The organism is Bradyrhizobium liaoningense, assembly GCF_018130955.1.
Classification (GTDB): Bacteria; Pseudomonadota; Alphaproteobacteria; order Rhizobiales; family Xanthobacteraceae; genus Bradyrhizobium; species Bradyrhizobium liaoningense_C.
The window spans coordinates 1-44,208 of the sequence record NZ_JAFCJM010000056.1; the positions used below are offsets into that span (position 1 = coordinate 1).

Below are 44,208 nucleotides of genomic sequence, written 5' to 3' on the forward strand. Positions count from 1 at the left end.
TCTCCGTCGATGGCCGCTTCACCTCGACGGAATCACGGTTCGCTCGGCTCCTCAAGACAGTTCTGCAACAAAATCGGCCCGAAGGCGAAGTGCCGCGATGTCCGCTCCCGCGCCGCTGTTGGGGGAGAAGCAGACAATCAGGTGGCAACCGACTTTATGAGTACGCACCCTAGTCTGTTTTGACGCGTTTTCTTGACTTGAACCGATGCCCACTTCGCTTGAAAACGCTCTACCGCTCCATCGCCTCGTAGACCAGTTGCTTCAGCTCGGTCTGGATGCGGCCGCGCTGCGATGGCGACTGCATCATGCAGATGACGAACATGTCGTCGGCCGGATCGATGAAGAAGAACGTGCCGCCGACGCCGTCCCAGCGATATTCGCCCGCCGGCAGCGGCGGCCTGGCCGCGGTGCGGACAGCAAAGCCGAGGCCGAAGCCACTGTCAGATGACGGGAAATAGAACTCAGGATCACGCTTTATCCCGCTGCCCTCGCCGATCTGGTCGGACGCCATCAGCGCCACCGTCTCGCGCTTGAGGTAGCGGCGGCCGTCGAGCTCGCCGCCGTTCAGCAGCATCTGCGCAAAGCGCGCATAGTCCCTGATCGTGCCGACCATGCCGGCGCCGCCGGATTCCCAGCGCCGCGGCGCGGTCGCCTCTTTGATGCCGGCAACGGGGCGGTCGAACCAGTCATCGGGCAGGGCTTCGGCAATCAACGGCCGCTTGGTCTCATCAGCGACGAAGAACGCGGTGTCGCGCATATCAAGGGGATCGAGCAGCCGTTCCTTCTCGAACTGATAGAGCGACTGACCCGAAGCGACCTCGATCACCCGCCCCAGCACGTCGGTCGAATGGCCATAGTCCCACAATGTTGCCGGCTGCTCGGCGAGCGGCAGCCGCGCCAGCCGGTCGACGAATTGCGCGTTATCAGGATCGCCGTCGAACAGACCAGCGAGCGCATAGAGCTTGCGCACCAGACTGTCGCCGTAGAACCCGTAGGTGATACCCGAGGTGTGACGGAGCAGGTCGCGGACCGTGATTGGCCGCGCCAGCGGCGCGAGCGTCAGCTTGCCGTCCGGCTGCTCGACGCCGACCTTCACATTGGCGAAGGCCGGTATGTATTTTGCGATGGGGTCGTCGAGTGCCAGCCTACCATCGTCCACCAGCAGCATCGCGGCCACCGACGTGATCGGCTTCGACATCGAATAGAGGCGGAAGATGGTGTCGCCCGTCATCGGCTGCTGCGTCTTCACGTTGCGCAGGCCGAACCTCTCGTAAATAACTGATTTGCCGTGCTGCTGGATCAACAGGATCGCACCGGGGATCTTGCCGGTTGCAACCTCGTTGCGCAGATAGTCGGTGACGCGTTGGAGTTTTTGCGGCTCGAACTGGCGGCCGAGCGTGCCGTCGGCCTGCACGGCCGTCGCGAATGGCAAGAGCGCCGCGCACGCAACCAGCCAAACGACGAAACGCCAGCTGAGCGTCATGGTCAGTCGCCGGGCGCGTAAGTCGCCAGCGCCTGGCGATGCAAAACGGCGCTCGGCTCGGAGAAGCAACAGAAGATGACCTGAGTGATCGAGGGCGTCGAAGCCAAGGCGTCGATCGTCGTCGCAACGGCGATCGCTGCGGCGCGGTCCGGCGGAAAGCGGTAGATGCCGGTCGAAATTGCCGGGAATGCCACGGAGGCAAGGCCGTGCTTGTGGCAGAGCTCCATGGAGCGGCGATAGCAGGAGGCGAGCAGGTCGTCCTCGCCAAGCGTGCCGCCGTTCCACACGGGACCAACCGTGTGAATCACATGCGCGGCCTTGAGCCGGTAACCCCCGGTGATCCTGGCGTCGCCCGTCTTGCAGCCGTGGAGCATCCGGCATTCGGCGAAGAGGTCCGGACCCGCGGCCCGGTGGATAGCCCCATCCACGCCGCCCCCGCCGAGGAGCGACGTGTTTGCGGCGTTGACGATGGCGTCAACGCCGAGTGTCGTGATGTCGGCAACGATGATCTCGAGCTGCGCGCCACGGATCCGGCGCGTCAGCATCGACAAGGCGTCAGGCCGCGGCGTTGATGGCCACGCCCTTGTCGGAGAAGAGCTGCTGCAATTCACCGGCCTGGAACATCTCGCGGACGATGTCGCAGCCGCCGACGAACTCGCCCTTGACGTAGAGCTGGGGAATGGTCGGCCAGTTCGAATAGGTCTTGATGCCGTTGCGCAGCTCGGCGGATTCCAGCACGTTCAGGCCCTTATAGCCGACCCCGAGGTGGTCGAGAATCTGCACGACCTGGCCGGAAAAGCCGCACTGCGGAAATTGCGGCGTGCCCTTCATGAACAGAACCACGTCGTTCGACTTCACTTCGCTGTCGATGAATTGCTCGATGCTCATATCCGTATCCTCTGCGGAGCCCTTCAAATGCCTCGGGCCGGCTTGGCCCATCTAACCCGGTACTCAATCATATATGTAGCCCAAACTATTGTGCATCCAAAGTAAAATGGCGGCGACGGGGGCCTGCCATGCGGCCGGCTGGGGCCCGCGGGACTTCCGGGTCCATAGCCTGATGGCTCTAATATCATAGCCAGGGAGGACTTTTATCCCGTAACGGGCGCCCTATTTAGGACGAACCCGGTCTTAGGAACCGAGACACGCCAGCAACGTTCTCTTGTTCACCTGGAGAAAACCGTGACGAAACAAGCCCCCGCGACGGCCAGCCCAGCCCTTTCGTCACCCTTGTCCGATTCTGACGGCCTCGCCGCGGCGCTGGTCGATGCCTTCACCGCCGTCCGCAACGAGACCGAGCGCCGCGCCGCGCCGCTCAGCGCCGAGGACCAGCAAATCCAGTCCATGCCGGACGCGAGCCCGGCGAAATGGCATCGCGCCCACACCACCTGGTTTTTCGAGCAGTTCTTGCTGGGCGAACATTGTCCGGGCTACCGCCCCTTTCATGCGGACTTCGCCTTCCTGTTCAATTCCTACTATGTCAGCGCCGGCCCTCGTCATGCCCGGCATCGCCGCGGCGACATCACGCGGCCGAGCGCCGATGAGGTCAGCGCCTATCGCAGGCATGTCGACGCTGCCGTCATAAAATTCTTCCGCGAGGCCAGTGCGGCAAAACTGCGCGAGATCGGCCCGCTGGTCGAGGTCGGCCTCAATCACGAGCAGCAGCATCAGGAATTGATGTTCACGGACATTCTGCACGCCTTTGCGCAGAACCCCGTGCTGCCCGCCTACGATCCCTCCTGGCGCTTTCCAGCCGCAACGCGCAGTGGCGAGGACTGGCTGACGCTCAACGAGGGCATCCACACCATTGGACACGCCGGCGACAGCTTTCACTTCGACAACGAGAAGCCGGCGCACCGCGCCCTCGTCGGCCCCGTCCGGATCGCGCGCAACCTCGTGACCAACGCCGAATGGCTCGCCTTCATGAAGGACGGCGGCTATCGAACGGCGACGCTCTGGCTGATGGACGGCTTTGCCACCGTGAGCAACGAGGGCTGGCAGGCCCCCGGTCACTGGCGCGAGATCGACGGCCAATGGCACGTGATGACGCTCGCTGGCCTCAAGCCGGTCGATCCGAACGCGCCGGTCAGTCACGTCAGCTACTACGAAGCCGACGCGTTCGCGCGCTGGGCCGGAAAACATTTGCCGACCGAAATGGAGTGGGAAGTGGCGGCCCGCGCCGAAAAGCTCAACGATGCCTTCGGCATCGTCTGGCAGTGGACCCGCAGCTCTTACTCCCCCTACCCCGGCTATCACGCCATCGACGGCGCGCTCGGCGAATACAACGGCAAATTCATGGTCAACCAGTTGGTGCTGCGCGGCTCCTCGCTTGCAACTCCCAGCGGGCACAGCCGTATCACCTATCGCAACTTCTTCTATCCGCACCACCGCTGGCAATTCACGGGATTGCGCCTCGCCGATTACGACTAGTTCTCATCCGACGACAACCGCGCGCCGGAAAGCGCGTTCAGGAGAGTATCATGAATGTGCATGCCAGCGCTTTGGCTGAAGCCCATCTTCCTGACGAACAGACGACCGCCTTCGCCCGCGAAGCCATCGAGGACCTCTCGCAGCATCCGAAGCGGCTGTCGCCGAAATATTTCTACGATGCGACCGGATCGGAGCTGTTCGAGGCGATCACGCGGCTGCCGGAATATTATCCGACGCGCACCGAGCTCTCGATCCTGCGCGAGCGCAGCGACGAGATCGCCGCGATCATCCCCGAGCACGCCGCACTGGTCGAGTTCGGTGCCGGCGCGACCACAAAAGTCCGCCTGCTCCTGAAGCACTGCAGGTTCGCAGCCTATGTGCCGGTCGATATCTCCGGCGACTTCCTGCATTCGCAGGCGAACGGCCTGCGGCGGGATTTTCCCGCACTCGACATCCATCCGGTGACCGCCGATTTCACCACGCCGTTCACCCTGCCCGCGCCCGTTACCGACATGCCCAAGGTCGGCTTCTTCCCGGGCTCGACGATCGGCAATTTCGAGCCGCATGAAGCGCAGGCCTTCCTGAAGAGCGCGCGCGAGATTTTGGGCCGGGGCGCGCAGATGATCATCGGCGTCGACCTCGAAAAGGACGAGCGCGTGCTTTACGACGCCTACAATGACGCCGCCGGTGTCACTGCACGCTTCAATCTCAATGTCCTCGTGCGCATCAACCGCGAGCTCGGCGGCAATTTCGACCTCTCCGCCTTTACCCATCGCGCCATCTACAATCGCGAGCGCCATCGCATCGAGATGCATTTGATCAGCAGGAAGAGCCAGACCGTGCGCATGCTCGGCACGAGCTTCGCGTTCCGGCCCGGCGAAACCATCCATACCGAGAACAGCTACAAATACAGCCTCGAACGCTTCGCAGGCCTCGCGCTCGGCGCCGGCTGGCGGGTGCGCGAAACCTGGACGGATGCGGCCAAGATGTTTTCGGTGCACGCACTGGAGGTTGCGGAATAGAAGGACTACGGCCGCTCCGCCCTGATGGTCATGGTCGATGGCTTTCGACCCTGACCTCCGGGAATGCCGCCGGTCGTCGTCACCACGACGGTATTGCCCTCGATCCTGACGTCGCCGTTCCAGCGATCGCCGAGCGCGACGCTGCGCAGCGTCGTGACATTCAACCGTTCGTAACGCTTGCCCTCGCTGTCGAAGCCGCGTCCGGCTTCGGCCGCGAGGATTTGCAGGGAATAGAACACGCCCGACCCGCCGCCGCTGTAGCTGGTGACGGCGACAAGCAGCTTGCTCGCGGTCATACCGATGAAGCGATAGGCTTCTTCCTCAGTGAGAGCCTTGTCGCCCGGGCTCTGTCGTGTCTGCGCGACCCATGCACCATTGCGCTTGATCGGATCGGCATAGCGGTTGCTTCCGGTCGCGGCCTTGACGTCGATGGTGACGACGATGCTGCTGGAATCGGCGAGATCGCCGTCGCCCATATCGCGAAAGATCCCAGCCGGCACCGGCTCGCCGCCGACGGTGAAGTTTTGCCGGAGCTCGTCGATGGGGATCAGGCTCTTGGCGCTGACAAATGGCGCAACGAGCGCCAGGCAGGATGCCAACAACAAGGCGGCCGGCCGGCTCACGATGCCTTCAGCCAATCTGACAGCATGTCACGCACGGACCAGGTCCTGGTGCGGAAATTGTCGATCCGCCAGCGCCCATCCTCTCGGATGAAGTCGTAGGTCACGACGGCCGGCGGGCCCGGCCGGTAATAGGGCTTCCGATAGTTGAGCTTCACAGCGAGAACCGCGGCATTGGGCCTCTCACGCTCGACCTTGATCTCAAATCCCGCAAGCTCCAGCGCATTGGTGTCGGTGGTGAGGTCAAAGTCGAACGGCTCGGCGCCGTCCTGCGGCGTCTTCTTGGCGTCGGACTTGGCCCAAAGCTCCAGCAGCGATCTCGATAGATACGTGCTCCGCCGCTCTGGCTCGAGCCAGCCCGAGGTCGTGCCTTTGACCGCTTCGCGGTAGATGCCCTTGAGCATGTTCGCCGGGCTCGCTTCGGCCGCCTGCGCGGACGGCAGGCCGACGAGAAGCAGCAGCGCGGCAAGGCAGGCGCAGATGGCTGCGGCAATGGCAGGACGTGAGGCGTTGAAACTGGATGGCACAGCGGTCGCTTCGACAGAGGGCAATCCGCCGTTAGACGCTCCGCCGCCGGCCGCGGTTCAATGCGCCTCGGCCTCCTCGGGCTTCGAGCCCAGCGACATCGACTCCCACACCGCCACCACGATCAGAATCACCGTCGTCGCGACCGACAGCCAGAGCGGCGAGAGCTCGCCGCCAAACCAGGCGAGGCCGAGCAGCGCGATTATGCCGACCCCGTGCGAGAGCTGGAGGAAGCCGCGGATCGCATGCTTGAACAGGATGGTGCCGACCAGGAACACCAGCGGCCCGCCGATCGTGCTCAGGATGGTTCTGATGTCGGAGTGGCCGGTCGGATGCTTCAGCACCAGCTCGTCCGACACCGCGGTCAGGATGATGCCGGCGACGATAGGCATGTGCAGATAAGTGTAGGCGAGCCGCGCCAGGCGGCCGGATTCGGTCGACTTCGAGATCCACTCGGAGCCGGCCTCGGCACCCTTGTGGAAATAGATCCACCACATCGCGATGCTGCCGACCAGCGCCGAGACAAAGGCGAGGAGATTATCGGCGGTCCAGGTCAGCTCGGCAAAGGTCGCGCCGTTGACGATGACGGCCTCGCCGAGCGCGATGATGACGAAGAGGGAGCAGCGCTCGGCCATGTGGCCGCCCTCGACGGCCCAGGCCTCGATCGATGAGAAGCCCAGCTTCGGGACCCAGAAGCGGGCCGCGGGCGAGACGTATTCGATCGCCAGGGCGACGATCCAGAACCACAGCCGCGCCTCGTCATGCGCCAGACCACCGAGAATCCAGAAGATCGCGGAGACAGAGAGCCAGGCCAGGATGCGGATCGCGTTGCGCCGCACCAGAATCCGGTGCGTTGGGGTTGCGAACAGCCAGAACGCGGTACGTCCGACCTGCATCGTCGCGTAGGCAATCGCAAACCACAGGCCCCGCCCCTCGAAGGCGGTCGGGATCGTCGTCGATAACACGAGGCCGCCCAGCATCATCAGGAAGAGAAGGATGCGGACCGGCGTCAGCTCGGGGTTGAGCCAGTTGGTCACCCAGGCGGTGTAGACCCAGACCCACCACACCGCGAGAAACAGCACCGTGACATGCACCGCGCCGAGCGGCGTGAAATGGTGCAGCAACGTGTGCGAGATCTGGGTGACCGCGAAGACGAAGACGAGGTCGAAGAACAGCTCGGCATAGGTGACGCGGCTGTGCTGGTTCGGCACGATGACGCGAAACATCGCGCCACGTGAATTGTCCGCAGCCATCATCGTCCCCCGTCGCGCGATCAGATCAGGTCCCGGGCACCCCGGTCTGCAGCGCCAGCGCGTGCAACACGCCGCCCATCTGGCCGCGCAGCGACTGATAGACGATCTGGTGCTGCTGGACGCGAGACTTGCCGCGGAAGGACTCCGAGATCACGGTTGCGGCGTAGTGGTCGCCGTCGCCGGCGAGGTCGCGTATCGTTACCTCGGCATCGGGGATCGCTGCCTTGATCATCGCCTCGATATCGTGGGCGTCCATTGGCATTCGTGTCTAACTCCTTGTCCTGCCGTCGAATCACCGCCGGCGTCCCCGGTACCGGCGGGTCAAACTTAGCGTGAACGGCCTTCTGGGTCACGCCGCCAGCCACTATATTTCCCCTTCCGGCAGGATAAAGACACGACAAAGTGCCGCGCGCGACAGATTGCTCGGAAAGGCGTGAAATCATGAAGCTTCCAGGCCCCGACCACCCCATCACCATCACCCAAAACCCCCGCCGCATCCGGGTGACCGCGGGCGACATCGTGATCGCCGACACCACCAAGGCCCTGACGCTGAAGGAAGCTAGGTATCCGGCCGTGCAGTATGTCCCGCGGGAGGACACCAACATGGCGCTGCTCGAGCGCACCGACCGCGTCACGCACTGCCCCTACAAGGGCGACGCGAGCTATTACAGCATCAAGGCCGACGGCAAGACGCTCGACAACGCGATCTGGACCTACGAGACGCCCTTCCCCGCCATGACCGAGATTTCCGGCCGGCTCGCCTTCTATCCGGACAAGGTGAAGATCGAGGAAGTGGGGTAGTTCTCGGCCTAACCTCCCGTCATGGCCGGGCATAGCCGTCCGAAGGACGGCGTCGCTTCCGCTCGCCTATGTCCCGGCCATCCACGTTCTTGGCCGAAATTGAAAAGGAAGACATGGATGCCCGGGACAAGCTTGACGACTGCGCGCGCTGATGTAGCTCCGCTACACCCTGAAGATCGTCAGCCCGAGTATGAGCAGCACCAGGAAGATCACGACGAATACGTAGAACAGGAAACGGGCGATATCGGCCGATGCAGCCGAGATGCCGGAGAAGCCGAGCACGCCGGCCACGATCGAGATCAATAGAAAGATCAGCGCCCATTTCAGGATGGTCATCGCCCAGCTCCGATGCCCGCCCGCCGCACCGGGCGGGCCTCAGCACGTTCCTGAACGCCGCCGGCGGGAACTGGTTCCTATGTGGCGCCGCAGGGAGCGCCTCGGCCGCCCAAACAGGGCTTGCTGAATCGGGTTCCCGGCGGCAACATCCTCCGCGGGTGGAATGCGACCGGGACAAATATGACGACAATTTCTCAGACGATAACGGGGTCGGAGGTTCGCGCCGCCCCGAAAAGCAAGGCGCGCAACCTGTCGCTCGACCGCGCACGCACCTTTCTGACGCTCGTGGTGCTGCTGCACCACGCCGTCATCCCCTACACGTATTTCGGCCACACGGATCCGACCGAGTGGATCGGCTTCGACATGGTCGTGCTCGCCAACGACAGTTTCTTCATGGCGATGTTCTTCTTCCTGTCGGGGCTGTTCGTCTGGCCGGGGCTTGGGCACAAGGCGCCGCTGACCTTCCTGTACGAGCGCCTGCTGCGGCTCGGCCTGCCCTTCGCGATCTGCGCGCTGACGCTGATCCCAATCGCCTATTACGCGCTGGCGCTGCGGCAGACACCCGACCTCACCTTCTCGGCGTTCTGGTGGAAGACGGTGACATCAGGCCCCTGGCCGAGCGGCCCGATCTGGTTCGTCTGGGTGCTGCTGGCCTTCGACCTCACGGCGAGCGTCCTCTACCGGATCTCGCAGACGCTGGTGTTTCCGATCAACAGGATTGCGCAGCTCGGCTTCAAAGAGCCGTGGCGCTTCTGGCTGTTCCTCGCCGGCGTCACGGAGATCGCCTACATCCCGCTCCTGATCCACTACGGCACCAATCACTGGTTCGAGTTCGGGCCGTTCTCGGTGCAGGCGAGCCGCGTCCTGCTCTACGCGTCGTATTTCTTCATCGGCGCGGGCGTGGGTTGCGCAAACTTCTCCACCGGCGTGCTCAGTGCCGAGGGGCAGTTGCCGAAGAGCCGCTGGACCTGGCTCCTCATGACCGTGATCCCCTACGCGCTGATGTGGTGCATGATCTACATCAAGCGCGGCATCCTCGATAACCCGCCTGACCTGCCCTGGTGGTATCATCTGTTCTACGGCACGTTCTTCGTGCTGTTCTCAGCCACGATCCTGTTTGCGATCCTGGCCTTCTTCCTGCATTCGAAATCGCCGGGACCGAACCTGCTCGACCGCATGCAGGGCGAGGCCTACGGCATGTTCCTGGTGCACTACCCGATCGTGCTATGGATCCAGTACGTGCTGTTCGACTACGGCCTGCCCGCCATCGTGAAGGCGGCAATCGCGTTCGTGCTGACGGTGATTTTGAGCTGGGCCGCAACGGCGGGCCTACGGAAGCTTCCGGGCGCGACAAGGGTGCTGTGAGAATTCAGGATTCGTAGCCCGGATGGAGCGCAGCGCAATCCGGGGCACTTCTTCGCCAGGCACAACCCGGATTACGCTGCGCTCCATTCGGGCTACAAGGCAACTTACGCCGCCTTGCCGCCCATATAATCCGGCAGCCAGCGCTCATGCGCCTTACGCAGCGTGTCGATCGCAACGGGCGCCTCGCCTGAGATTGCGATCACATCGCCACCCGTCGTGCCAATCCGCACGCACGGCACTTCGCAGCCGCGCATTTTTGCCAGCACGAGGCCGGCCTGCGCTTCCGGCACGGTGACGATGTAGCGCGCCTGGTCCTCACCGAACCAATAGGCGTGCGGCACGAGCGAGGTCGGAGCGGCCAGAAGCCGCGCGCCGATGCCGCTTGCCATCGCCATCTCGGCGAGCGCGACCAAAAGGCCGCCGTCGGAGAGATCGTGCACCGCGGTCGCGGTGCCGGCGTGGATCATGCCGCGGACGCAGTCGCCATTGCGCTTCTCGGCTGCGAGATCGACCGGGGGCGGCGCGCCCTCCTCGCGACCGCAGATGTCGCGCAAGTACACGGACTGGCCGAGCCAGCCATGGGTGTCGCCGATCAGGAGGATCGCCTCGCCTTCGGACTTGAAGGCGAGCGAGGCCGATTTGGTGAAGTCGTCGAGCACGCCGACGCCGCCGATCGAGGGGGTCGGCAGGATCGCGCGGCCGTTGGTCTCGTTGTAGAGCGAGACGTTGCCGGACACGACCGGGAAGTCGAGCGTGCGGCAGGCTTCCGAGATGCCCTTCAGGCAGCCGACGAACTGGCCCATGATCTCGGGCCGCTCCGGATTACCGAAATTGAGATTGTCGGTGATCGCGAGCGGCCGGCCGCCAACCGCGGTGATATTGCGCCAGGCTTCCGCCACCGCCTGCTTGCCGCCCTCGAACGGGTCGGCCTCGCAATAGCGCGGCGTGACGTCGACGGTCATCGCGAGCCCTTTTGGCCCGTCCTGCACGCGCACGACAGCGGCATCGCCGCCGGGGCGCTGCACGGTATTGCCGAGAATGACGTGATCGTACTGCTCCCAGACCCAGCGCTTGGAGCAGAGCTCGGGCGTGCCGATCATCTTCTCCAGCGCGGCGCCAATGCCGATCGGGGCCTGCACCTCGCGCGCATGCACGACGTTCAGCGCGGGCGAAGCGACATGCGGGCGATCGTAGACCGGCGCTTCGTCGCCGAGCTCCTTGATCGGCAGGTCGGCCATGACGTCACCGCCATGCTTGACCACGAAGCGCTTGCTCGGCGTGGTGTAGCCGACGATGGCGAAATCGAGCCCCCACTTCGTGAAGATCGCCTCGGCCTCTTTTTCCTTCTCGGGCTTGAGCACCATGAGCATGCGCTCCTGGCTCTCCGAGAGCATCATCTCGTAGGCGCTCATGCCGGTCTCGCGGGTCGGCACCGCGTCGAGATCGAGGTCGACGCCGAGGTCGCCCTTGGCGCCCATTTCGACCGCCGAGCAGGTCAGGCCCGCCGCGCCCATGTCCTGAATCGCGATGACGCAGCCCTTTTCCATGATCTCGAGGCAGGCCTCGAGCAGCAGCTTTTCGGCGAAGGGGTCGCCGACCTGCACGGTCGGGCGCTTCTCCTCGGACTTGTCGTCGAACTCGGCCGAGGCCATCGAGGCGCCATGAATGCCGTCGCGGCCCGTCTTGGAGCCGAGATAGACGATCGGCATGCTCACGCCGGAGGCGGCCGCATAGAAGATCTTGTCGGCATCGGCCAGCCCAACCGCCATCGCGTTGACGAGGATGTTGCCGTCATAGCGGGTGTGGAAACGCACCTGGCCGCCGACCGTCGGCACGCCGAATGAATTGCCGTAGCCGCCGACACCCGCGACCACGCCGGACACCAGATGCCGCGTCTTGGCATGCTCGGGCGCGCCAAAGCTGAGCGCATTGAGGCAGGCGATGGGGCGCGCGCCCATCGTGAAGACGTCGCGCAGAATACCGCCGACGCCGGTGGTCGCGCCCTGGTAGGGCTCGATGTAGCTCGGGTGGTTGTGACTCTCCATCTTGAAGACCACCGCCTGGCCGTCTCCGATGTCGATCACGCCGGCGTTCTCGCCCGGGCCCTGGATCACCCAGGGCGCTTTGGTGGGCAGGCCCCGCAGATGGATGCGCGAGGATTTGTAGGAGCAGTGCTCGTTCCACATCGCCGAGAAGATCCCGAGCTCCGTGAAGGTCGGCTCCCGCCCGATCAGCTTCAGGATGCGCTCATACTCGTCCGGCTTCAGCCCGTGGGCGGCGACGAGTTCGGGGGTGATCTTCGGTTCGTTCTTGGGCTCGTTCTTGGGCGCGGTCATGGGACCCTTAATAGGTAGATCGAACGGGGGCGAAAAGGCCTTTTAGGGGGCATTTTCGGCCTGTCCAGAGCTTTGCGGCGGCTCCCCCTTACAACGGCGTTTGCACTGCGGGGATGGATCGGATTTAAGGACCCAAACCGACAATTGAAAGCCAGATTCCGTGAACCAGCCTGCCAAGACCGCATTCGACCTCCGCCCCGATCTCCACGTCGAAACCGAGGGCGAATTTCAGGGCTGGCGGACCTGGAAACGCGACCATTTCGAGACCTATGTCGGCCCCTTCTACCACCGGATGGGTGAGAACGGCCGTATCACCTGTGCGTTCCGGGTCGCGAAAAAACACCTCAACGGCTCCGGCAACGTCCATGGCGGCTGCTTCATGACCTTTGCCGATTACTGCCTGTTCGCGCTCGCCGCCCTCGAACTGCAGGGCCCGGCGGTGACAGTGTCGTTTTCCTCGGAATTCCTCGACGCCGCCCGCGAGGGCGAGCTGATCGAATGCACCGGCGAGGTCACCCGCGCCGGTGGCTCGCTGATCTTCGTGCGGGGCATACTGACCTCAGGCGAGAGGTCGCTGCTGACGTTCTCCGGCACGATCAAGCGGGTCAAGCGGAAGGCGCCGCCGCCGTCAAACGCATAGCTCCCAGCTTTCCTTTTGGCTCTCTCCCGTTATGACTGGACCCGCGCGCCAATGCGCGGGGAGCCAACAAAGGTGCCGCAGAGCACAGCGAGCACGGGCAGCGTCACGGCTCCCGTGGAAACGACGCCCGTCACCGCCGCGCGCCCCGTGCGCGGCTGGCGCGACTACGCGCTGCTGCTGGCGCTCGCGGGCTGCTGGAGCTCGACCTACCCTCTGACCAAGATCGGGCTCGGCTCGATCCCGCCGATCACCTTCATCTCGGCGCGCTCGCTGGTCGCCTTCGCCTTCCTGTTCGTGATCCTGCGCATGCGCTGCCTGCGGCTTCCGACCGATTTGAAGGCGTGGAAGCTGTTCGCCTTCCAGCAATTGATCAATTCGACGGTGCCGTTCCTGATGATCACCTGGGCGCAGCTCTACGTGCCCGCGTCCAGCACCGTGGTGCTGGCCTCGACGACGCCGATCTTCGCCTTCCTCATCACCTGGGCGATTACGCGTCACGAGCCGGCAACGCTGCTGAAGCTCGTCGGCGCGATCCTCGGTCTTGCCGGCACGGCCGTCATCATCGGTCTCGATTCGCTGCACGGCCTCGGCACCGAGATCCTTGCCGAGATCGCGATCCTGCTCGCCACGATCTCGTTTGCCTGCGCCTCGATTTTCGGGCTGCGGCTGTCGGACTACGATCCGATGGTGGTGGCGGCAGGCTCGCTGCTGTTCGGCGGCCTCGTGCTGCTGCCGGCCTCGCTGATCATCGATCATCCCTGGACGCTACATCCGACGCTGGAAGCGATCGCCGCCACCGTCGCGATGGGGATTTTCTCCAGCGCGCTCGGCCTGATGCTGTTCTACATGTGCCTGACCCGGCTCGGCACGCTGACCACGAACGCGCAGGGTTATTTGCGCATTCCGATCGGCGTCGGCCTCTCCGTGCTACTGCTCGGCGAGACCGTGCCGTCGAACCTGGCGCTTGGTCTGGTGCTGGTCATGGCCGGCGTCGCCGCCATGACGGTGCCCGGCGAGCGGCTGAAGGGATTGAGGTTGCGATAGCGCGCCTTGGAGCATGATCCGGAAAAGTGTAAAGCGGTTTTCCCTCGCGACAAACGCGGAACGCGTTTGCGCGGAGATCATGCTCAAACAAAAGCCTAAAGCGCGATCATCGCGCTTTAGGCCGACAATTGCTTCTCGGCGATCGACAGCCACTCGGCCTGCGCCTTGCGCAGATATTTTGGCGCGCGCCGCATCTGGATCAGCAACTCGTTGAACACGACCCGCGCCTCAGCGGTGCGCCCGACCAGTTGCAGCAGCATGCCGTAACGCACGCGCGCCTCGGCGCCGGGGAAGTAGGCGGAGACGGCATGATATTCCTCCAGCGCCTCGTCGACACGTCCGACCTCGGCGAGCGCGCGGGCGTAGAGCAGATGCGCATCGGCCGAGTCGAAGTCCGGCCATTGCTTCTGCAGATCGTCCAGCGTGACGAGCGCGTCGGACGGGCGGTTGGCGGAAAACTCAGCCTGCGCCTTGCCGAGCGCGTAGGCGGGATCGTGGCCCATCGGCAGCTTCAGGATATGATCATAGTGCCGCTCGGCTTCCGCGAAGCGGCCGATCTTGACGCACTCCTCGGCAAGCGCGGCGCGATTGGTGATGGTGTCGGTAGCGGCGAGGCGGTCGGAGAGCTCGCGATAGCGCTTTTCGGGATCGAAGCGGTTGGCAACGCCCTGGCGCGCCTGGCGCGCTTGCGGGCTCGAAAACCACTCCGGGACGAGCTCCACCGCGATGTAGGCCAGCGCGCCGATCAACGGCACCATCAATATGATGAAAGCCCAGGGCTGCAGCCGCCCGGTTCGCGACGCGTGATAGATCAGCGTGATATCGAGCAGCAGGACGACCAATGCGACAGGCATGTGAAATCCAAAGACAAATCAACGACGTCGAAACCGGCATACCTGATAGCGTAACTCGCCCGGCGAGACAACTTTGAGTTGCTCACACCGAGGGACGAATCCGGACCGCGTCTGACGAAGGGTCAGTCGCACCGTCTGCGGGGGAGGTTCACGCAGCGCGGCCGTCTGCCAATGCTTTGACTCTGTGCGAGCAGTCTTACTGCTTGGCGTCGTCGGCCAAAAGCTTTCGGTACTTCGCGACGTCGCGCGTGACGAGCTCCTGGAGCACCTCTGGCGCATGCTCGTTCGCGTCGGGGGCGACTGTTGACAGATCCCCAAAGCGCTTCTTCACGGCATCGCTCTCGACCGCGCTGCGCGCGGCGGCATTGAGTTTTGCGATAACCGCAGGCGGTGTGCCCTTTGGCGCGAACAGGCCGTTCCAGCCCTGCGCTTCGAACTCGGGCAAACCCGCTTCCGCCGAGGTCGGCACATCAGGCAGCGTGCCGAGCCGCACATTCGAGCCGACCACGATCCCCTTCACGAGTTTCTCGTTGATCGATTGCGACACCGAGGCGGCCGCGTCGCAGACGCCGTCGATCTGGCCGCCGACAGCATCAGTAAGCGCGGGCGCGGCCCCGCGATAGCCGACCAGCGTCGCGTCGATCCCGGCGGCCTGCACAAAGCTCTTGCAGATCAGGTAGTTCGAGGAGCCGACACCGGCATGGCCGAGATTGATCTTGCCGGGATTCTTCCTGGCGTAAGCGATGAACTCGGCCAGATCCTTGGCCGGAAAATCCTTGCGCAGCGCGATGATCCCAAAGGTCTTGGCGACCATGGCGATGGGCACGAAGGAGTCAGGCGTGAACGACAGTTTTGGATAGATCGTGTAGGCGGCGGCGCTGGTGCCGGCATTGCCGATCGCGATCGTATAGCCGTCGGGCTCGGCGCGCGAGGCGCGGGTCAGCGCGGTCGAACCGCCGGCGCCCGCGACATTCTCGATCACGATGGGCTGGCCGAGGGCGGCGCTCATCTGCTCCGCGACGACTCGCGCGATCACGTCCGACGTGCCGCCGGCCGCGAACGGCACGATCATGGTGATCGCACGTTTCGGGAAGTCCTGCGCTTGCGCCGTGGCAGTCAGCAGCAGCGCCGCGAGTGCGGCGCCGAGCCTCGCGGCGAACTTGCTCACGCCGCCCGGTCCAGATGCGCGACGAGGCCTGCGAACAGGCCGCGACCGTCGGTGCAGCCCATGATGTCTTCGACGTGGTTTTCCGGATGCGGCATCATGCCGAGCACGTTGCCCTTGTCGTTGACGATGCCGGCGATCGAATGTGCCGCACCGTTGATGTTGTGCGCCTCGTCGACCACGCCGTCAGCCGAGCAATAGCGATAGAGCACCCGGCCCTCGCCTTCGAGCCGCTTGATAGTCTCGTCATCCGCCTCGTAATTGCCCTCGCCATGGGCGACCGGCACGCGGATCACCTGCCCCGCATTGTAGCCGCGGGTGAACGGCGTATCCGAACGCTCCACGCGCAGATGCACGTCATGGCAGATGAATTTGAGCCGCGCATTGCGCATCAGCACGCCCGGCAAGAGGCCGGATTCGCAGAGGATCTGAAAGCCGTTGCAGACACCGAGCACCAGGCCGCCCTTGGCGGCGTAATCGCGCACCGCGTCCATGATCGGTGCCCGCGCAGCGATCGCGCCGCAGCGCAGATAATCGCCGTAAGAGAAGCCGCCCGGCACGACCACGAGATCCGTTCCCGCCGGCAGCGAGGTCTCGGCATGCCAGACCATCGCGGGTGCCTCGCCCGAGATCAGTTTCAGCGCCCGCGCCATGTCGCGCTCGCGGTTGATTCCGGGAAAAACCAGGACGGCTGACTTCATGGGCGGGGTTCCGAAAAGAAGCGTGGAATCGGGCTGGCCGGCCGGCCAAATCCGGGCGCAGACATAACCATTTGACGCGGATTTTACCAGTGCTAGCCTCGCTTGGCGGCTTTGTGCACAGGCCATGATTTGACGCTTTGGCCGAACGATTTCGCGGGATTTTAGGCCATGAATGTCCCGTCCCTGCCCACATCCCCTTCCGAGCCTGTTACCGCTGAAGGCGTGGTCGCGGCCGGTGCCTATGTCGACGGCCGGCGTGTCGCCAATATCGCGATCAGCGAGGCCTCGAGCTGGCGGGCAAAACCCGGCCATGTGGTCTGGATCGGGCTGCACGAGCCTGATCTGGCGCTGCTCAGCGCCGTGCAGAAGCAGTTCGACCTGCATGATCTCGCCATCGAGGACGCCAACCACGCCCATCAACGGCCGAAGATCGAGCAATATGGCGAGGCCCTGTTCATCGTGGCGCGGACGGCGCAGCTGATCGACGGCCGGATCGCGTTCGGCGAGACGCACATCTTCGTCGGCGAAGGCTATCTGGTCTCGGTGCGCCATGGCGCCTCGACGTCCTACACGCCGGTCCGCGAGCGCTGCGAAAGCTGCCCGCGCGCGCTGGCGCGCGGCGAGGACTACATCCTCTACGCCATCCTCGATTTCATCGTCGACAACTACTCGCCCGTGCTCGAGAGTATTCACGAGGAGGTCGAGGGCATCGAGGACGACGTGCTCTCAAAACCGATCACCAAGGGGCAGGTCGAGCGGCTCTACATGCTGCGGCGTGACCTGTTGCGGCTGCGCAATGCGATCGGGCCCCTGGTCGAGGTCTGCCGGCGCCTTGAGCATGACGAGCTGGCGATGGTGCGCCCGACCATGCAGCCGCTGTTTCGCGACGTCACCGACCACGTCAGGAACATCCAGGAGCGGATCGATTCCATGCGCGAGGTGCTGGCGTTTGCCTTCGAAGCGAGTCTGCTGGTCGGCCAGGCGCAGGAGACCGTGGTGTCCAAGCGGCTTGCCTCCTGGCTTGCGATCATCGCCGTGCCAACGGCCGTCGCCGGCATCTACGGCATGAACTTCAAGCACATGCCGGAGCTGGAATGGGAATACGGCTATTTCGCCGTGCTGAGCCTGATGGCGCTTGCCTGCGTCGGCCTGTTCTGGCGCTTCCGCCGCGCCGGATGGCTGTAAGCGCGAGGCGCGAATTCGCGAGCCTCAGCGGCTCGCCGGCGCCAGAGTAAGCATCACGCCGACGACAAACTGCGCAAAGTTATCATTGCTGGACTTCTCGGTGCCCGACGAGCTGATCACGCTGGCAGCGCCGCGCGCGCCGAACAGCATACCGCTGACCTGATATTCCTTTGTGCCGTGCGGCTTCACCATAAAGCGTCGCGCCTTGAACATGCGCGGCACCGAAGTACCGGGATCGCCCTCGATGCCGAGAATCGATATCTTCTGACCGGGCGTCCGCTGTTCCAGGACCTTGACGATTTGCGTCTGCTCTTCGCGGAATTTTTCCAGGGTCATCGCATTCCCGGAAGAGTAGAACCGGTAGCTCACTCTGGACTGTGCGCCACACTCCGGCCTCTCGCAGAGGAACATGTGGACGTCGTTGGGCCTCAGCTCGTACCGCCAGCCCTTCATCGTCACCGGCGGACGCGGCGCCGCCGTCTGCGGCGCGGGCACCGATTGAGCGAACGCGCTGCCGATCCCCGCAAGCATCAGCGCGGCGAGCAGCAGTAAACATCGCAGGAGCATCTGGCGACCGGCGACGCAGGCGGTGGATGTCATCCAGCCGGCCTAGCCCAGCACTTCGACGCGATAGTTCTCGATCACGGTGTTGGCGAGCAGCTTATCGGCGGCCTGCTTGAGCGCGACTTCCGCCTTGGTCTTGTCGGCGCTGGCGAGCTCGATGTCGAACACCTTGCCCTGCCGGACGCTGGCGACGCCGTCGATGCCGAGCGATTTCAGCGCGCCTTCGATCGCCTTTCCCTGCGGGTCGAGAATGCCGGTCTTCAAGGTAACGGTGACACGTGCCTTCACGTCAAAAACCCTTCTCTAGCTCTTCACCAGCACCGGGCCGGAGCCCTGCGGACGCTCGTTCTCCATGAGGATACCGAGGCGCTTGGCAACCTCGGTATAGGCCTCGAGCAGCCCGCCGAGATCCCTGCGGAAGCGGTCCTTGTCGAGCTTCTCGTTCGACTTGATGTCCCACAGCCGGCAGGAGTCCGGCGAAATTTCGTCGGCGACGATGATCCGCATCATCTCGTTCTCGAACAGGCGTCCGCACTCCATCTTGAAGTCGACGAGACGGATGCCGATGCCGAGGAAAAGGCCGGTCAGGAAGTCGTTGACGCGGATGGCGAGCGCCATGATGTCGTCGATCTCCTGCGGCGTCGCCCAGCCGAAGGCGGTGATGTGCTCTTCCGACACCATGGGGTCGTTGAGCTGGTCGTTCTTGTAATAGAACTCGATGATCGAGCGCGGCAGCTGCGTGCCCTCCTCGATGCCGAGGCGCTGCGACAGCGAGCCGGCAGCGACGTTCCGCACCACCACTTCCAGCGGCACGATCTCGACCTCGCGAATCAACTGCTCGCGCATGTTGAGGCGGCGGATGAAATGGGTCGGCACCCCGATGTCGTTGAGGTGCTGAAACAGGTACTCCGAGATCCGGTTGTTGAGGACGCCCTTGCCCTCGATCACCTGATGCTTTTTGGCATTGAACGCGGTCGCGTCGTCCTTGAAGTGCTGGATCAGGGTGCCCGGCTCCGGACCTTCGTACAGGACCTTTGCCTTGCCTTCATAAATACGACGCCGACGGCTCATTGGGATGTACCGTGTTTTGTTAAAATCCATGAATTTGGTGTGCTCCGGTTGACTAGGATTACGACCCACAGCGGAGCTGCCGTGAACGGCCGGGGACCAGAGAAACAGAACAGGAACCAAGCCTTACGGCAACCTATCCGATTGGCTGACTGAGCACAATCGATCCGGCCCTTCCGGCACCTACTTATACCGTCTTGCCTGCGGCTTAACGGCTCGTTGTTTCGCCGATTCGTGCCCCTTATCTAGGCGTCGTGAGGGCCCCTCGCAACGAGGCCGCCCCGTGATTCACCGGGAATGGGAACTGCATGACCACATTCGACAAGCGCGAGGAAGGTTTCGAGAAGAAATTTGCCCTCGACGAGGAGCAGAAATTCAAGGCCGAGGCCCGCCGCAACCGGCTGCTCGGCCTGTGGGCGGCCGAGCAGCTCGGTATCGCCGGCGACGCGGCGACCGCCTATGCCAAGGAAGTGGTCGCAGCCGATTTCGAGGAAGCCGGCGACGGTGACGTGCTGCGCAAGGTCTTGCGCGATTTTACCGCCAAGGGCATTTCCACCACTGAACAGGCGATCCGCGCCAAGATGAACGAGCTCACGGCTGTCGCGGTGGCCGAGGTCAAGGCGGCCAAGTAAGCCGCTGCCATCACCGGACGCGTCGGCGCGCAACGGCCTTGCGCGCCGGCCGTCCCGGTTTCGGACGCCGCGTGGCCGCGACGCTGCCTTCGCCATAGTCGCTTCGCAGGATCTCCAGGAGCTTTCGCGCGGCGAGGCTCAAAAAGCCGCCGCGCCGGGTCACGACCGAGATGTCGTTGCTGGCGACAAGATCGCCGACGGCAATTCGGGACATCGTGCCCGCGGCCAATTCCTCGGCCACGTGGCTTTCCGCCCGCAGCGCGATGCCAAACCCCGCTTCCACGAGCCGCTTTTGCGCGGTGAGACTGTCCACCGCCGTCCATTCGATGTCGCCAAGCCCTTGCGTGAGAAACAGCGCAAAGACATGCGCCGCCGCAACCTCGGACCGGCCGGCAATCTCGGGAAACGCGATCCAGCGCTCGCCGCGCAGCTCGGCAAGCCGCTTCACGCGCCGGCCGGCAAGTGGATGATCCGCCGCGCAGACCACCCCGAGTTTTTCGGAGAGGATCGGTACGCAATCCAGATCGCGCGAACGGTCGATGTGATAGCGCAGACCGATCGTCGCCTCCCCGCGGCGGATCAAGCCGCTGACTTCGGCGCTGGTCGCCGTGCGCAGGCTGAGCGCGACGTCGGGATGCTCTTTGGCAAAGCGCTTCATGATCCCCGAGAGCCGCGCGTCGGCGAGCGTGCCGGTCACCGCGAGCGACACCGGCCCTGACGCCTGCCGGGTGAGCGCGCGTATCGCCTGCTCCGCATCCTCGGCGGCAGCGACCGCGCGCTCGGCATGAGGAATCAGCACGCGGCCCGCATCGCTGAGCCGCGTCCGGCCCGCCACCCGCTCGAACAAGGGCACGCCGAGCTCCTGCTCCAGGAGTGCGATGCGGCGCGAGATCGCCGGCTGCGAGCGGTGGAGGAATTTGGCGGCATTCGAGATCCCGCCGCGGCGGTGGACCGTCAGGAACGTGTTGAGGGCATCGCTGTCCATCGCCGCAACCTCATGCAAAAAGCTGATGTTCTCAAGAGAAATAACAAATTTGTCGGATGATGGAAATGCGCCTATCGCTGGCTGGATCAGGCCTAGCCACGACAAAGGAGCGAACGATGCCCAGCCAATTGGAGAAAGCAAAAGCGTTTCGCGCCCTGCATGAGCGGCCGGGCGCCTTCATCATCCCCAATCCGTGGGACGCCGGGACCGCGAAGCTGCTCGCCGCCCTGGGCTTCGAGGCGCTTGCGACCACGAGCCTCGGGCTTGCCAACACGCTCGGCAGCTCCACCGTCAGCCTCGATGCGATCCTCGACAATTGCCGCGCGATCGCGGAAGCGACCCCGCTCCCGGTCAGCGTCGACCTCGAGAATTGCGGTGCGCACGAGCCGAGGCGCGCGGCCGAGGCTATCCGGCGCGCCGCCGAGGCCGGAGCGGTCGGCGGCTCCATCGAGGATTCGACCGGAGACCGCGAACGCCCGATCTACGACTTTGCGCTCGCCGTCGAGCGCGTGCAGGCGGCCGTCGAGGCCGCACGCGCACTGTCGATCCCGTTCACGCTGACCGCGCGGGCCGAGAACCTGCTGCACGGACGCAACGACCTCGACGATACGATCAGGCGCCTAAGGGCATTCGAGGCCGCCGGTGCCGACGTGCTCTACGCGCCCGGCGTGCGCGATCTCGCAACCATCAAGACCGTCGTCGCCTCGATCGGAAAGCCGTTCAATCTGGTGATGGGTTTTGCCGATCCGACATTGACCCTGCCACAATTGTCCGCAGCCGGCGTCAAGCGCATCAGCGTCGGCGGTGCGATGTCGCGACTTGCCCTGGCGGCTTTCCTGAGGAGCGCCCGCGAGATGAAAGACAACGGCTCCTTCACCTATATCCGCGAGATGGCAGGGATCGCGGAACTGCGCGGCGCCTTCGCTTCGGTCGACGCCACCTGAGGCTGGCGTCCATCACATTGGCACTGCAGCGAATTCCAACACTGCAACCTTTGCGCGCATTCCTTAAACAAAGTCGCGCGTCCCAACGCGCGACTTTAGGTCAACATTGTTGCCCGCCAACAGAACAATCTCCCGAGCACCTTGTTTGACAGCGTATCTTCATTGCACGCCGCGACTCGCGACACCGGAAAGCTTCCGAACACGTTTATATTACTTCGCTCACAGGTAGCTGCGACTTATTTTCACGCGGGCGCTGGTAGCCGATCTGTTATGTTCAACCGGCAGGTGCGCTGCGTTTAGCGAAGTACATTTGAAGACATTTCGAATTTTTGCAGCCCGTTCTTTTGGGACGATTGCTCGCAACTTGGTTCTTCACATTTGATTTGCTGGAGGTCGATATGCCTGGAAGCCCCAACATTCTCTATGACGACCGCGGTCACGCGCGGCATTTCATGTTCACCGACGACATGGCAGAGACGGCTACCGCTGCCGCCGCCCCCAGGATGGGAGCAGCAACCCCGCAGGAAGCGGCAAAGCAGTTCCTGCTGGATCACGCGGACCTCTTTCAGCTTCCCCAGACCATGACGCGATCGATGGACGTGCGCGCCGCGATCGCCCCGGTCGCCGAAGACGAGGCGCTTCGTTTCGAATCCGAGAAGCATGCGATGGATTCGACCGTCGTCAGCTACAACCAGACCATGTTCGGCCTGCCGATCTATCAGGCCGGCGTGTCGGTCGTGATGCGCGGCGCGGACAACCAAGTGAAGGCCGCGACCTCGACGCTGCACTATGACGTGGCCACCGAGCCCCCGGCCGACACGCTGACGAGCAAGAGCGCGCTCGACACGGCAGCGAGCGGCGCCCATGACGATATCGTCCGGGCCGCATTCCCGAACGCAGACGGCCTGCGCATCAACCGCACGCGCCTGCTCGTCTATCAGTACGATCCCAAGGAGCGCATTCACCAGGAGATCGGCGAGCGCGGATTTGGCGCCGAGCCTCCCACTCTCCCCCTTCCGCCTGTCCCGTCCGACATCGTTCCCGAGAAGCACTACGTCGTGCTCGAGGCGCTGTTCTCGATGGCATTGCCGAAATGGGGAACATTGAACTGGCGGGCCTTCATCGAGCCCAAGCGCAAGACCGTCCTGTTCCTGCGCGCCCTGGTCGACGGCGTGACGGGGCTGGTATTCGACCGCGACCCCATTACCAAGACGGGCAACCTCGCCAACCTGCCAAGCGCCCCGGCCGCGACGCTCGATCCCCTGCGCGATACCGTCGCCCTGGTCGACCTCTCGCCGCCGTTGGGCGGAAACCAGAGCCTGACCGGAACGTTCGTCTCGATCACAAATGTCGATCCACCGACGCCGGCGATCCCGACGACGACGGCACCTTTCAATTTCGCCTACGTCTCGCGCACCGACAATTTCGCGGCCGTCAACGCTTACTACCATTGCGACCGTTTCTTCCGCACGGTGCGTGACATCGGCTTCAACATTCCGAGCTATTTCGACCACACCTCGTTCCCAGTGCCGGTCGATCATCATGCGCTCGGCGACGTCATCAACGCGCAGTGCCGGGGCAATGCACTCGGCAACGGCATCGGCTCGGTGGTGTTCTCACTCGCCGCGCTCGGAGCTCCGCCGATCGGCATCGCGGCCGACTGGCGTGTCGTGCTCCACGAGCTCGGCGGCCACGGCATCCTGTGGGACCATGTCGACTCGCCCAATTTCGGCTTCTCGCACAGCGCCGGCGACAGTATCGCGGTCATCCTGAATGACCCTGATACGCACGCCCCGGACCGCTTCGTCAGCTTCCCCTGGGTCAATATCGGCCGCAGGCACGATCGTCCGGTCGCGGGCGGATGGGGATGGGGCGGCGCCAACGATCTGAACGGCTATTTCAGCGAGCAGATCCTGGCGACCACGCACTTCCGTCTCTATCGCTCGATCGGAGGCGATTCCGCCTCCCTCGCCCGCAAGCAGTTTGCCGCCACTTCGGCCGTGTATCTCATTCTGCGCGCGGTCGGCCAGCTCACGCCGGCGACCAATCCGCCCAACGCGCTTGGGTGGGAGCAGCAGCTCGAGATCGCGGATGCCGGGGTCTGGACGCGAACCAGTCCTGCGCAGGTCCATGCCGGCGGCGCCTATCACAAGGTCATCCGCTGGGCCTTCGAGAAGCAGGGCCTGTTCCGGCCCGGCCCGCCGCCGACCGTCGAAGGCCTGCCGCCGCCGGTCGACGTTTACATCGACGATGGCCGCCACGGCGAATATCCGTTCCAGCCCAACCACTGGAGCTGCACCGACATCTGGAATCGCCGCACCATCGGCGCGGGTGGCGGGGTGCATCAGGAACCGATCGTCGGACAGACCAACTACGCCTATGTCCGGATCAAGAACCGCGGCACGCAGGCTGCGACCAACGTCGTGGTCAAAGGCTTCCACTGCAACCCCGGGGCCGGTCTCGTCTTCCCGACGGACTGGACTCCCATGGCCACGCCGCAACTGGCGGCACCGAACCTCGCGGCTTCGGACGCCGTCGGCGTCGTGGTCGGCCCGTTCAAATGGGTGCCTTCGCAGGTCGGCCACGAATGCATGTTCTTCAGCGTCTCGGCCAAGGGTGACGCCGGCAATATCGACGGCGCCATCACCGGACCGATCCCCGAGTGGCGTCTGGTGCCCCACGACAACAATCTCGGGCAGCGGAACGTGCACCCGGTCTCGATCCACCTGGTCAAGGTCCCCTGGGAGAAGCTGCCGTTCTGGATTCGCAACCACGGCAGGGATCCGGTGCGCGTCAATGTCGAGATCAAGTTGCCGGAGTGGCTCGCCAAGCTCGGCTGGAAGTTCAGCGTGCCGCAGATCCAGCGGGCGCAGCGGCTCAAGCCGGACGAGATGCTCAAGGTCAACATGGCCGTCAGTGCGGGCAAGGAGTTCGACCTGGCCACGCTCGGCCAGGAGAAAGATCACGACATCGTCGTGACCGTCCTGCACGACGACATGCCGGTCGGCGGGATGACCTTCCGCATCAGCAAGGAAGCCCAGGATGCGGTCGACGTGTCCGCGAGCAGCCGCTCGGGAACGAAGGCCGCAGCGAAGGGCAAGAAGAAAGCTGTATCGGCCAGCAAGGCCGCGCCGACGCGGCGATCCAAGGCAACACGCAAGCGCTAGCGGCTTGCAGCGCGCCTGACGGACGGCACGTCTGACAGACAAAGTGCGGTGGCTCGCTCGAGCCACCGCACTTTTTCGTCGGGCCGCATCGGGCGTCCGTTGATTAGCGTGCTCAGCCTTCCTTAAAGCCGTATTCCGGCACGTTGCCGCTGGCGCCGTAATATTTGTACGGCAGGAATTTGCCGCTCATGGTGATCTTGACGCGGTCGCCCTTGGGATTGGCGACGCGCTCGATCGCCATGTCGAAATCGATCGCCGACATGATGCCGTCGCCGAATTCCTCCTCGATCAGCGCCTTCCACGCCGGGCCATTGACCATCACCATCTCGTAGAAGCGGTAGATCAAGGGATCGGTCGGCGGCATCGGGGTGCCGGTGCCGCGCATCGGCACCTCGTTGAGCATGGCGGTCTCGGCCTTCGACAGGCCGAACAACTCGCCGGCGTTCGCGGCCTGCGGTTTTGTCAATTTCATCTGGCCCATGATCGCGCCGACGATCAACACCTCGGAATAGCCGCCGATCTTTTCGCAGATGTGTTTCCAGCTCCAGCCCTTCTCGCGCTTGATGTCGAGCAGCTTTTCGGTGAGGTCTTCGCGTTTCATGTCAGGGGTCTCCTTCCGGCTGTTGCGTCGCGCCATCGTCTTGCTCCCGGCAAGGACGACAGTCGCAACTTCGCTTGTGCGCTATTGGATTTGCACGAAACGTGCCAGCAAAATCGTGCGCGAGACCGACGCACAGAGTAGCGAAATAGATCTAACGGTTGGCCGATGTCTCGCTTACAAGAGTCTGCAGCCGATCCAGATCCACGGTGATGTCCCGCTCGACATCCGCCGCTCGCATCTCGATCACCCGATAGTCCCGCGCCTCGAGCCACGTCCGCCGCGCCGCTCGATCGGCGACGATGGTGTCGCTCTCGGCCGCGTTCACCAGCTCGATCGCGATCCGATGCACGAAGGAGACGAAATCCGGAATGTGCCGGCCGACCGGGGTCTGGCGCTTGAACTGGCCGGCGAAGCGGCGGTCGCGGGTCAGCGCCTGCCACAGCAGGCGCTCGGCATCGGTCGGATTGCGGCGGAGCAGGCGTGCGAGGCCGCGCACCGTGCTGCCGCTATCGGGGACACCACCCTGCCCATGCTCGGCGAGCAGCGCCCGCAGCCGCGTCGTCTGCGCGCCGTCGAGCACGCCGCCCTTGGCCGGCCCCTTTCGTCCTTCCGCGATGGCCATGATCACCCCGTGCAGGGTGTGCATGTCCTGCTTGGTCGGATCCATGCGGGTAAAGATGTTGCGCAGGTTCACCAGCATGGTGTCGCGCTTCTCGGGCGGGCGCAAGAATTCGACCTGGTCGAGCTCGCGCACGAGGTTTTCGAAGAAGGCCTGGATCTGGTGCTGGGAGGCGCGCTCGGAGCGCTCCGGCATGGCGTGGGGCAGCGCCCCGGATGTCATCCGCTTGAACCATTCATAGCCGACCAGCAGCACGGCCTGGGCGAGATTGAGCGAGGCAAAACCCGGATTGACCGGGAAGGTGATGATCCGGTTGGAAAGCGCGACCTCCTCGTTGGTCAGGCCCCAGCGCTCGCGCCCGAACAGGATGCCGGCCCTTCCGCCGGAAGCGACGTGGCCGGCGATCTCGGTCGTGGCCGCCTCGGGGCCGACCACCGGCTTGGCCTGGTCGTGGGCCCGGGCGGAGGTGGCGAACAGGAGGTCGAGGTCGGCGACCGCTTGCTCGACCGTGTCGAACAGCTCGACCTTTTCCAGGATATGGTCGGCGCCGGCGGCGGCGCGCTGCGCGGCGACGTTGGGCCAGCCGTCGCGAGGGTTGACGATGCGCAGGCGGGTCAGCGCAAAATTGCCCATGGCACGTGCGGCCATGCCGATGTTTTCGCCGAGCTGCGGCTCGACCAGGATGATGACGGGGCCGTCCAGGGTGAGGCCGGTCTTGCTCTTGTCAGTCCCCGACATCTCGCTTCGCTTTCACGCTCGTTCTCAAGGCCTTGCGCAGGCGCTCTTAGGAATTGATTCAAGCGGGCAGAGGTGCCCGTGCCGCCTCGTTTGCCTGTCCCGGAGAAATTCTCAAGCGAAATCACGGGTTAGAATCGGATTTTGAATCTCGTCTGAAACGTCAACCCTGGGCCGTTTCAGGCCCGGCCGCGACTGCCCATCTGCGGATGCAGGATGGGCTAAAAGTGCATAATCACTTGGCTTTCGCCCGCCGTTCGGCAGTGCTATGAGGCGGCGGATCATTTCCATTCCCGCCGCAGGCGCTGTTCCCAAGAGGGCTTTCCCGATCATGGCAAAAATCAAGGTGACCAACCCCGTCGTCGAGCTCGATGGCGACGAGATGACCCGGATCATCTGGCAGTACATCAAGGACAAGCTGATCCATCCGTATCTGGACATCAACCTGATGTATTTCGACCTGGGGATGGAGTACCGCGACAAGACCGGCGATCAGGTCACCATCGACGCCGCCAACGCCATCAAGAAGGTCGGCGTCGGCGTCAAGTGCGCCACCATCACCCCGGACGAGGCCCGGGTGAAGGAGTTCGGCCTCAAGGACATGTACAAGTCGCCGAACGGCACCATCCGCAACATCCTCGGCGGCGTGATCTTCCGCGAGCCGATCATCTGCAAGAACGTGCCGCGCCTCGTCCCCGGCTGGACCAAGCCAATCATCATCGGCCGCCACGCCTATGGCGACCAGTACCGCGCTACCGACTTCAAATTCCCCGGCAAGGGCACGCTGTCGATGAAATTCGTCGGCGAAGACGGCACCGTGATCGAGAAGGAGGTCTTCAAGGCCCCCGGCTCCGGCGTCGCGATGGAGATGTACAATCTCGACGACTCCATCATCGACTTCGCCCGCGCCTCGCTGAACTACGGCCTGATGCGCAACTATCCGGTCTATCTCTCGACCAAGAACACCATCCTCAAGGTCTATGACGGCCGCTTCAAGGACATCTTCCAGGACATCTACGACCGCGAGTTCAAGAAGGAATTCGAGGCCAAGGGCCTGACCTACGAGCACCGCCTGATTGACGACATGGTGGCCTCGGCGCTGAAATGGTCCGGCGGCTATGTCTGGGCCTGTAAGAACTACGACGGCGACGTGCAGTCCGACACCGTCGCGCAGGGCTACGGCTCGCTCGGCCTGATGACCTCGGTGCTGCTCACCCCCGACGGCAAGACGGTGGAAGCCGAAGCCGCCCACGGCACGGTGACCCGCCACTACCGCGAGCACCAGAAGGGCAAGGAGACCTCGACCAACTCGATCGCCTCGATCTTCGCCTGGACCCGTGGCCTCGCTCACCGCGCCAAGCTCGACAACAATGCCGAGCTCGCGACGTTCGCGACCACGCTGGAGAAGGTCTGCGTCGACACCGTCGAGGCCGGCTACATGACCAAGGACCTCGCCCTGCTTGTTGGCGCCGACCAGCGCTGGCTGTCGACCACGGGCTTCCTGGACAAGGTCTCGGACAACCTGACCCAGGCGCTGGCGAAGTAAGCGGCATCCGCATTTTCGCCCGACTAGGGTCGGAGATCATCGGGGGCCGCGCCTTTGGCGCGGCCCCTTTGTTTTGGACGTCCATTGCGCGGAGACCGACCATGTTCATCAAGTTCGCCATCCCCTGCCTGCTGCTCGCGGTCACGACCGGAGCGGCCGGCGCTGCGGAGACACTCCCAGACGCCATTGCGGCGGCCGGCGAGACCGTCGTGCTCAGCGTCCACGCCGAGGGCGCACAAGTCTACGAGTGCAAGGCCGGCGCCGACGGCAAGCTCGCCTGGGCCTTTCGCGAACCGGTCGCGACCCTGCTTGCGGACGGCAAGACCGTCGGCCGGCACTATGCCGGTCCCAATTGGGAGCACGCCGACGGCAGCGCCGTCGTCGGCAAAGCCATTGGCAACGCGCCGGGCGCTACGACGGCCGACATCCCCTGGCTGAAGCTGGAGGTTGCCTCACGGCGCGGCAGCGGCGTGCTCACGCCGGCCACTACCGTCCAGCGCATCAATACCCATGGCGGCAAGCTCGAGGGCGCTTGCGAAAAGGCCGGCGAGTTCAAGAGCGCGCCCTACTCGGCCGATTACATTTTCCTGCGCAAGGGCTGAGCGCGCGATGTAGCCTGAGCCGCACAGCCGGCGAACGGAGACCTGTCGATGCTCTTCATGGTGATCGAGCGCTTCAAAGACCGCGACCCGATCCCGGTCTATCGGCGCGTGCGCGACCCCGGGATCAAGTTTCCAGACGGGCTCAAATATGTCGGGAGCTGGATCGAGCCGAATTTCGACCGCTGCTTTCAGCTCATGGAATGCGACGACCTTCGGCTGCTCCAGGAGTGGGTGCTCCTGAACAACCGTGATCTGGGCATGACCTTCGAGATCGTCCCGGTCGTGCCGAGCACGGAGACGCGCGAGGTCGTCGCGCCGTTTCTCGATCCAAACTAGTTTTCGTCAGCGGTCCGCGACTTCGCGCTCCGCCTGCTGCAACTCCGCGGCCGCGAGGTCGCCGCTCTCTCCGAGCCGCGCCTCCGCGGTCCTGCGCACGTGGGCGGCGAGCGTCGGCATGCGCTCGATCAGCGCGTGGAAATCCTGCGCATCCAGGATCAACAGCCGCGTCTTCCGCGTGGCCTTCACGGTGCCGCTGCGCTTGGTCTTGTGCAACAGCGCGATCTCGCCGAAGAACGTGCCGTCGGCGAGATGGACCTGCTGGTTCGGCAGCTCGATCTCGACCTCGCCCGCGGTGATGAAATACATCGACGAGGCGGCATCGCCGCGCCGGACCAGAATCTCGCCCTGCTCGATGGTCCGTGCCCTGAGCAGCCGCATGATGTCGGCGATCTCCGAGGCCGTCAGGTGCGAGAACAGCGGCACCCGCGCCAGCATGCCCCAGGTGACGACGAAGTCGCGCCGCCTCACCTCCTCTGCAAAGGCCGACGAGATGATCGCGACCGGCAGCGCGATCATGGCAAAGCCCGAGATGATGGCGAACACGGAGACGAATTTTCCGAGCGCCGTGACCGGCACGACGTCGCCGTAACCGACCGTGCCGAGCGTCACGATCGCCCACCACATCGCCTGCGGGATAGTGCCGAGCTTGTCCGGCTGCACATCGCGCTCGATGGCGTAGAGCAGCGAGGCGAAGGTGAGAACCACGCCAATCAGGATGACGACGCAGCCGATCAGCGCGCGCCGCTCGGCATGAACCGCCGCAAGCAGCGAGCGCATGGCCGGCGAATAGCGGATCAGCTTGAAGAACGGCAGCACACCGAGCGCAGCCAGCGTCGCGTGCCGGCCCGAGGCCAGCACGATCGCGGCCGGCAGAAACGCGAGGAGGTCGATGATGCCGAGCGCGGAGAAGGCGTAGGACAGCCGGTCGGCGAGCGCTGAGCCCTTGCGCGGCGTGTGGCCCGCAACCGCCCACATCCGCGCGGCATATTCCAGTGCAAACACAATGATGGACAGGATGGTGATCGCCGAAAACAGCGCGTCGAACTGCGCATCCAGGTCTGGTACCGAGGCAAGGATCATCGCGACCACATCAAGCACGATGACGCAGATGATCACCTGGATGAAGCGCGATCCGACCGAATAGGCCAAGGGATCGTGCTCCAAAAGCTCGTAGAGCCGATCCCGGAGATTGGGATCATGAGGCGAAGGTTTGCGGGGAAACATTGCCACCGGCGCTATCCGCCATTCATTGGGCTAGTAGGTTGTACCGGGCGCCTGACACCAACACCCGAATTTCGAGCAGGTCCAGCGATAGCCAGGCGAGCATTTGCGCGACGCATCTGCCTGGCTGAAACGAACACCCGCCGGGCTTCCCATCCATCGCTGCGCGTCAGGTCCAGATGAGGACGAGCCCCACGCAAAGGCATCGCAAATCAAGCCCAGCGAGAGAACGACGGTCGCGACAAATCTTACCCACATTGCTGCCTCCCCCTCTGAAGAGACGGCGGCAGAGTCTACGCGCCCGCCATCGCTTTTTCGATCGCCGACAGCGCTGCGGCCGCGTTGGCCCCGTCGGGCCCGCCGGCCTGCGCCATGTCGGGCCGGCCGCCGCCGCCCTTGCCGCCGAGCGCCTCGGACGCGACCTTCACGAGGTTGACCGCATTGAAGCGCGAGGTCAGGTCGGGCGTGACACCGACCACGACGCCGGCCTTGCCGTCCTCGGTGACGCCGACAATCGCGACGACGCCCGAGCCGATCTGCTTCTTGCCGTCATCGGCAAGGCTCTTGAGATCCTTCATCTCGATGCCTTCGACCGCGCGCGCCATCAGCTTGACGTTGCCGATCTCACGCACGCCCGCGGCCGCACCGTTGCCGGACGACGCGCCGCCGCCCATCGCGAGCTTCTTGCGCGCATCCGACAGCTCACGCTCGAGCTTCTTGCGCTCGTCCATCAGCGCGGTGATACGCGCCGGCACGTCCTCGATCGAGGTGCGTAGCTCGGCGGCCGCGGTCTTTGCCAGCGCCATGGTGTCGTTGGCGTGCTTGCGGGCATGACGTCCCGTGAGCGCCTCGATGCGGCGCACGCCGGAGGCGACCGCACCCTCACCGGTCAGCGTGATCAGGCCGATGTCGCCGGTGCGCTTCACATGCGTGCCGCCGCAGAGCTCGACCGACCAGCCGAGCGCGTTCGTGCCGTGCTCGCGCGCGGTCTTGCCCATCGAGACCACGCGGACCTCGTCGCCGTATTTTTCGCCGAACAGCGCGCGTGCGCCGGCTTCGCGGGCCTCGTCCACGCCCATGATGCGGGTCGTGACCTCGTCGTTCTCCAGCACCACGTCGTTGGCGATGTCCTCGACGCGAGCGAGCTCCTCCGGCGTGATCGGTTTTGGATGCACGAAGTCGAAGCGCAGACGGTCGGGCGCGACCAGCGAGCCGCGCTGGGCGATGTGGTCGCCGAGCACCTGGCGCAGCGCCTCGTGCAGCAGATGCGTCGCCGAGTGATGGGCGCGGATCGATGAACGCCTGGCGTGATCGACTTCGAGCTGCAGCGCGGTGCCGAGCTTCAGCTCGCCACTCTCCACCGTGCCGACATGGACGAAGAGATCGCCAAGCTTCTTCTGCATGTCGGTGACGCGGAACTTGATGCCGCCCTCGCCGGTCAGCACACCGGTATCGCCGACCTGGCCGCCGGACTCCGCGTAGAACGGCGTCTGGTTGAGCAAGATCGAGCCGGTCTCGCCGGCCTTGAGGCTGTCGACCTCCTTACCGTCCTTGACCAGTGCTGCGACCACGCCTTCGGCGCTCTCGGTTTCGTAGCCCAGGAATTCGGTGGCACCGAGCTTCTCGCGCAACGGGAACCAGATCGCTTCGGAAGCCGCCTCGCCCGAGCCCTTCCAGGACTCGCGCGCCTTGGCCTTCTGGCGCTCCATCGCGTCGGTGAACGAGGCCTGATCGACGCTGATGCCGCGCGACTTCAGCGCGTCCTGGGTCAGATCCAGCGGGAAGCCGTAGGTATCGTAGAGCGTGAAAGCGACGTCGCCGTCGAACATGTCGCCCTTCTTCAAGCCGGCGCTCTTGTCGTCGAGAATGGCAAGGCCGCGCGACAGCGTCTTGCGGAAGCGGGTCTCTTCCAGCCGCAGCGTTTCCTCGATCAGCTTTTCCGCGCGCACCAGCTCCGGATAGGCCTGGCCCATCTCGCGGACCAGCGCCCAGACGAGACGATGCATCAGCGGCTCTTTCGCGCCGAGCAGCTGCGCATGGCGCATCGCGCGGCGCATGATCCGGCGCAGCACATAGCCGCGGCCCTCGTTCGAGGGCAGCACGCCATCGGAGACGAGGAAGGCCGAGGAACGCAGATGGTCGGCAATGACCCGGAACGAGGCCACGGTCTGCTCATTCGGTCCGTTGCCGAGCGCGGACGACGTCGCGTCGATCAGATTCTTGAAAAGATCGGTCTCAAAGACGCTGTCGACGCCCTGCAGGATGCAGGCCATGCGCTCCAGGCCCATGCCGGTGTCGATCGAAGGACGCGGCAGCGGCTGGCGCTCCTCCTTCGTCACCTGCTCGAACTGCATGAACACCAGATTCCAGAACTCGAGGAAGCGATCGCCATCCTCCTCCGGGCTGCCCGGAGGTCCGCCCCAGATGTGCTCGCCGCGATCGATGAAGATTTCCGAGCACGGACCGCACGGACCGGTGTCCCCCATCGCCCAGAAATTGTCCGAGGTCGGGATGCGGATGATGCGGTCGTCGGAGAAGCCCGCGATCTTCTTCCACAGGCCGGCCGCCTCGTCGTCAGTGTGATAGACGGTGACGAGCAGCTTGTCCTTCTTGAGCCCAAAATCCTTCGTGATCAGCTTCCAGGCCAGCTCGATCGCGCGCTCCTTGAAGTAATCGCCGAACGAGAAGTTACCGAGCATCTCGAAGAAGGTGAGATGGCGCGCGGTGTAGCCGACATTGTCGAGGTCGTTGTGCTTGCCGCCGGCGCGCACGCATTTCTGCGACGTGGTGGCGCGCTGATAGGGCCGCTTCTCAACGCCGGTGAAGACGTTCTTGAACTGCACCATGCCGGCATTGGTGAACATCAAGGTCGGGTCGTTGCGCGGCACCAATGGCGAGGACGCCACGATCTCGTGGCCGTTCTCGGCAAAGAAGTTCAGAAAGGTCGACCTGATCTCGTTGACGCCGCTCATGTTCATCCAATCGGGTGTACTTGGACCCGCAACACGCCATCCAAACCTGGAACCAAGGCTGATCTCTACGGGTCAAAGGCTTTTAGACATTGCGGGCCGCGCTGTCCAGAAACTGTGCAAGGAGATCAGAGGGTTGCCGCAACAGCGTAATCGGTAGTTGATAGATGCTGCGACGCGTTGACAGGCTTGGCGGCGCCGTGGTTCTGTCCTATCTGTATCGTACGGCCACGTCGGGAGAGACCGGCATTGGGTGCCGGCGCCGAAGGAGCAACCGCCCCGGAAACTCTCAGGCAAAAGGACCGCGTGGCTTTGACAGCATCTGGAAAGAGGCGCCCTCGGGTTTCGGCCCGCTGAGGCGTCCGCCGACGGGATAATACTCTCAGGCACAGCGACAGATGGGGCTTCGACTGGTTTCCACGGGGAATCATCCCTGGGGAACCGCGAGGGCCCCTGTGATGCTTGCGCGCGACGTCCAAGACTCCCTGAAACGTACCCCGCTCCACGCCCTTCACGTGTCCCTGGGCGGCAAGATGGTGCCGTTCGCGGGCTATGAAATGCCGGTGCAATACCCGGCCGGCGTGCTGAAAGAGCACCTGCATACCCGCTCCTCTGCGGGGCTGTTCGACGTCTCCCATATGGGCCAGATCGCGCTGCGGCCGAAATCCGGGAGGATCGAGGACGCCGCAAAGGCGCTGGAAGGGCTGGTGCCGCAGGACATTGTGGCGATCCCGCAGGGCCGCCAGCGTTATGCCCAGTTCACAAATGCGGACGGCGGCATTCTCGATGATTTGATGGTCGCCAATTTCGGCGACCACCTGTTCCTGGTCGTCAACGCCGCCTGCAAGGCCGAGGACGAGGCGCATCTGCGCACAAACCTCTCGGACGACTGCCTCATCGATTCGCTCAGCCAGCGCGCACTGATCGCGCTGCAGGGGCCGAAGGCGGAATCGGTGCTGGCGAAATTGTGTGCAGAGGCGCCCTCCCTGAGGTTCATGGACGCCGGTCCGCGCAAGGTCGACGGGATCGACTGCTTTGTGTCGCGCTCGGGCTACACCGGCGAGGACGGGTTTGAGATTTCGGTTCCCGCCGCCGACGCCGAGCGGCTGGCGAAGACCTTGCTGGCGGATAGCGACGTGCTGCCAATCGGGCTCGGCGCGCGCGACAGCCTGCGGCTCGAGGCCGGGCTTTGTCTCTATGGTCACGACATCGACACCACGACCACGCCGGTCGAGGCCGCGCTGGAATGGTCGGTGCAGAAGAGCCGCCGCACCGGCGGCGCGCGTGCCGGCGGCTTTCCGGGCGCTGAAAAAATTCTCGGACATTTCGACCAGGGCGCAACGCGCCGCCGTGTCGGCCTGAAGGCCGAAGGCCGCGCGCCGGTGCGCGAGGGCGCGGCGCTGTTTGCCGATACGACAGTGAGCGAGCCAGTTGGAAAAGTCACCTCGGGCGGTTTTGGCCCGAGCCTGAATGCGCCCGTTGCGATGGGCTATGTGCCAACAGCGCTGAGCGCGCTCGGCACGACAATTTACGCCGAGGTGCGGGGGCAGCGGCTGCCGCTCACTGTTGCCGCCATGCCATTCGTGAAGAACACCTACAAACGCTGAGGAATGACGATGACCACGACGCTGTACACCTCCGACCACGAATGGCTTGTTATCGACGGCGACGTCGCGACCGTCGGCATCACCGACTATGCGCAGTCGCAGCTCGGCGACGTCGTGTTCGTCGAGCTTCCCAAGGTTGGCCGCGCGCTGAAGAAGTCCGAAGCCGCAGCCGTCGTGGAGTCCGTCAAGGCCGCCTCCGACGTCTACGCGCCGATCTCTGGCGAGGTGCTCGAGGTGAACCAGGCGGTCGTCGATGAACCCGCGCTGGTGAATTCGGATGCGGCCGACAAGGCCTGGTTCTTCAAGATCAAGATCTCCGACAAGGGCGAGCTCGGCGGGCTCATGGATGAGGCCGCCTACAAGGCGCACACGGCTTAAGGACAATGGAGCAAGCGATGACAGCGCAGCGCAAATCCAACGGCGACACCGCCGCCTCCTTCGTTCGCCGCCATATCGGCCCCTCCTCGCGCGACGTCACCGCAATGCTGGAGACGGTCGGCGCCAAGAGCCTCGACGCGCTGATGGCGGAGACGCTGCCCGCTTCGATCCGGCAGGCCGCTCCGCTCGATCTCGGCAAGGCACTCAGCGAGACCGAGGCGATTGCGCATATGAGCGAGCTTGCCGCGCAGAACCAGGTGTTCACCTCGCTGATCGGCCAGGGCTATTCCGGCACGATTTTGCCGGCGGTGATCCAGCGCAACATCCTTGAGAACCCCGCCTGGTACACGGCCTACACGCCGTATCAGCCGGAAATCAGCCAGGGCCGGCTGGAGGCGCTGTTCAACTTCCAGACCATGATCTGCGACCTCACCGGGCTCGATGTCGCCAACGCCTCGCTGCTCGATGAGGCGACGGCGGCCGCCGAAGCCATGGCGCTCGCCGAACGCCACTCGCAGGTGAAGGCAAAGGCCTTCTTCGTCGACAAGGACGTACATCCGCAGACGCTTGCCGTGCTGCGCACCCGCGCCGAGCCGCTCGGCTGGACCCTGATCGTCGGCGATCCCGCGACCGACCTGGAGAAGGCGGATGTGCTCGGCGGCCTCCTGCAATATCCGGGATCCTCGGGCGCCTTGCGCGATCCGCGCGCCGCGATCGGGACGCTGAAGGCCAAGGGCGCGCTGGCGATCCTTGCCGCCGACCTGCTGGCTTTGACCGTCGTCGCATCGCCCGGCGAGGTCGGAGCCGACATCGCGATCGGATCGGCGCAGCGCTTTGGCGTGCCGATGGGCTATGGCGGCCCGCACGCGGCCTATATGGCGGTGCGCGATGCGCTGAAGCGTTCGCTGCCCGGCCGCATCGTCGGGCTGTCAGTGGATTCGCGCGGCGCGCCGGCCTACCGGCTCGCGCTGCAGACCCGCGAGCAGCACATCCGCCGCGAGAAGGCGACCTCCAACATCTGCACCGCGCAGGTGCTGCTTGCCGTGATCGCCTCGATGTATGCGGTCTATCACGGCCCCGAAGGGCTGACCCAGATCGCGCGCACCGTGCATCGCCGCGCGGCGGCGCTGGCGGCCGGCCTGCGCAAGCTCGGCTTTGCGCCGCAGTCGGAGAGTTTTTTCGACACGGTGACGGTCGATGCCGGCGCCAAGCGCGACGAGATCGTCACGCGCGCGCTGGCCGAGAAGATCAATCTCGGCGTCAGCGGTGCCGGTCTTCGGATCGCGCTCGACGAGGCCACGACGCCGGCGACTGTCGAGGCGGTGTGGCGCGCTTTCGGCGGCAAACTGTCTTACGCCGAGATCGACGCCACCACGCGTGAGGCGCTGCCGGATCAATTGAAGCGGACGAACCCGTTCCTGACCCATCCGGTGTTCCACGCGCACCGCTCGGAAACCGAGATGCTGCGCTACATGCGAAAACTCAGCGATCGCGACCTCGCGCTCGACCGCGCGATGATCCCGCTGGGATCCTGCACCATGAAGCTGAACGCGACGACCGAGATGATGCCGCTGACCTGGCCGGAGTTCGGCTCGCTGCATCCCTTCGCACCGCGCGAGCAGGCAAAAGGCTATCACGCGCTGTTCGCGCGGCTGGAAAATTGGCTGTGCGACATCACCGGCTATGATGCGATCTCGCTGCAGCCGAACTCAGGCGCGCAAGGCGAATATGCCGGGCTTTTGGCGATCCGGGCCTATCACGCCGCGCGCGGCGAAAGCCATCGCAAGATCTGCCTGATCCCCTCCTCCGCGCACGGTACCAACCCGGCTTCGGCCGCGATGGTCGGCATGGACGTGGTGGTCGTCGCCTGCGAGAAGAACGGCGACGTCGACGTCAACGATCTCCGCGCCAAGGCGGAGGCGCACAAGGACGATCTCGCCGCTGTCATGATCACCTACCCCTCGACGCACGGCGTGTTCGAGGAGCACATTCGCGAGATCTGCGACATCGTACATGGCCATGGCGGCCAGGTGTATCTGGACGGCGCCAATCTCAACGCACAGGTCGGTCTCTCCCGGCCCGGCGATTACGGTGCCGATGTCAGCCACCTCAACCTGCACAAGACGTTTTGCATCCCGCATGGCGGCGGCGGCCCCGGCATGGGCCCGATCGGCGTGAAGGCGCATCTGGCGCCGTTCCTACCCGGCCATCCTGCGGCGCATGCGGACGCGCCGGTCGGCCCGGTCTCGGCCGCGCCGTTCGGCTCGGCCTCGATCCTGACCATCTCCTACATCTACATCCTGATGATGGGCGGCGATGGATTGAAGCGCGCGACCGAGATCGCGATCCTCAACGCCAACTACGTTGCGGCAAGGCTCGAGGCGCACTTCCCGGTGCTCTACAAGAACGCCAAGGGCCGCGTCGCGCATGAATGCATCGTCGACCCGCGCCCGCTGAAAACGACCAGCGGCGTCACCGTCGACGACATCGCAAAGCGCCTCATCGACTACGGTTTTCACGCCCCGACCATGAGCTTCCCGGTGCCGGGCACGCTGATGATCGAGCCGACCGAGTCGGAATCGAAGGCCGAGCTCGATCGCTTCTGCGATGCCATGATCGCAATCCGGAAGGAGATCGCGGAAGTGGAAGGCGGCCGGTTCAAGATCGAGGCGTCGCCGCTGCGCCACGCGCCCCACACGGTGCACGACATTGCCGACGATGCCTGGGCCCGCGCCTATACCCGCACCGAGGGCGTCTTCCCCGCGGGCACCTCGCGCACCGACAAGTACTGGTGCCCGGTGGGCCGCGTCGACAACGTCTATGGCGACCGCAACCTGGTGTGCTCGTGCCCGCCGGTGAGCGACTACGCGCAGGCGGCGGAGTGAGACGTTAGAGGCAAATTGACCTCTCCCCGACCGGGGAGAGGTCAAAAGTGTCGAAAACAACCCCATGCAAAGTAGCCGGCGGGAATCGGCGCGGCGCCATGTGGGCGCGACGAAACCGTTGATGCGTCGGGGCAAATAGGCGACCTCACGCAAATCGTCACCGCAGAGGCTCTCTGGACACGAAAACGGGCGCTGATGACGTCGGCAACTCAACGTCCTCAGCGCCCGCTCCCTCGCGAAGCTCTATTTCGGTAAACCCTACTCCTCCGCGGGCTCGTCCCCGTCGGCGTCGCGCTCGGGGCTGCCGGCAAGGATCTGCTCGGCGATCAGGCCGGAGTTTTGCCGGATCGCGGTCTCGATCTTGGCGGTGATGTCGGGGTTGGCCTTCAAAAACGCCTTTGAATTCTCGCGGCCCTGGCCGAGACGCTGGCTGTCATAGGAGAACCAGGCGCCGGATTTTTCGACGATACCGGCCTTGACGCCGAGGTCGAGGATCTCGCCCATCTTGGAGACGCCCTCGCCGTACATGATGTCGAACTCGACCTGCTTGAAGGGCGGCGCCAGCTTGTTCTTCACCACCTTCACGCGCGTGGTGTTGCCGACCACCTCGTCGCGCTCCTTGATCGCGCCGATGCGGCGGATGTCGAGGCGGACGGAGGCGTAGAACTTCAGCGCGTTGCCGCCGGTGGTGGTTTCCGGCGAGCCGTACATCACACCGATCTTCATGCGGATCTGGTTGATGAAGATCACCATGGTGTTGGACTTGTTGATGGACGCGGTGAGCTTGCGCAGCGCCTGGCTCATCAACCGCGCCTGCAGGCCCGGCAGCGATTCGCCCATCTCGCCTTCGAGTTCGGCCTTCGGCACCAGCGCCGCAACCGAATCGATCACCATCACGTCCACCGCACCCGAGCGCACCAGCGTGTCGCAGATCTCCAGCGCCTGTTCGCCGGTGTCGGGCTGGGAGATCAGGAGCTCGTCGATATTGACCCCGAGCTTGCGGGCATAGACCGGGTCGAGCGCATGCTCGGCATCGATGAAGGCGCAGATGCCGCCCTTCTTCTGCGCTTCCGCCACCGTGTGCAGCGCCAGCGTGGTCTTGCCCGAGGATTCCGGCCCGTAGATTTCGACGATCCGCCCCTTCGGCAGACCGCCGATGCCGAGCGCGATATCCAGCCCCAGCGAGCCCGACGACACCGCCTCGATGTCCATCGAACGGTCGTTCTTGCCGAGCTTCATCACCGAGCCCTTGCCGAACTGCCGCTCGATCTGGGAGAGCGCGGCAGACAGAGCTTTACTCTTGTCCATGGAAGATCCTTCGACGATACGCAGCGCAGTGGCGGACATCAGGTGGTGCTCCTTATGGCGGGGATTCGCTAGGGGGACAAACGGTTGGCGAAGCTGGCCGGCGATAAAAGAACCGTACCCTATTTGTTCCTGGTTCGCAATATGTTCTTTTTGGTCGTGCTGGCCTGCTTTTTGGCAGTGGCCTAGTTTGCCTTAGCGATGTTCAAGCTGATCGCCATTGAAGATGTGCAACATGCCGGAGAAGGCAGGATGGTCTGCCTCCACTACATAACGAACGGCCCCGGCTCGGTTTGTAAAAACCGACACGATGAAGCCCGGATATTCGTAACCTGAGCGCTTCTTTACTCGGTCGCCTACTTTGAAAGGTAAATCTGTCATTTTATCCCCTGTGAACAGTTCGATGGCGTCATGAGTGGCCTATTTCGCATCTGCGAGTGGCCTGTTTCGGCCAGTACCGATCCGGGGGTAGCGTCCTAATTCTCCTCCGCGAGTGTCGGTTTCCGAACCGACGGTTGCGTCCGAATCGGCCACATTGCCCTTATCCGGGATTTTGCCATCCTTCCCGGGGCTGGAACAACGTCGCCCGCCATATTGCAAGCGGGCGACGTTGTTGTTTGTGGGGTGTCCCAATCTGCCTCTGCGGGTCTCCTAATTAGGACAGCACCGGCCTGGGGCTGTCCGTATTTACCCCCCAGTGTCCTAAGTCGAATTATCGACTGTCCTAATTCGCTTTTTGACTCGCGAAACTGTTCCGTTCGTGAAACGCTAACCCCTGTCACCGAGCGGCCCTTGGCAACTATCGGTGATGAGAACGCCCCCATCACAGCGCTCCCGCCCCCCCAGCAGGGAGCAGCGCGATGACGGAGCGTCGGCGTCGTTTCAGGCAATTGCAGCCTCTAGAAGAACGCCTTGCCGCCGAGGCGGCCAAACTGCGCGAACAGGCCGAACTTCTTCCACCCGGTCATCTCCGGGACGAAGTGCTCAAGAAGGCCCGGCAGGCTGAAACCGGCTCACACATGAGCGGATGGCTCAACTCGCCCGGATTGCAGCCGCCGAACTAGCTTCAGAAAATTTCCAAACCTAGCGACGGTGGTTATGACGAAGCCCGGCGACCGCGGGTAAGCACCCGGTGAGGGCCGCCTTCCTAGATCATGTTCGAACGTGAGATGCTTTGCTGATTAATTTGCCAGCAAATGAGCGAACGTGACGACAGTTACGGTTCTGTCCGGTCCGGAGCGGCGGCGGCGGTGGACCACTGCCGAGAAGCTTCGGATCGTGGAGGAGAGTTTGGTGCCCGCGGCTAGTGTTGTCGAGGTTGCGCGCCGTCATGATGTTCACCCTAATCTACTCACCGTTTGGCGCCGGCAGGCGCGCACGGGAGTCCTTGCCAGCGAGCCTGAGCCTCCGTCGCGGCAGGATGATGAAGTCCGCTTTGCGGCGGTCTCTGTTACGCCAGACCGACAGCCGTTGACGGCGCCCTCCGGGGCCTGCGGTGCGATCGAGATCGAGTTCGCGGCCGGGGCTCGGATGCGGATCACCGGCGCAGTCGACGCGGCGACGCTGAAGGCAGTAGTGGCGGCGCTGGCCGATGGAGCGGCGCGATGATCCCGTTTCCGGCTGGCGTGCGGGTGTGGCTCGCGACCGGCTACACCGACATGCGGAAGGGCTTTCCGTCGCTGGCCTTGCAGGTCCAGGAGATTCTGCATCGCGACCCGCTGAGCGGCCACCTGTTTTGCTTCCGTGGACGTCGCGGCGACCTGTTGAAGGTGATCTGGCATGACGGCCAGGGGGCCTGCCTGTTCACGAAGCGCCTGGAACGCGGCCGTTTCCTGTGGCCGAGCCCGGCCGATGGCGTGGTGACGATCTCGTCCGCGCAACTCGGTTATCTGTTGTCCGGCATCGACTGGAGGCACCCACAAGAGACGTGCCGACCGACGTCGGTCGGTTAGTGGTTTTTGCTTGCGGATGACGGTGGATGTGATTCCATCGTGTCGTGACCGCCTCTGAATCGCTCCCAACCGATCTCGCCGCTGCGCATGCGATGATCCTCGCCGAGCGCGCCGCGCGCCTTGAGGCGGAAGCCGCTGCGGCAAGTGCCCAGGCGGATTTGTCCAGCATCGAAGCGCTGATCGGCCGTCTCAAGCTCGAGATCGAGAAGCTGCGTCGCCAGTTGTACGGCAGCCGCTCGGAGCGCAAGGCCCGCTTGCTGGAGCAGATGGAGCTACAGCTTGAAGAGCTGGAAGCAGCTGCCACCGAAGATGAACTGGCGGCCCGGAACGTAGCGGCCAGGACCCAGATCGTCCAGTCGTTCCAGCGCAAGCGACCATCCCGCAAGCCATTCCCCGACCATCTGCCGCGCGAGCGCGTCGTAATCCCGGCGCCCGCGAGCTGTCCCTGCTGCGGTTCGGACAGGCTGTCGAAGCTCGGGGAGGATATCACTGAGACACTGGAAGTGGTTCCGCGGCAATGGAAGGTCATCCAGACGGTGCGCGAGAAGTTCTCGTGCCGGGCCTGCGAGACGATCACCCAGCCGCCGGCACCCTTCCACGTGACGCCACGCGGCTTTGCCGGGCCCAATCTGCTGGCCATGATCCTATTCGAGAAGTTCGGCCAGCATCAGCCCCTCAATCGGCAGAGCGAGCGATACCGGCGCGAAGGCATCGATCTCTGCCTCTCGACGCTGGCCGACCTGGTCGGTGCTTGCACGTCGGTGCTGCAGCCGCTGCACACATTGATCGAGGCGCATGTGCTCGCTGCCGAGCGCCTGCACGGCGACGACACTACGATCCCAATCCTGGCGAAGGGGCAGACGATCAAGGGCCACATCTGGACCTATGTCCGCGACGACCGGCCCTTTGGCGGCCGCGCGCCACCGGCAGCACTCTATTACGCATCCCGCGACCGGCGGCGCGAACATCCGCTTCGGCACCTTCGAGACTTCGCCGGCATTCTGCAGGCCGATGCTTATGATGGATACAATGAGCTCTACGAACCGTCCCGCGCGCCTGGGCCGATCGCATCGGCGCTGTGTTGGGCCCACGCCAGGCGGCAGTTCTTCGATCTGGCGGACATCGCGGCTAATGCTCGGCGCGGCAAAAACGCGGCCGCGATCTCGCCGATCGCGCTGGAGACGGTCAGGCGTATCGACGTCCTGTTCGATATCGAGCGCAGCATCAACGGCCTTACGGCGGATGAGAGGCTCCGCATTCGCAAGGAGAGAAGCGCGCTACTCCTGACGGAGCTGGAAGCATGGCTACGCGAACAGCGCTCCCGCCTCTCGCGATCAGCCTCGGTCGCCGAACCGATCGACTACATGCTCAAGCGTTGGGACCGATTTGTCCGCTTTATCGACGACGGCAGGATCTGCCTGAGCAACAACGCGGCCGAACGCGCCTTGCGCGGATTTGCGCTGGGACGTAAGTCCTGGCTGTTCGCGGGGTCGGATCGCGGGGCGGACCGCGCCGCAGCCATGGCAACGCTGATTATGACGGCTAAGCTCAACGATATCGACCCGCAAGCTTGGCTCGCTGATGTGCTCGCCCGCATCGCCGGCATCCCCCAAAACCGTCTTGCTGAACTGCTGCCGTGGGAGTGGAAATGCGCTGCGCCAGCTGCCGTTCAGGCGGCCTGATCACTGTTACGCCGGATCAAAGCGACCACCTCGAAGGATAGCAAGAAGATCCGTGTCAGCGCAGGCTGGCCGGTTCGATCGCGGTCTCGGCGTCAGCGGTATCGGCGTGGATCGCCTCCCGGATCAGCCGTTCTGTGGTCTGCTCGAAATACAGCCAGAGGTCCGTGTGCAGGTCAGAAAATTGCCGCCACACCACGGTATCGAAAAAGCGTCGCGGCGCCCTGACCATGATCGTCGTCGCGCGCTGCCGCGGATATCGGAATGGCCGAATGCCGTAACGCCGGCACAAGGCGATGAACAGCCGGACCGACCATTGGTCTGGTAAGCTGAACTTCATCTCGATGGGGGGATCGCGACGACTGACCTCCTCGAGCTTGGCCTTCAGCCGCTCTGCTGCGGCTTCAGCGGCGTCGCGTTCTCCCGCCGTGGCCGCGCCGAAATACAGCGCCTCCACCTTCTTCAGCCGATCGCGAAGCTGGTCTTCGATCCGCATGCCTTCGCTCCTCAAAGACAACGAGGCCATCGCACGAAACAGGCGTCAATCGCGGAAACGACGTCGTCCACACATCATCGCACCGGAGCCATGTCCTCGCCGCACCGGCTCCGATCAAAAAGAAGAGGCTCCGCGGCCTTGGGCGGATGCTTAC

Annotated in this window: 43 protein-coding genes and 1 riboswitch; of the genes, 20 read left to right on the top strand and 23 right to left on the bottom strand. The window is 64.2% G+C overall.

All coding sequences use genetic code 11. From position 1 onward, the window contains the following. Window positions 1-229: 229 nt before the first annotated feature. From JQ632_RS30755 to grxD, 3 genes are read right to left on the bottom strand one after another with little or no spacing between them, the layout of a single operon-like run. The gene (locus tag JQ632_RS30755) at window positions 230-1,483 is read right to left on the bottom strand and encodes a serine hydrolase (RefSeq protein ID WP_212406408.1); all 1,254 of its coding nucleotides are present in this window, start codon (window positions 1,481-1,483) and stop codon (window positions 230-232) included. A gap of 2 nt (window positions 1,484-1,485) precedes the next feature. Beyond that, window positions 1,486-2,034: an O-acetyl-ADP-ribose deacetylase gene (locus JQ632_RS30760; protein WP_212406409.1), complete on the bottom strand. Its 549-nt coding sequence runs from the start codon at window positions 2,032-2,034 to the stop codon at window positions 1,486-1,488. Between the two features lie 4 nt (window positions 2,035-2,038). Beyond that, window positions 2,039-2,371: a Grx4 family monothiol glutaredoxin gene (grxD, locus tag JQ632_RS30765; protein ID WP_212406410.1), complete on the bottom strand. Its 333-nt coding sequence runs from the start codon at window positions 2,369-2,371 to the stop codon at window positions 2,039-2,041. A 294-nt stretch (window positions 2,372-2,665) separates the two neighbouring features. On the opposite strand from grxD, the gene egtB reads away from it, so the two are divergent. Continuing rightward, window positions 2,666-3,913 carry an ergothioneine biosynthesis protein EgtB gene (gene egtB / locus JQ632_RS30770; protein ID WP_212406411.1) on the top strand — a complete coding sequence of 416 codons (1,248 nt, stop codon included), beginning with the start codon at window positions 2,666-2,668 and terminating at the stop codon, window positions 3,911-3,913. A 50-nt stretch (window positions 3,914-3,963) separates the two neighbouring features. Continuing rightward, window positions 3,964-4,935, top strand: a complete 972-nt coding sequence (egtD, locus tag JQ632_RS30775) for an L-histidine N(alpha)-methyltransferase (protein WP_212406412.1) — start codon at window positions 3,964-3,966, stop codon at window positions 4,933-4,935. A 5-nt stretch (window positions 4,936-4,940) separates the two neighbouring features. Here the strand turns inward: egtD and JQ632_RS30780 are convergent, their stop codons facing one another. The 4 genes from JQ632_RS30780 to JQ632_RS30795 are packed head-to-tail and all read right to left on the bottom strand — an operon-like array spanning window position 4,941 to window position 7,595. Further along, on the bottom strand, window positions 4,941-5,558 hold the full coding sequence (locus tag JQ632_RS30780; protein WP_212406413.1) for a hypothetical protein: 618 nt from the start codon (window positions 5,556-5,558) through the stop codon (window positions 4,941-4,943). Then, a complete protein-coding gene (locus JQ632_RS30785) occupies window positions 5,555-6,082 on the bottom strand; it encodes a hypothetical protein (RefSeq protein ID WP_212406414.1) in 528 nt (175 codons plus the stop codon). The genes JQ632_RS30780 and JQ632_RS30785 overlap by 4 nt, the downstream gene beginning before the upstream one ends. A 57-nt stretch (window positions 6,083-6,139) precedes the next feature. Then, the gene (locus JQ632_RS30790; RefSeq protein WP_212406415.1) at window positions 6,140-7,333 is read right to left on the bottom strand and encodes a low temperature requirement protein A; all 1,194 of its coding nucleotides are present in this window, start codon (window positions 7,331-7,333) and stop codon (window positions 6,140-6,142) included. A 25-nt stretch (window positions 7,334-7,358) separates the two neighbouring features. Then, complete coding sequence (locus tag JQ632_RS30795; RefSeq protein WP_011088461.1) at window positions 7,359-7,595, bottom strand: BolA family protein; 237 nt, start codon at window positions 7,593-7,595, stop codon at window positions 7,359-7,361. A 179-nt stretch (window positions 7,596-7,774) separates the two neighbouring features. On the opposite strand from JQ632_RS30795, the gene JQ632_RS30800 reads away from it, so the two are divergent. Beyond that, complete coding sequence (locus tag JQ632_RS30800; RefSeq protein WP_212406416.1) at window positions 7,775-8,134, top strand: DUF427 domain-containing protein; 360 nt, start codon at window positions 7,775-7,777, stop codon at window positions 8,132-8,134. A gap of 162 nt (window positions 8,135-8,296) precedes the next feature. Here JQ632_RS30800 and JQ632_RS30805 read toward each other — a convergent pair whose 3' ends face one another. Next, entirely contained in the window at window positions 8,297-8,470 is a 174-nt protein-coding gene (locus JQ632_RS30805) for a DUF1328 domain-containing protein (protein WP_212406417.1), read from the bottom strand. A gap of 180 nt (window positions 8,471-8,650) precedes the next feature. On the opposite strand from JQ632_RS30805, the gene JQ632_RS30810 reads away from it, so the two are divergent. Continuing rightward, window positions 8,651-9,835, top strand: a complete 1,185-nt coding sequence (locus JQ632_RS30810) for an acyltransferase (RefSeq protein WP_212406418.1) — start codon at window positions 8,651-8,653, stop codon at window positions 9,833-9,835. 104 nt (window positions 9,836-9,939) lie between these two features. Here JQ632_RS30810 and purL read toward each other — a convergent pair whose 3' ends face one another. Beyond that, window positions 9,940-12,171, bottom strand: a complete 2,232-nt coding sequence (purL, locus tag JQ632_RS30815) for a phosphoribosylformylglycinamidine synthase subunit PurL (protein ID WP_212406419.1) — start codon at window positions 12,169-12,171, stop codon at window positions 9,940-9,942. A gap of 160 nt (window positions 12,172-12,331) precedes the next feature. Between purL and JQ632_RS30820 the strand changes: the two genes are divergently transcribed. Next, window positions 12,332-12,811 (top strand): PaaI family thioesterase, encoded by a 480-nt coding sequence (locus tag JQ632_RS30820; protein WP_212406420.1) that lies wholly within the window; start codon window positions 12,332-12,334, stop codon window positions 12,809-12,811. A gap of 72 nt (window positions 12,812-12,883) precedes the next feature. Further along, the gene (locus JQ632_RS30825; RefSeq protein WP_212406421.1) at window positions 12,884-13,855 is read left to right on the top strand and encodes a DMT family transporter; all 972 of its coding nucleotides are present in this window, start codon (window positions 12,884-12,886) and stop codon (window positions 13,853-13,855) included. Between the two features lie 116 nt (window positions 13,856-13,971). On the opposite strand, the gene JQ632_RS30830 is transcribed toward JQ632_RS30825, so the two are convergent. The 3 genes from JQ632_RS30830 to purQ all read right to left on the bottom strand — a co-directional run bounded on the left by JQ632_RS30830 (window position 13,972) and on the right by purQ (window position 16,575). After that, window positions 13,972-14,709, bottom strand: coding sequence for a tetratricopeptide repeat protein (locus tag JQ632_RS30830; RefSeq protein WP_212406422.1), 738 nt, complete (start codon window positions 14,707-14,709; stop codon window positions 13,972-13,974). 196 nt (window positions 14,710-14,905) lie between these two features. After that, window positions 14,906-15,877, bottom strand: coding sequence for a tripartite tricarboxylate transporter substrate binding protein BugD (locus JQ632_RS30835; RefSeq protein WP_212406423.1), 972 nt, complete (start codon window positions 15,875-15,877; stop codon window positions 14,906-14,908). Then, window positions 15,874-16,575, bottom strand: coding sequence for a phosphoribosylformylglycinamidine synthase subunit PurQ (purQ, locus tag JQ632_RS30840; RefSeq protein ID WP_212406424.1), 702 nt, complete (start codon window positions 16,573-16,575; stop codon window positions 15,874-15,876). Before purQ ends, JQ632_RS30835 begins: the two co-directional genes overlap by 4 nt. Window positions 16,576-16,743: 168 nt before the next feature. Here purQ and JQ632_RS30845 point away from each other — a divergent pair, with 168 nt between their 5' ends. Next, window positions 16,744-17,760 carry a magnesium and cobalt transport protein CorA gene (locus JQ632_RS30845; RefSeq protein WP_212406425.1) on the top strand — a complete coding sequence of 339 codons (1,017 nt, stop codon included), beginning with the start codon at window positions 16,744-16,746 and terminating at the stop codon, window positions 17,758-17,760. A gap of 24 nt (window positions 17,761-17,784) precedes the next feature. On the opposite strand, the gene JQ632_RS30850 is transcribed toward JQ632_RS30845, so the two are convergent. The 3 genes from JQ632_RS30850 to purC are packed head-to-tail and all read right to left on the bottom strand — an operon-like array spanning window position 17,785 to window position 19,395. Then, on the bottom strand, window positions 17,785-18,360 hold the full coding sequence (locus tag JQ632_RS30850; protein WP_249152653.1) for a hypothetical protein: 576 nt from the start codon (window positions 18,358-18,360) through the stop codon (window positions 17,785-17,787). Window positions 18,361-18,369: 9 nt separating this feature from the next. Continuing rightward, window positions 18,370-18,612: a phosphoribosylformylglycinamidine synthase subunit PurS gene (gene purS / locus JQ632_RS30855; RefSeq protein WP_212406426.1), complete on the bottom strand. Its 243-nt coding sequence runs from the start codon at window positions 18,610-18,612 to the stop codon at window positions 18,370-18,372. 15 nt (window positions 18,613-18,627) lie between these two features. Beyond that, on the bottom strand, window positions 18,628-19,395 hold the full coding sequence (gene purC / locus JQ632_RS30860) for a phosphoribosylaminoimidazolesuccinocarboxamide synthase (RefSeq protein WP_173015815.1): 768 nt from the start codon (window positions 19,393-19,395) through the stop codon (window positions 18,628-18,630). Between the two features lie 305 nt (window positions 19,396-19,700). Between purC and JQ632_RS30865 the strand changes: the two genes are divergently transcribed. Continuing rightward, window positions 19,701-20,024 carry a DUF1476 domain-containing protein gene (locus JQ632_RS30865; RefSeq protein ID WP_212406427.1) on the top strand — a complete coding sequence of 108 codons (324 nt, stop codon included), beginning with the start codon at window positions 19,701-19,703 and terminating at the stop codon, window positions 20,022-20,024. A 10-nt stretch (window positions 20,025-20,034) separates the two neighbouring features. Here JQ632_RS30865 and JQ632_RS30870 read toward each other — a convergent pair whose 3' ends face one another. Continuing rightward, window positions 20,035-21,009 carry a LysR family transcriptional regulator gene (locus JQ632_RS30870; RefSeq protein ID WP_212406428.1) on the bottom strand — a complete coding sequence of 325 codons (975 nt, stop codon included), beginning with the start codon at window positions 21,007-21,009 and terminating at the stop codon, window positions 20,035-20,037. A 116-nt stretch (window positions 21,010-21,125) separates the two neighbouring features. On the opposite strand from JQ632_RS30870, the gene JQ632_RS30875 reads away from it, so the two are divergent. Beyond that, window positions 21,126-21,953, top strand: a complete 828-nt coding sequence (locus JQ632_RS30875) for an oxaloacetate decarboxylase (RefSeq protein ID WP_212406429.1) — start codon at window positions 21,126-21,128, stop codon at window positions 21,951-21,953. Window positions 21,954-22,351: 398 nt separating this feature from the next. Continuing rightward, a complete protein-coding gene (locus JQ632_RS30880; RefSeq protein WP_212406430.1) occupies window positions 22,352-25,120 on the top strand; it encodes a hypothetical protein in 2,769 nt (922 codons plus the stop codon). A gap of 112 nt (window positions 25,121-25,232) precedes the next feature. Here JQ632_RS30880 and cynS read toward each other — a convergent pair whose 3' ends face one another. Continuing rightward, window positions 25,233-25,721: a cyanase gene (gene cynS / locus JQ632_RS30885; RefSeq protein WP_183240316.1), complete on the bottom strand. Its 489-nt coding sequence runs from the start codon at window positions 25,719-25,721 to the stop codon at window positions 25,233-25,235. Window positions 25,722-25,872: 151 nt separating this feature from the next. Further along, the gene (locus tag JQ632_RS30890) at window positions 25,873-27,078 is read right to left on the bottom strand and encodes a TrmJ/YjtD family RNA methyltransferase (protein ID WP_212406431.1); all 1,206 of its coding nucleotides are present in this window, start codon (window positions 27,076-27,078) and stop codon (window positions 25,873-25,875) included. 328 nt (window positions 27,079-27,406) lie between these two features. Between JQ632_RS30890 and JQ632_RS30895 the strand changes: the two genes are divergently transcribed. The 3 genes from JQ632_RS30895 (at window position 27,407) to JQ632_RS30905 (ending at window position 29,559) form a co-directional block, all read left to right on the top strand. After that, on the top strand, window positions 27,407-28,621 hold the full coding sequence (locus JQ632_RS30895) for an NADP-dependent isocitrate dehydrogenase (protein WP_212406432.1): 1,215 nt from the start codon (window positions 27,407-27,409) through the stop codon (window positions 28,619-28,621). A gap of 101 nt (window positions 28,622-28,722) precedes the next feature. Then, window positions 28,723-29,223 carry a DUF3455 domain-containing protein gene (locus tag JQ632_RS30900; RefSeq protein ID WP_212406433.1) on the top strand — a complete coding sequence of 167 codons (501 nt, stop codon included), beginning with the start codon at window positions 28,723-28,725 and terminating at the stop codon, window positions 29,221-29,223. A 48-nt stretch (window positions 29,224-29,271) separates the two neighbouring features. Continuing rightward, the gene (locus JQ632_RS30905) at window positions 29,272-29,559 is read left to right on the top strand and encodes a DUF3303 domain-containing protein (RefSeq protein ID WP_212406434.1); all 288 of its coding nucleotides are present in this window, start codon (window positions 29,272-29,274) and stop codon (window positions 29,557-29,559) included. A 6-nt stretch (window positions 29,560-29,565) separates the two neighbouring features. On the opposite strand, the gene JQ632_RS30910 is transcribed toward JQ632_RS30905, so the two are convergent. Both JQ632_RS30910 and alaS read right to left on the bottom strand, forming a co-directional pair. Continuing rightward, window positions 29,566-30,786, bottom strand: a complete 1,221-nt coding sequence (locus JQ632_RS30910; RefSeq protein ID WP_212406447.1) for a cyclic nucleotide-gated ion channel — start codon at window positions 30,784-30,786, stop codon at window positions 29,566-29,568. Between the two features lie 290 nt (window positions 30,787-31,076). Then, window positions 31,077-33,755 (bottom strand): alanine--tRNA ligase, encoded by a 2,679-nt coding sequence (gene alaS / locus JQ632_RS30915; RefSeq protein WP_212406435.1) that lies wholly within the window; start codon window positions 33,753-33,755, stop codon window positions 31,077-31,079. A 221-nt stretch (window positions 33,756-33,976) separates the two neighbouring features. Next, window positions 33,977-34,066: riboswitch (glycine riboswitch) on the top strand. A gap of 144 nt (window positions 34,067-34,210) precedes the next feature. Between alaS and gcvT the strand changes: the two genes are divergently transcribed. From gcvT to gcvP, 3 genes are read left to right on the top strand one after another with little or no spacing between them, the layout of a single operon-like run. After that, the gene (gcvT, locus tag JQ632_RS30920) at window positions 34,211-35,359 is read left to right on the top strand and encodes a glycine cleavage system aminomethyltransferase GcvT (protein WP_212406436.1); all 1,149 of its coding nucleotides are present in this window, start codon (window positions 34,211-34,213) and stop codon (window positions 35,357-35,359) included. Between the two features lie 9 nt (window positions 35,360-35,368). After that, window positions 35,369-35,737 (top strand): glycine cleavage system protein GcvH, encoded by a 369-nt coding sequence (gene gcvH, locus JQ632_RS30925; RefSeq protein ID WP_212406437.1) that lies wholly within the window; start codon window positions 35,369-35,371, stop codon window positions 35,735-35,737. Window positions 35,738-35,754: 17 nt separating this feature from the next. Then, entirely contained in the window at window positions 35,755-38,622 is a 2,868-nt protein-coding gene (gene gcvP / locus JQ632_RS30930) for an aminomethyl-transferring glycine dehydrogenase (protein WP_212406438.1), read from the top strand. Window positions 38,623-38,880: 258 nt separating this feature from the next. On the opposite strand, the gene recA is transcribed toward gcvP, so the two are convergent. Both recA and JQ632_RS30940 read right to left on the bottom strand, forming a co-directional pair. Beyond that, window positions 38,881-39,969 carry a recombinase RecA gene (recA, locus tag JQ632_RS30935; RefSeq protein ID WP_212406439.1) on the bottom strand — a complete coding sequence of 363 codons (1,089 nt, stop codon included), beginning with the start codon at window positions 39,967-39,969 and terminating at the stop codon, window positions 38,881-38,883. Window positions 39,970-40,122: 153 nt separating this feature from the next. Next, a complete protein-coding gene (locus JQ632_RS30940) occupies window positions 40,123-40,308 on the bottom strand; it encodes a hypothetical protein (RefSeq protein ID WP_212406440.1) in 186 nt (61 codons plus the stop codon). A gap of 479 nt (window positions 40,309-40,787) precedes the next feature. On the opposite strand from JQ632_RS30940, the gene JQ632_RS30945 reads away from it, so the two are divergent. From JQ632_RS30945 to tnpC, 4 genes are all read left to right on the top strand, one after another. Further along, the gene (locus JQ632_RS30945) at window positions 40,788-40,991 is read left to right on the top strand and encodes a hypothetical protein (RefSeq protein ID WP_212406441.1); all 204 of its coding nucleotides are present in this window, start codon (window positions 40,788-40,790) and stop codon (window positions 40,989-40,991) included. 142 nt (window positions 40,992-41,133) lie between these two features. Beyond that, window positions 41,134-41,535 carry an IS66-like element accessory protein TnpA gene (tnpA, locus tag JQ632_RS30950; protein ID WP_212406442.1) on the top strand — a complete coding sequence of 134 codons (402 nt, stop codon included), beginning with the start codon at window positions 41,134-41,136 and terminating at the stop codon, window positions 41,533-41,535. Then, window positions 41,532-41,879, top strand: a complete 348-nt coding sequence (gene tnpB, locus JQ632_RS30955) for an IS66 family insertion sequence element accessory protein TnpB (protein ID WP_212406443.1) — start codon at window positions 41,532-41,534, stop codon at window positions 41,877-41,879. The genes tnpA and tnpB overlap by 4 nt, the downstream gene beginning before the upstream one ends. A gap of 92 nt (window positions 41,880-41,971) precedes the next feature. Then, entirely contained in the window at window positions 41,972-43,561 is a 1,590-nt protein-coding gene (gene tnpC, locus JQ632_RS30960; RefSeq protein WP_212406444.1) for an IS66 family transposase, read from the top strand. 55 nt (window positions 43,562-43,616) lie between these two features. Here the strand turns inward: tnpC and JQ632_RS30965 are convergent, their stop codons facing one another. Continuing rightward, the gene (locus tag JQ632_RS30965) at window positions 43,617-44,054 is read right to left on the bottom strand and encodes a hypothetical protein (RefSeq protein WP_212406445.1); all 438 of its coding nucleotides are present in this window, start codon (window positions 44,052-44,054) and stop codon (window positions 43,617-43,619) included. Window positions 44,055-44,208 lie beyond the last annotated feature (154 nt).

Bases quoted from the DNA above. Each gene is read 5' to 3' on its own strand.
- JQ632_RS30940 (WP_212406440.1), bottom strand. From the start codon at position 40,308: ATGACAGATTTACCTTTCAAAGTAGGCGACCGAGTAAAGAAGCGCTCA.
- purC (WP_173015815.1), bottom strand. From the start codon at position 19,395: ATGAGCCGTCGGCGTCGTATTTATGAAGGCAAGGCAAAGGTCCTGTAC.
- gcvH (WP_212406437.1), top strand. From the start codon at position 35,369: ATGACCACGACGCTGTACACCTCCGACCACGAATGGCTTGTTATCGAC.
- gcvP (WP_212406438.1), top strand. From the start codon at position 35,755: ATGACAGCGCAGCGCAAATCCAACGGCGACACCGCCGCCTCCTTCGTT.
- JQ632_RS30910 (WP_212406447.1), bottom strand. From the start codon at position 30,786: ATGTTTCCCCGCAAACCTTCGCCTCATGATCCCAATCTCCGGGATCGG.
- JQ632_RS30870 (WP_212406428.1), bottom strand. From the start codon at position 21,009: ATGGACAGCGATGCCCTCAACACGTTCCTGACGGTCCACCGCCGCGGC.
- egtD (WP_212406412.1), top strand. From the start codon at position 3,964: ATGAATGTGCATGCCAGCGCTTTGGCTGAAGCCCATCTTCCTGACGAA.
- cynS (WP_183240316.1), bottom strand. From the start codon at position 25,721: ATGAAACGCGAAGACCTCACCGAAAAGCTGCTCGACATCAAGCGCGAG.
- JQ632_RS30905 (WP_212406434.1), top strand. From the start codon at position 29,272: ATGCTCTTCATGGTGATCGAGCGCTTCAAAGACCGCGACCCGATCCCG.
- JQ632_RS30845 (WP_212406425.1), top strand. From the start codon at position 16,744: ATGAATGTCCCGTCCCTGCCCACATCCCCTTCCGAGCCTGTTACCGCT.
- JQ632_RS30810 (WP_212406418.1), top strand. From the start codon at position 8,651: ATGACGACAATTTCTCAGACGATAACGGGGTCGGAGGTTCGCGCCGCC.
- JQ632_RS30880 (WP_212406430.1), top strand. From the start codon at position 22,352: ATGCCTGGAAGCCCCAACATTCTCTATGACGACCGCGGTCACGCGCGG.
- gcvT (WP_212406436.1), top strand. From the start codon at position 34,211: ATGCTTGCGCGCGACGTCCAAGACTCCCTGAAACGTACCCCGCTCCAC.
- JQ632_RS30805 (WP_212406417.1), bottom strand. From the start codon at position 8,470: ATGACCATCCTGAAATGGGCGCTGATCTTTCTATTGATCTCGATCGTG.
- JQ632_RS30795 (WP_011088461.1), bottom strand. From the start codon at position 7,595: ATGCCAATGGACGCCCACGATATCGAGGCGATGATCAAGGCAGCGATC.
- tnpC (WP_212406444.1), top strand. From the start codon at position 41,972: ATGATCCTCGCCGAGCGCGCCGCGCGCCTTGAGGCGGAAGCCGCTGCG.
- JQ632_RS30865 (WP_212406427.1), top strand. From the start codon at position 19,701: ATGACCACATTCGACAAGCGCGAGGAAGGTTTCGAGAAGAAATTTGCC.
- JQ632_RS30945 (WP_212406441.1), top strand. From the start codon at position 40,788: ATGACGGAGCGTCGGCGTCGTTTCAGGCAATTGCAGCCTCTAGAAGAA.
- purL (WP_212406419.1), bottom strand. From the start codon at position 12,171: ATGACCGCGCCCAAGAACGAGCCCAAGAACGAACCGAAGATCACCCCC.
- tnpB (WP_212406443.1), top strand. From the start codon at position 41,532: ATGATCCCGTTTCCGGCTGGCGTGCGGGTGTGGCTCGCGACCGGCTAC.
- JQ632_RS30830 (WP_212406422.1), bottom strand. From the start codon at position 14,709: ATGCCTGTCGCATTGGTCGTCCTGCTGCTCGATATCACGCTGATCTAT.
- alaS (WP_212406435.1), bottom strand. From the start codon at position 33,755: ATGAGCGGCGTCAACGAGATCAGGTCGACCTTTCTGAACTTCTTTGCC.
- purQ (WP_212406424.1), bottom strand. From the start codon at position 16,575: ATGAAGTCAGCCGTCCTGGTTTTTCCCGGAATCAACCGCGAGCGCGAC.
- JQ632_RS30875 (WP_212406429.1), top strand. From the start codon at position 21,126: ATGCCCAGCCAATTGGAGAAAGCAAAAGCGTTTCGCGCCCTGCATGAG.
- JQ632_RS30800 (WP_212406416.1), top strand. From the start codon at position 7,775: ATGAAGCTTCCAGGCCCCGACCACCCCATCACCATCACCCAAAACCCC.
- JQ632_RS30755 (WP_212406408.1), bottom strand. From the start codon at position 1,483: ATGACGCTCAGCTGGCGTTTCGTCGTTTGGCTGGTTGCGTGCGCGGCG.
- grxD (WP_212406410.1), bottom strand. From the start codon at position 2,371: ATGAGCATCGAGCAATTCATCGACAGCGAAGTGAAGTCGAACGACGTG.
- JQ632_RS30965 (WP_212406445.1), bottom strand. From the start codon at position 44,054: ATGCGGATCGAAGACCAGCTTCGCGATCGGCTGAAGAAGGTGGAGGCG.
- JQ632_RS30850 (WP_249152653.1), bottom strand. From the start codon at position 18,360: ATGACATCCACCGCCTGCGTCGCCGGTCGCCAGATGCTCCTGCGATGT.
- JQ632_RS30895 (WP_212406432.1), top strand. From the start codon at position 27,407: ATGGCAAAAATCAAGGTGACCAACCCCGTCGTCGAGCTCGATGGCGAC.
- JQ632_RS30890 (WP_212406431.1), bottom strand. From the start codon at position 27,078: ATGTCGGGGACTGACAAGAGCAAGACCGGCCTCACCCTGGACGGCCCC.
- JQ632_RS30900 (WP_212406433.1), top strand. From the start codon at position 28,723: ATGTTCATCAAGTTCGCCATCCCCTGCCTGCTGCTCGCGGTCACGACC.
- recA (WP_212406439.1), bottom strand. From the start codon at position 39,969: ATGTCCGCCACTGCGCTGCGTATCGTCGAAGGATCTTCCATGGACAAG.
- JQ632_RS30790 (WP_212406415.1), bottom strand. From the start codon at position 7,333: ATGGCTGCGGACAATTCACGTGGCGCGATGTTTCGCGTCATCGTGCCG.